General features: G+C 51.3%; 52 protein-coding genes, 1 other RNA gene and 2 pseudogenes (1 of these 55 running past the window's edge). 23 read left to right on the forward strand and 32 right to left on the reverse strand.

The window, feature by feature from the left end; all coding sequences use genetic code 11:
* Positions 1-1,028, forward strand: a 1,028-nt coding sequence (sucB, locus tag HMPREF2804_RS11350; protein ID WP_246824224.1) for a 2-oxoglutarate dehydrogenase, E2 component, dihydrolipoamide succinyltransferase, incomplete at its 5' end; no start/stop codon positions are given.
* Positions 1,029-1,174: 146 nt separating this feature from the next.
* Positions 1,175-1,522 carry a hypothetical protein gene (locus tag HMPREF2804_RS08410; RefSeq protein WP_048753784.1) on the forward strand — a complete coding sequence of 116 codons (348 nt, stop codon included), beginning with the start codon at positions 1,175-1,177 and terminating at the stop codon, positions 1,520-1,522.
* Positions 1,523-1,666: 144 nt separating this feature from the next.
* Here HMPREF2804_RS08410 and HMPREF2804_RS08415 read toward each other — a convergent pair whose 3' ends face one another.
* Entirely contained in the window at positions 1,667-2,746 is a 1,080-nt protein-coding gene (locus tag HMPREF2804_RS08415) for a hypothetical protein (protein ID WP_239661915.1), read from the reverse strand.
* Positions 2,747-3,309: 563 nt separating this feature from the next.
* Here HMPREF2804_RS08415 and lipB point away from each other — a divergent pair.
* The 3 genes and pseudogenes from lipB to HMPREF2804_RS08430 form a co-directional block, all read left to right on the forward strand.
* Positions 3,310-4,017 (forward strand): annotated as a pseudogene (gene lipB / locus HMPREF2804_RS08420) (lipoyl(octanoyl) transferase LipB); the annotation flags it as partial.
* A gap of 208 nt (positions 4,018-4,225) precedes the next feature.
* Positions 4,226-5,233 (forward strand): lipoyl synthase, encoded by a 1,008-nt coding sequence (gene lipA / locus HMPREF2804_RS08425; RefSeq protein ID WP_070448557.1) that lies wholly within the window; start codon positions 4,226-4,228, stop codon positions 5,231-5,233.
* 256 nt (positions 5,234-5,489) lie between these two features.
* Positions 5,490-6,209, forward strand: a complete 720-nt coding sequence (locus HMPREF2804_RS08430; RefSeq protein ID WP_048753778.1) for a DUF4191 domain-containing protein — start codon at positions 5,490-5,492, stop codon at positions 6,207-6,209.
* A gap of 109 nt (positions 6,210-6,318) precedes the next feature.
* Here HMPREF2804_RS08430 and HMPREF2804_RS08435 read toward each other — a convergent pair whose 3' ends face one another.
* A complete protein-coding gene (locus HMPREF2804_RS08435) occupies positions 6,319-6,768 on the reverse strand; it encodes an RDD family protein (RefSeq protein ID WP_070448558.1) in 450 nt (149 codons plus the stop codon).
* Between the two features lie 190 nt (positions 6,769-6,958).
* On the opposite strand from HMPREF2804_RS08435, the gene glnA reads away from it, so the two are divergent.
* From glnA to HMPREF2804_RS08455, 4 genes are all read left to right on the forward strand, one after another.
* Positions 6,959-8,383, forward strand: a complete 1,425-nt coding sequence (gene glnA / locus HMPREF2804_RS08440) for a type I glutamate--ammonia ligase (protein WP_070448559.1) — start codon at positions 6,959-6,961, stop codon at positions 8,381-8,383.
* A gap of 613 nt (positions 8,384-8,996) precedes the next feature.
* Positions 8,997-9,512, forward strand: coding sequence for a nuclear transport factor 2 family protein (locus HMPREF2804_RS08445; RefSeq protein ID WP_048753772.1), 516 nt, complete (start codon positions 8,997-8,999; stop codon positions 9,510-9,512).
* A gap of 222 nt (positions 9,513-9,734) precedes the next feature.
* On the forward strand, positions 9,735-10,601 hold the full coding sequence (locus tag HMPREF2804_RS08450) for a GRP family sugar transporter (RefSeq protein WP_070448560.1): 867 nt from the start codon (positions 9,735-9,737) through the stop codon (positions 10,599-10,601).
* Between the two features lie 115 nt (positions 10,602-10,716).
* Entirely contained in the window at positions 10,717-11,199 is a 483-nt protein-coding gene (locus tag HMPREF2804_RS08455; protein ID WP_238382282.1) for a GNAT family N-acetyltransferase, read from the forward strand.
* Between the two features lie 130 nt (positions 11,200-11,329).
* On the opposite strand, the pseudogene HMPREF2804_RS08460 reads toward HMPREF2804_RS08455, so the two are convergent.
* Positions 11,330-11,711: pseudogene (locus HMPREF2804_RS08460) on the reverse strand (PH domain-containing protein).
* A 164-nt stretch (positions 11,712-11,875) separates the two neighbouring features.
* Here HMPREF2804_RS08460 and budA point away from each other — a divergent pair.
* Positions 11,876-12,625 carry an acetolactate decarboxylase gene (budA, locus tag HMPREF2804_RS08465; RefSeq protein WP_004004988.1) on the forward strand — a complete coding sequence of 250 codons (750 nt, stop codon included), beginning with the start codon at positions 11,876-11,878 and terminating at the stop codon, positions 12,623-12,625.
* A 228-nt stretch (positions 12,626-12,853) separates the two neighbouring features.
* On the opposite strand, the gene HMPREF2804_RS08470 is transcribed toward budA, so the two are convergent.
* Both HMPREF2804_RS08470 and HMPREF2804_RS08475 read right to left on the reverse strand, forming a co-directional pair.
* Positions 12,854-13,282, reverse strand: a complete 429-nt coding sequence (locus HMPREF2804_RS08470; protein WP_070448561.1) for an HIT family protein — start codon at positions 13,280-13,282, stop codon at positions 12,854-12,856.
* A 15-nt stretch (positions 13,283-13,297) separates the two neighbouring features.
* Complete coding sequence (locus HMPREF2804_RS08475; protein ID WP_070448562.1) at positions 13,298-13,957, reverse strand: MBL fold metallo-hydrolase; 660 nt, start codon at positions 13,955-13,957, stop codon at positions 13,298-13,300.
* A gap of 194 nt (positions 13,958-14,151) precedes the next feature.
* Here HMPREF2804_RS08475 and HMPREF2804_RS08480 point away from each other — a divergent pair, with 194 nt between their 5' ends.
* A complete protein-coding gene (locus HMPREF2804_RS08480; RefSeq protein WP_037231042.1) occupies positions 14,152-14,616 on the forward strand; it encodes a Fur family transcriptional regulator in 465 nt (154 codons plus the stop codon).
* A 118-nt stretch (positions 14,617-14,734) separates the two neighbouring features.
* Here the strand turns inward: HMPREF2804_RS08480 and HMPREF2804_RS08485 are convergent, their stop codons facing one another.
* The 5 genes from HMPREF2804_RS08485 to HMPREF2804_RS08505 form a co-directional block, all read right to left on the reverse strand.
* Complete coding sequence (locus HMPREF2804_RS08485; protein WP_070448563.1) at positions 14,735-15,685, reverse strand: metal ABC transporter permease; 951 nt, start codon at positions 15,683-15,685, stop codon at positions 14,735-14,737.
* The gene (locus HMPREF2804_RS08490) at positions 15,682-16,668 is read right to left on the reverse strand and encodes a metal ABC transporter ATP-binding protein (RefSeq protein ID WP_070448564.1); all 987 of its coding nucleotides are present in this window, start codon (positions 16,666-16,668) and stop codon (positions 15,682-15,684) included. Before HMPREF2804_RS08490 ends, HMPREF2804_RS08485 begins: the two co-directional genes overlap by 4 nt.
* Complete coding sequence (locus tag HMPREF2804_RS08495; protein ID WP_004004997.1) at positions 16,669-17,649, reverse strand: metal ABC transporter substrate-binding protein; 981 nt, start codon at positions 17,647-17,649, stop codon at positions 16,669-16,671. It abuts the gene before it with no gap.
* A 146-nt stretch (positions 17,650-17,795) separates the two neighbouring features.
* Positions 17,796-18,890 (reverse strand): hemolysin family protein, encoded by a 1,095-nt coding sequence (locus HMPREF2804_RS08500; RefSeq protein ID WP_070448565.1) that lies wholly within the window; start codon positions 18,888-18,890, stop codon positions 17,796-17,798.
* Complete coding sequence (locus tag HMPREF2804_RS08505; RefSeq protein ID WP_070448602.1) at positions 18,887-20,239, reverse strand: hemolysin family protein; 1,353 nt, start codon at positions 20,237-20,239, stop codon at positions 18,887-18,889. The genes HMPREF2804_RS08500 and HMPREF2804_RS08505 overlap by 4 nt, the downstream gene beginning before the upstream one ends.
* 365 nt (positions 20,240-20,604) lie before the next feature.
* Here HMPREF2804_RS08505 and HMPREF2804_RS08510 point away from each other — a divergent pair, with 365 nt between their 5' ends.
* From HMPREF2804_RS08510 to HMPREF2804_RS08540, 8 genes are all read left to right on the forward strand, one after another.
* Positions 20,605-24,435 (forward strand): multifunctional oxoglutarate decarboxylase/oxoglutarate dehydrogenase thiamine pyrophosphate-binding subunit/dihydrolipoyllysine-residue succinyltransferase subunit, encoded by a 3,831-nt coding sequence (locus HMPREF2804_RS08510; RefSeq protein WP_070448566.1) that lies wholly within the window; start codon positions 20,605-20,607, stop codon positions 24,433-24,435.
* Between the two features lie 239 nt (positions 24,436-24,674).
* The gene (locus HMPREF2804_RS08515) at positions 24,675-25,271 is read left to right on the forward strand and encodes a GDSL-type esterase/lipase family protein (RefSeq protein WP_013397390.1); all 597 of its coding nucleotides are present in this window, start codon (positions 24,675-24,677) and stop codon (positions 25,269-25,271) included.
* Between the two features lie 149 nt (positions 25,272-25,420).
* Positions 25,421-25,543, forward strand: a complete 123-nt coding sequence (locus HMPREF2804_RS11410; protein ID WP_256387486.1) for a 50S ribosomal protein bL37 — start codon at positions 25,421-25,423, stop codon at positions 25,541-25,543.
* Between the two features lie 200 nt (positions 25,544-25,743).
* A complete protein-coding gene (locus tag HMPREF2804_RS08520) occupies positions 25,744-26,385 on the forward strand; it encodes a sigma-70 family RNA polymerase sigma factor (protein ID WP_004005002.1) in 642 nt (213 codons plus the stop codon).
* A gap of 36 nt (positions 26,386-26,421) precedes the next feature.
* Entirely contained in the window at positions 26,422-26,712 is a 291-nt protein-coding gene (rsrA, locus tag HMPREF2804_RS08525; RefSeq protein WP_004005003.1) for a mycothiol system anti-sigma-R factor, read from the forward strand.
* A gap of 279 nt (positions 26,713-26,991) precedes the next feature.
* Positions 26,992-28,410, forward strand: a complete 1,419-nt coding sequence (aroA, locus tag HMPREF2804_RS08530) for a 3-phosphoshikimate 1-carboxyvinyltransferase (protein WP_083297312.1) — start codon at positions 26,992-26,994, stop codon at positions 28,408-28,410.
* Complete coding sequence (gene rsgA, locus HMPREF2804_RS08535; RefSeq protein ID WP_070448567.1) at positions 28,389-29,531, forward strand: ribosome small subunit-dependent GTPase A; 1,143 nt, start codon at positions 28,389-28,391, stop codon at positions 29,529-29,531. Before aroA ends, rsgA begins: the two co-directional genes overlap by 22 nt.
* Positions 29,532-29,599: 68 nt before the next feature.
* Positions 29,600-30,412 carry an inositol monophosphatase family protein gene (locus HMPREF2804_RS08540; RefSeq protein WP_070448568.1) on the forward strand — a complete coding sequence of 271 codons (813 nt, stop codon included), beginning with the start codon at positions 29,600-29,602 and terminating at the stop codon, positions 30,410-30,412.
* A 136-nt stretch (positions 30,413-30,548) separates the two neighbouring features.
* Here the strand turns inward: HMPREF2804_RS08540 and HMPREF2804_RS08545 are convergent, their stop codons facing one another.
* The 17 genes from HMPREF2804_RS08545 to glf all read right to left on the reverse strand — a co-directional run bounded on the left by HMPREF2804_RS08545 (position 30,549) and on the right by glf (position 45,724).
* The gene (locus tag HMPREF2804_RS08545) at positions 30,549-31,208 is read right to left on the reverse strand and encodes a hypothetical protein (protein ID WP_246822555.1); all 660 of its coding nucleotides are present in this window, start codon (positions 31,206-31,208) and stop codon (positions 30,549-30,551) included.
* A gap of 211 nt (positions 31,209-31,419) precedes the next feature.
* Positions 31,420-31,793, reverse strand: a transfer-messenger RNA (tmRNA) gene (gene ssrA, locus HMPREF2804_RS08550).
* A gap of 242 nt (positions 31,794-32,035) precedes the next feature.
* Positions 32,036-33,271 (reverse strand): DUF4190 domain-containing protein, encoded by a 1,236-nt coding sequence (locus HMPREF2804_RS08555; RefSeq protein WP_048753745.1) that lies wholly within the window; start codon positions 33,269-33,271, stop codon positions 32,036-32,038.
* Between the two features lie 229 nt (positions 33,272-33,500).
* Positions 33,501-33,977, reverse strand: coding sequence for a DUF4190 domain-containing protein (locus tag HMPREF2804_RS08560; protein WP_048753743.1), 477 nt, complete (start codon positions 33,975-33,977; stop codon positions 33,501-33,503).
* Between the two features lie 208 nt (positions 33,978-34,185).
* Positions 34,186-34,680: an SsrA-binding protein SmpB gene (gene smpB / locus HMPREF2804_RS08565; protein WP_013397398.1), complete on the reverse strand. Its 495-nt coding sequence runs from the start codon at positions 34,678-34,680 to the stop codon at positions 34,186-34,188.
* A gap of 14 nt (positions 34,681-34,694) precedes the next feature.
* Entirely contained in the window at positions 34,695-35,822 is a 1,128-nt protein-coding gene (gene prfB / locus HMPREF2804_RS08570; protein WP_048753742.1) for a peptide chain release factor 2, read from the reverse strand.
* 68 nt (positions 35,823-35,890) lie between these two features.
* The gene (locus tag HMPREF2804_RS08575; protein ID WP_070448569.1) at positions 35,891-36,361 is read right to left on the reverse strand and encodes a pilus assembly protein TadG-related protein; all 471 of its coding nucleotides are present in this window, start codon (positions 36,359-36,361) and stop codon (positions 35,891-35,893) included.
* Positions 36,362-36,371: 10 nt separating this feature from the next.
* Entirely contained in the window at positions 36,372-36,734 is a 363-nt protein-coding gene (locus HMPREF2804_RS08580) for a pilus assembly protein TadE (protein WP_239653060.1), read from the reverse strand.
* A gap of 133 nt (positions 36,735-36,867) precedes the next feature.
* Entirely contained in the window at positions 36,868-37,278 is a 411-nt protein-coding gene (locus tag HMPREF2804_RS08585; protein WP_083297313.1) for a TadE family protein, read from the reverse strand.
* 4 nt (positions 37,279-37,282) lie between these two features.
* Positions 37,283-37,483 carry a hypothetical protein gene (locus HMPREF2804_RS08590; protein ID WP_239661921.1) on the reverse strand — a complete coding sequence of 67 codons (201 nt, stop codon included), beginning with the start codon at positions 37,481-37,483 and terminating at the stop codon, positions 37,283-37,285.
* A gap of 80 nt (positions 37,484-37,563) precedes the next feature.
* A complete protein-coding gene (locus tag HMPREF2804_RS08595; RefSeq protein ID WP_070448572.1) occupies positions 37,564-38,496 on the reverse strand; it encodes a type II secretion system F family protein in 933 nt (310 codons plus the stop codon).
* On the reverse strand, positions 38,493-39,347 hold the full coding sequence (locus HMPREF2804_RS08600; RefSeq protein ID WP_048753735.1) for a type II secretion system F family protein: 855 nt from the start codon (positions 39,345-39,347) through the stop codon (positions 38,493-38,495). Before HMPREF2804_RS08600 ends, HMPREF2804_RS08595 begins: the two co-directional genes overlap by 4 nt.
* The gene (locus tag HMPREF2804_RS08605) at positions 39,347-40,609 is read right to left on the reverse strand and encodes a TadA family conjugal transfer-associated ATPase (protein WP_048753734.1); all 1,263 of its coding nucleotides are present in this window, start codon (positions 40,607-40,609) and stop codon (positions 39,347-39,349) included. Before HMPREF2804_RS08605 ends, HMPREF2804_RS08600 begins: the two co-directional genes overlap by 1 nt.
* 267 nt (positions 40,610-40,876) lie before the next feature.
* On the reverse strand, positions 40,877-41,644 hold the full coding sequence (locus HMPREF2804_RS08610; RefSeq protein WP_004005021.1) for an ABC transporter ATP-binding protein: 768 nt from the start codon (positions 41,642-41,644) through the stop codon (positions 40,877-40,879).
* Between the two features lie 5 nt (positions 41,645-41,649).
* Positions 41,650-42,528, reverse strand: coding sequence for an ABC transporter permease (locus HMPREF2804_RS08615; protein WP_004005022.1), 879 nt, complete (start codon positions 42,526-42,528; stop codon positions 41,650-41,652).
* The gene (locus HMPREF2804_RS08620; RefSeq protein ID WP_070448573.1) at positions 42,525-44,534 is read right to left on the reverse strand and encodes a glycosyltransferase; all 2,010 of its coding nucleotides are present in this window, start codon (positions 44,532-44,534) and stop codon (positions 42,525-42,527) included. The genes HMPREF2804_RS08615 and HMPREF2804_RS08620 overlap by 4 nt, the downstream gene beginning before the upstream one ends.
* A gap of 2 nt (positions 44,535-44,536) precedes the next feature.
* Complete coding sequence (gene glf / locus HMPREF2804_RS08625) at positions 44,537-45,724, reverse strand: UDP-galactopyranose mutase (protein ID WP_004005025.1); 1,188 nt, start codon at positions 45,722-45,724, stop codon at positions 44,537-44,539.
* Positions 45,725-46,822: 1,098 nt separating this feature from the next.
* Between glf and HMPREF2804_RS08630 the strand changes: the two genes are divergently transcribed.
* Positions 46,823-50,512, forward strand: coding sequence for an FtsK/SpoIIIE domain-containing protein (locus HMPREF2804_RS08630; RefSeq protein WP_070448574.1), 3,690 nt, complete (start codon positions 46,823-46,825; stop codon positions 50,510-50,512).
* A 2-nt stretch (positions 50,513-50,514) separates the two neighbouring features.
* Here HMPREF2804_RS08630 and HMPREF2804_RS08635 read toward each other — a convergent pair whose 3' ends face one another.
* On the reverse strand, positions 50,515-50,991 hold the full coding sequence (locus tag HMPREF2804_RS08635) for a hypothetical protein (RefSeq protein ID WP_048753728.1): 477 nt from the start codon (positions 50,989-50,991) through the stop codon (positions 50,515-50,517).
* Between the two features lie 411 nt (positions 50,992-51,402).
* On the opposite strand from HMPREF2804_RS08635, the gene HMPREF2804_RS08640 reads away from it, so the two are divergent.
* Positions 51,403-51,651, forward strand: coding sequence for a WhiB family transcriptional regulator (locus HMPREF2804_RS08640; protein WP_048753727.1), 249 nt, complete (start codon positions 51,403-51,405; stop codon positions 51,649-51,651).
* Between the two features lie 105 nt (positions 51,652-51,756).
* On the opposite strand, the gene HMPREF2804_RS08645 is transcribed toward HMPREF2804_RS08640, so the two are convergent.
* The 3 genes from HMPREF2804_RS08645 to HMPREF2804_RS08655 form a co-directional block, all read right to left on the reverse strand.
* Complete coding sequence (locus HMPREF2804_RS08645) at positions 51,757-53,322, reverse strand: sensor histidine kinase (RefSeq protein ID WP_048755176.1); 1,566 nt, start codon at positions 53,320-53,322, stop codon at positions 51,757-51,759.
* Between the two features lie 152 nt (positions 53,323-53,474).
* The gene (locus tag HMPREF2804_RS08650; RefSeq protein ID WP_239664786.1) at positions 53,475-55,025 is read right to left on the reverse strand and encodes a CpaE/TadZ family protein; all 1,551 of its coding nucleotides are present in this window, start codon (positions 55,023-55,025) and stop codon (positions 53,475-53,477) included.
* Positions 55,026-55,706 carry an SAF domain-containing protein gene (locus tag HMPREF2804_RS08655; RefSeq protein ID WP_065425179.1) on the reverse strand — a complete coding sequence of 227 codons (681 nt, stop codon included), beginning with the start codon at positions 55,704-55,706 and terminating at the stop codon, positions 55,026-55,028. It abuts the gene before it with no gap.
* 366 nt (positions 55,707-56,072) lie between these two features.
* Between HMPREF2804_RS08655 and HMPREF2804_RS08660 the strand changes: the two genes are divergently transcribed.
* Positions 56,073-56,303: a helix-turn-helix domain-containing protein gene (locus HMPREF2804_RS08660; protein ID WP_004005036.1), complete on the forward strand. Its 231-nt coding sequence runs from the start codon at positions 56,073-56,075 to the stop codon at positions 56,301-56,303.
* Here HMPREF2804_RS08660 and HMPREF2804_RS08665 read toward each other — a convergent pair.
* A complete protein-coding gene (locus HMPREF2804_RS08665; protein WP_246824226.1) occupies positions 56,300-56,869 on the reverse strand; it encodes a hypothetical protein in 570 nt (189 codons plus the stop codon). The genes HMPREF2804_RS08660 and HMPREF2804_RS08665 overlap by 4 nt on opposite strands.
* Positions 56,870-57,065: 196 nt before the next feature.
* On the opposite strand from HMPREF2804_RS08665, the gene HMPREF2804_RS08670 reads away from it, so the two are divergent.
* Positions 57,066-57,671, forward strand: partial view of a LysM peptidoglycan-binding domain-containing protein gene (locus HMPREF2804_RS08670; RefSeq protein WP_070448577.1) — the 5' portion only. Its footprint extends 429 nt past the window's final position; 606 of the gene's 1,035 nt are visible here — the first part of the coding sequence; the start codon lies at positions 57,066-57,068; its stop codon lies beyond the right edge, outside the window.

The following is a 57,671-nucleotide window of genomic DNA, read 5'->3' on the forward strand; positions in this document are numbered from 1 at the left end:
CTGAGGCTCCCGCAGCTCCCGCTCCGGTTGCTGCTGCTCCGGCTGCACCTGCAGCTCCTGCCGCTCCCGCTGCTCCTGCCGCTCCGGCAGCTGCTGAGGGCGAAGCATACGTGACCCCGCTGGTCCGTAAGCTCGCTAAGGACAACGGCATCGACCTGTCCACCGTCAAGGGCACCGGTGTTGGTGGCCGCATCCGCAAGCAGGATGTTCAGGCTGCTATCGCTGCTAAGGGTTCCGCTGCTCCCGCCGCTGCTGCTCCGGCTGCTGGTTCCGCAAAGGCACCGCACACCTTCGAGGTTTCCCCCAAGCGTGGCACCGTCGAGAAGACCGCACGTATCCGCCAGGTTATTGCAAAGCGCATGCGTGAGTCCCTGGACATCTCCACCCAGCTAACCCAGGTCACCGAGGTTGACGTGACCCGCATCGTTCAGCTGCGTGCAAAGGCTAAGGACGGCTTCGCTGCTCGTGAGGGCGCTAAGCTGACCTTCCTGCCCTTCTTCGTCCAGGCAACCGCTGAGGCTCTGCAGCAGCACCCCGCTCTGAACGCTTCCATGACCGAGGACTACAAGCAGATCACTTACCACGGCTCCGAGAACATCGCTATTGCTGTGGACACCCCCAAGGGTCTGCTGGTTCCCGTCATCAAGAACGCTTCTGACCTGGGCATTGCTGGCCTGGCAAAGGCTATTGGCGACCTGGGTGGCCGCGCACGTACCGGCGACATCTCCCCCGAGGAGCTGTCGGGTTCGACCTTCACCATCACCAACATTGGTTCCTTCGGTGCACTGTTCGACACCCCGATCATCAACCAGCCGAACGTTGCAATCCTCGGTACCGGTTCCATCGTGAAGCGCCCCATGGTTGTTAAGGATGTTGACGGTAACGACGTTATCGCTATCCGCTCCATGTGCTACCTGTCCCTCACCTACGATCACCGCGTGGTCGATGGTGCGGATGCAGGTCGCTTCCTGTACACCCTCAAGACTCGCCTGGAAGAGGCAAACTTTGAGGCTGAGCTCGGTCTCTAAAGGGGTCCTGGCATGATGTAGCATCGTGTTTCAAGGGGTGTGTTGGCATATAAGCCAACGCACCCCTTTTTTATTTTTTATTCTTCGTCGTTATGCCGAGTTTGTTAAAGTAGACATTATAGTGACAGAGTGTCAGAATATTAGCTATGTTTCTTCTCAACAACGTTCTTGTGTTTTTGCACATCATAGGTGCCGCGATTATTATTGGGCTCTGGATTGCTCATTTTCGCACACCTAAAGTTCTGCCCGGGCAGTTTCACGCATCGCTTCTGATGCTCGTAACGGGCTTACTCCTGGTAGGAATTGCTGAGGTTACCGGCAGTCCTAACCACATTAAGATTGCGGTCAAAATTCTTATTGCATTGAGCATTGCTGCTGCCGCATTCATCGGTCAACGCAAGTACAAGGCGGGAGAACCGATTTCAACAGGATTAGCGCATGCAGTGGGCGGTCTTGCCGTCATTAATGTTGCCGTTGCCACCATCTGGCACTAAACAGCTCTTCACTTCGGCACAATGCTCTTGCCCATGTTCCCGGTAGTTTTTATAGACCTACCGGGGATATGTTTTTAAGAGCTGCACGCTTGAACTCGCAGCTGCCTCATCTATATGCAGCTCTCCCCTGGTGGTTATTTTTATTCACGGCTCATGGACGACCGTAGGCTGCGCATCGGGCTCATTGGGTGTTTCATCCGTGACTGGTGTTGCCGTGACAATACGCCATACCCCTTCGTCGCAATGCAGCTCAAAGATAACTGTCTGCACCGGCACACCGTCCACAAGGTGAACACCGGATTCTTTCTGCTCCGCATCCGTTGGGGCGTATCCGGGCGACTCTACTTCTGCGGTTATTCCTAAAGAGTCAGAGTCTCTGTGCAGAATACGGGTCAATGAGCGCAGTTTCAGCGTCGCCGCCCCCTGGGCGCTCAACGACTGATTGCGCTTCTCTATAACCTGAGTGAGAATAGCCTGCTCATCCTGCGGAGTACTCACAACGGTAGACTGAGTAGTGTGAGACTCATGATGATGCATAGCTTCCGGAACCCAGATTGCCCCGGCTATTGCTCCAGCTCCTAAGATTATGAGACTCCCAACCCCCAGAATCATAAGTTTGCGGGTCGTAAAATTACGAACCTTTGAACGCCCACGGCTATGCCCAACTTTGAAAGTACTCTTCCCTATAAGTTTTTGAGCGTTCTGATGTCTAACCTTGGGCAGGGTCTTAGCGCTTTTAACGGTATTCGGTTCTCGCGAAGCAACAGGGAGTTTAGACCGTACTGACTCAGGCGCGCTGGTATAAGCGTTGAGAGGCTGCGTTTGGAATGCGCTGAATGCGTCAAGAACCTCCTGTACAGTGGCCTTAGGATCATCAAGCAGACGCTCAAGCTCGGTTCCCAATGTCTGCGGCACATCGGCAAGGAGCGGCAGCGGAATGCGTTGATGAGTCTGCCGAGGCGACTCTCCGGTGAGCGCATACCACAGAAGAGCCACAAAATCATGAACTCCGACATGTTCATGTTCATCCGGCTGGCGTTTACTCGCTTTGACAGAACTGGGCAGACAAAGAAACTCGGGGAGTCCAGCAACGGTTACCATCACGTGCTGAGGCTCTAGATGCTCAGGATAGATATGCGCCGCGTGTAAGCTCTTGAGACCCCATCCTATGTGGTGTGCCAAGGTCGCAACCTCGGCGAGCGGTAAAGTTCCACGTGCCTGCACGAGAGATTCGAGTGATCCTGCCTCAACCGGTTCGTACCAATAATAAGTTCCTGTCTCTGTGCCAGACGACTGCCTTTCGTCCCGCGTTACGGCTAGTACAGTGGCAACACCGGGTAAGGGTGGTAAACCGCAAAGTGTTTTGATCTGTTGCGACGGTATTTGCTGAGAATCATGACTTATCGCAAGGGTGTAAAGCCCCGGGGCTAATTGTTTGGGAAGAATACGATTCTTAACCAATGAATCTCTATTTGCATGTATCTTAACTGTCCAAATACTCAGGTTTGGTTCTTCGTGAAGATTTTCAAGGTATGTGATGCTATCGGTGTTCATACTCTAGATGTACCGGATTTTAGAAAAGCACCGTGAAAGTTATCCACAGGAACAAGGTTTTTAGCGATTTTCATGCTGTATAACGCGTTTCTGCTCGCCTTCTGCCTTGTTTATGACGTCATAATCTGTCACACAAAGTACGAGTTGTTTTCCTAGAGCGATGCTGCGTCCCAGAGCACGTGTAATCAGGAAGCCCTAATTTTTATCGTGGTCGTTCCGGTACTAAAGTAGAAGCTATGTCCGTAATACTTGAACGTGTGGGGTTTGCCCCTGACTATGTGAATTATGTTGAGAGCCTTGATATGCAATCTCGCCTTCATGCAGAGGTAGCGGCACGCGCTCGGCAAAACACTATTCTTCTGCTCGAACATGAGCCCGTGATTACGGCTGGCAAGCGCACTGAAGATCATGAGTACCCCACAGACCGTTCAACTCCAGTCGTGAAAATTGACCGCGGCGGAAAACTTACGTGGCATGGTCCCGGCCAACTGACCGGGTATCCCATTCTGAAACTTCCTGAACCTCTTGACGTGGTAGCGTATGTGCGCCTCCTAGAAGAAATTATTATGAATGTGCTCGCTCAGCTTGGCATCAAAGGCGAACGAGTGGAAGGGCGCAGTGGCGTATGGATTCTGGGCGATGGTATTACACCGGATAAGAAAATCGCCGCTATTGGGATTCGCGTTTCAAAGCAAACCACAATGCACGGGTTCGCCATTAACTGCTGCAATGAGACCGCGCCGTTCATGCAGTTCATTCCCTGCGGTATTACGGATGCTGGTGTCACAACAATCTCAGAGCAGCTCGGTCGTACAGTAACCCCGGCAGATATTCTAGGGCCCCTTGAGCGTGAGCTCATCAAATATCAGGATCGTTTGGCGATGCCTTTTGAACCCTTTGTTCCGCAGGAGCACAAGGTGGCACACGAGACGGCTGCGTAGCCACAAGGCTCAAGTATTTCACCTTGTCAGTGCCGCTTATCGATATTCGGCGGGTAATCCGAATAGAGATTTGTGTGCGTAAACAAGACTTAAAGACAAATAAACCATAATCCACGCCACAGTGTTTTTCGCCTGCACGATGCGGGCGTAAAATAGGTTTCAGCCCGTTTTAAACCGAGGGCGCATCCAGTTAGAAGGAGCAACACACATGAGCATTAAGCTTGAAGGCCGCAAGCTGCTGCGCGTCGAGGCTCGCAATGCTGAGGTTCCCATCGAGAAGAAGCCTCACTGGATTAAGACCAAAGCCGTTGTGGGGCCTGAATACAATGAAATGAAGGAACTGGCCCGGGGCCAGGGGCTTCATACAGTGTGTGAGGAAGCTGGCTGTCCTAATATCTACGAGTGTTGGGAAGACCGCGAGGCAACCTACCTTATTGGCGGTTCCGAATGCACTCGCCGCTGCGATTTCTGCAATATTGCGACTGGTAAACCTGCTGCAGTTGATTACGCTGAGCCCTTCAAAGTCGCTAAAAATGTTAAGGTTATGGGTTTGCGTTATGCCACGGTGACCGGTGTGGCACGTGACGATCTTGAAGACGGCGGTGCCTGGCTCTACGCAGAGACTACACGTCAGATTCACAAGATGTGCCCCAATACCGGTGTTGAGATGCTGATCCCTGATTTCAAGGGTAAGCCAGAGCATGTGCAGAAAGTCATTGATGCACGTCCAGAGGTTTTTGCGCACAACTTAGAGACTGTGCCGCGTATCTTTAAGCAGATCCGCCCGGCATTCCGTTATGAGCGATCACTCGATGTGATCACCCAGGGTAAAGAGGCTGGCATGGTCACGAAGTCCAACCTGATTCTGGGTATGGGTGAAACTAACGATGAGATTTACGAGGCGCTCTGCGATCTGTACGACGCCGGATGCGATATTATCACCCTGACTCAGTATCTGCGCCCCGGTCCCCTTTTCCATCCCATTGAGCGTTGGGTGAAGCCCGCCGAATTCCTGGAGTTCTCAGCTATGGCAGAATCCATCGGTTTTGCTGGCGTTATGGCTGGTCCGATGGTTCGGTCCTCATATCGTGCCGGTCGTCTGTGGGCACGCGCGATGAAGAAGAACGGCTATGAGATTCCAGAAAACCTTGCGCATATCGAAGATGGCGGTGCGGCTTTGCAAGAGGCTTCTTCCCTCGTCGCAGCGGGTTTCTAGAATAGTAGAATAGTTCAGTCCGCAAAGACATAGATTTAGAAAATTCCCCGGTTCGTCCTCTCCTGAGGGTTACGAATCGGGGAACTTTGTTTACCCCAACGAGGGTCAAACTTTAGACACATTTGCCGGGTTTGGCTGTTAGGTGAGTTTTTCCTTAGAAGTAATGCACGGGCATCCAGGTCAAGAACAATCTAAGATAGAATAAATACTGCAGTCTTATACTGCATTTTCCTACCCGTTGTCCAGAGGAAGCACCGTGGCAGAAAAGCGCGAAGAGAAGAAAAAGCAGAAGAAAGATAAATCTCCGGGTACGTTTGCCCAGATGAAGCAGGTCTACCAGATGACCAAAAAATCTGACCCGAATATCGGGTGGATTCTGCTTCTTGCAGTGGTCGTTACCCTACTTGTTTTCGTCCTGATCGGCGCGTTACTCAACAACATCATCACTTTTATTATTCTTGGTCTTGCGGTTGGCGTTCTTGCCGCCATGATTATTCTGGGTCGTCGCGCACAAAAAGCAGCGTTCACACAGATCGAAGGACAACCCGGGCGTGCGGGTGCCGCCATGAACTCTGTGCGCCGCGGCTGGATTGTGGAAGAGCAGCCTGTAGCTGCGAACCGCAATCAGGATCTTGTTTTTCGTGGTCTTGGTAAGCCAGGGATTGTGCTGGTAACCGAGGGGCCTTCATCTCGTGTGCAGAACCTTGTGAAAAATGAGAAGAAACATCTTAACCGCGTAGTTCCCGGCGTTCCCGTACACGTGATTGAGACCGGTCACGACGAAAATCAGGTTGAGTTAAAAGATGTCGTCAAGACTATGAACAAGCTGCCTAAAGCCCTGACTCAGCAAGAAGTTCAGGGAGTTTCTAATCGTCTTAGTACCCTCAACCATGTGCGTAACCCCATGAACAGCATTCCAAAGGGTATAGACCCGAACCGTGTGCGCCCCGATCGTCGCGCAATGCGTGGGCGTTAGAAACGGTACATCCTATGGTTGAGCCCCGATATCATGGTGAGGTCGGGGCTCAGCTTTTCTGTCTAATACCCGGAAAACAATATAAGCTCTCCGGCAATACAGTTCGCATCTAGCGGATGCGCACAAGTATAGTTCCTGCCGCGCGATCGTGAAGACCGCGTGAATTCGCATCCAAAATTACGGTGGGCAACACCAGCATGGTCAGCACAGCTCGGATAAGGGCTCGCTTCCAACCAGCGGGCCTGCCATCTAGAGTTTGCACTTGGACTCCAACCAGAAAATGCCCCAGAGTGTGCCCCATAAATCCCACGAGTACGATCAGGTACAGCAGAAAAATTCCTAGTGTCGTTAGACCATGTATTTGTACATTTTGGCCTCCGACTAGCAGAAACGCAAGACCCAAGCATAGATACCAATCTATGATGAAACCTAGGAGGCGACGCATCGGACGGGCTATAGCGCCAGGTCCTGTCTCTGGTCGCCCCATGATCTCTCCGGGGTATTTTTGGTCGCTGGGCGCGCCATTGAGCCACGACCCAAGATCGTCACGTTCAATCATGGTTTCTATTATCCTGTATCTTTTTCCTAAACGTACGCCACCCTACCACATCTGCAACTTTGTAACACTACCGAAACATAATAGACACGACAGAGCAAAAAATACCCCCTATGCTAGATAGTGGTGCACAACTCATAAACTGGGCGCCACACCAGACACCAAGGACAAAACACCACGAGGAGCAGTCCGTATGTTTACCAGTCCCCAAGAAGTTCTCGATTTTATTAAGAGCGACGAAATTGTCTTCGTCGACATTCGATTCACCGATATGCCCGGGGTGCAGCAGCACTTCAACCTTCCGGCAAAGGCGATCGACGAGGATTTCTTCGTCAACGGTCAGCTTTTTGATGGCTCGTCTATTCGTGGTTTCCAGGGCATTGCCGAGTCTGATATGCAGCTTATTCCCGATGTTAAGTCGGCGTATATTGATCCTTTCCGTCTTGAAAAAACCCTTGTTATTATCTGCTCTATTGTGAATCCCCGCACTGGTGAGCCTTACCATCGTGACCCTCGCGGCGTAGCCGAACGCGCCGAAGCGTACTTGCAGTCCACAGGTGTTGCCGATACCGCGTTCTTTGCTTCTGAAGCCGAGTTTTTCGTCTTTGAGGATGTCCGTTACCAGGTAGAGCCCAATTCTGTGTTCTATAAAATCGATTCCGATGAAGCATATTGGAACACCGGCCGCAAGGAAGAAGGCGGCAATCTTGGTAATAAGACCCCTATCAAGGGCGGTTATTTCCCGGTCTCCCCTGTCGATAAGCAAGCCGATCTGCGTGATGCTATGTGCGTAGCGATGGATCAGGTTGGGCTCGAAGTTGAGCGCAGCCATCACGAGGTCGGTTCCCCTGGACAGGCAGAGATCAACTACAAGTTCTCCACCCTCACCAATGCCGCCGACGACCTGCTGAAGTTTAAGTACGTTATCAAGAACACCGCCGATGAGTGGGGCAAGTCTGTGACTTTCATGCCGAAACCTGTCTTCGGCGATAACGGTTCGGGGATGCATTGCCACCAGTCACTGTGGTTAGACGGCGAGCCACTCTTTTACGATGAACGCGGATACGCAAACCTCTCCGATATCGCTCGCTGGTACATCGGCGGTCTGATTGAGCATTCCTCCGCTGTGTTGGCGTTTACCAACCCGACCGTTAACTCTTACAAGCGCCTTGTGCCTGGCTACGAGGCCCCCGTGAATATGGTGTACTCGCAGGGTAACCGCTCTGCCGGTATTCGCATTCCGATTACTGGCGCCAACCCGAAAGCTAAGCGCCTGGAGTTCCGTGCCCCTGACCCCTCATGTAACCCCTATTTCGCGTTCTCGGCTCAGCTTATGGCCGGTTTGGATGGTATTCGCAACCGTATTGAGCCGCCCGCACCGATCGATAAGGACCTGTACGAGCTGCCCGTCGAAGAGGCCAAGGATATCAAGAAGGCTCCCGCTAACCTTGAGGAGGCGCTGGCCGCGCTTGAGGCAGACCACGACTTCCTGCTCGAAGGCGGCGTATTCACCGAGGATCTTATTCAGGCGTGGATCGATTACAAGCGCACCAATGAGCTTGAACCGCTCTCATTGATTCCGCATCCACTGGAATACCAGCTGTACTACGGTGTCTAACCGTTAGTTGCAGAAGTTAGAATGCTCCATGTTCTCATATAATGAGGGTATGGAGCATTCTCGTTAATATCTTTGTCATAGAAGCTAGGTCTGTATCTCTGACCCTAAGATATAAATAGAGCAAAAGAGCTCTCTTTTTTCTAGCGTAACGGAACCTAATGTCCGATATATGTGCATATCAAAAACTCATAATGACAGGTCCTGAGAGTTTAAGAATATGACCTCTGACAAGCACATTTATTAGCTTTATAATAATTTTTAGATATTATTATAATTTTTATCTGCCTTTGCTTCATCATAGATTATGCTCATGGCGAGCATACACATACTAACCTTTCCAGAATTTGTATATTCCGGTTGTGCTTTCATATTGACAATACACTGCGGCATTGCCTAGCATAGTAGCCTTCCTTAACTAGTAAACACTGAGAAGATAGACCTATTCGCAAATTTCCCCGCTCAGAAAGAACAGCTCCACAAGGTACTTGATTCCCTCAGTGGCCATAATGTGGAATACTTACAAATCTGGAATTAAGGCTTAACCTTCACGTATGATGAAGCCGCAAGTAAGTTCTTAGGGGATTACTGCCTCCACGTTCTAAAGGAGTTTGACGTGTCGCATGTACTATCACGCCGTACTGTATGTCTATCAGCTGGTCTTACAGCAGTTGCAACTTTCGTAGGTTGCGCTTCCAGCTCGCTGTCGTCCGATGAAGCACTATATAAGAATGACCAGCTATTACCCTCTGCACCAGGCGAGCCCTATACAGGTTCCGATGAGCAGCCTATTCGCACACAAGAGCGTATGTTTATGGCGATGATGGATGCTGACGCCGAGTCTCTCCGTTCCACTCTCACTGAGGATGCTACACTCACCCACATCACAGGCCAGATCCAGACTCGCGATGAGTGGGTACAGTCGGTTGCCGACAAAACTATGTCCTACAGCAATATTGAGGTAGTATCTGCTCACGTGGAACGAAGTGACAATGGAGCTCAGCTCGTAGCACGCACGCGCACGACCGCAAATATTAATGGGAGCGATGGAACCTGGAATCTCCAACTTGTATCGCAGATACACCCCGATGGTACGCACTTTACGAAGACTGTCGCCTCCCTATGGTCATGAAACTCAACCGAACTATTCTAAAGATGCCCTCATACAAGGGGGCATCTTCTGTTTTAAGATCTCAAACAGGATGTCTACCTGCCTGACTCGAATTTTATAAAAACAAGATAAGCTGAAGTGAACTTACAGCGTTATAGACGTTTCTAAAATGATAATGTACTATTCTTTCCGCAGAACAGCTGTATATTCTGTGTTCTCATAATGCCTAAGGAAATAATTTCCATGAATATACTTATCGGTCTTATCCCCGCGCTATTCTGGGGCATTCTGCCGCTGTGCGTATCTAAAATCGGTGGTAAACCGACTCAGCAAATTATGGGTACCACGATGGGCGTGCTCCTCGTGGGTATTGCCACTTCCCTGCTTTTCTTCCCGATTCGCCTTGACGCTTGGGCATTTTTTCTGTGCTTCCTCTCAGGGGCAAGCTGGGCGTTCGGGCAGATGAACCAATATCGCGCATTTACCCAGATCGGTGTTTCTCAAACCATGCCTTTATCGACTGGTATGCAGCTGGTAGGTACTTCGCTGATGGGCGTGGTGGCGTTCGGTGACTGGGGTACCGTTCAGGCTAAGATTATCGGTGCAGTGGCTCTGATGCTCATTATCATCGGTATTTGGATGACCACGAAGCAAGAGAATCCTGACCCACAGTCTGGCGGGAATATGCGGGCCGGTATTATCACACTCTTAATTTCTACCATCGGATATGTTGGATATTCATTCTTTCCCAACTATGTGAGTGTAGACGGGTGGTATAAATTCCTGCCCCAATCAGTGGGTATGGTGGTAGCAGCTATCACGATGTCTATGCTGACCCGTGACGGTACCCGCCCTTGGGATAAGAAGTCTTTACAGAACATTATCTGTGGCGTGATTTTCTCGGGTGCTGCGTTAGCCTACCTAGTGTCTATTGAGCCGCATCGCAACGGTGTTGCCAGCGGGTTTACAATCTCACAGATGAACGTTATTATCTCCACTCTGGGCAGTATCTTGCTACTGGGCGAGAAGAAAACGAGGCTGGAGCTGCTGTATGTGTTAGGAGGACTCGCCCTCGTAGTTATTGGCGGCGTTCTTATTGGTACGCTTTAGCTGTACACGCCGCACATTTTCACCGTATATTCTCTAGATTTCGTGTGATTCGCACACATCACGTTAGAATAATGAGAACTGTCTTTTCACCGATATGACCAACGCAGGAGAGCCCGTGTCCAAATTCATCGCCAAGCATTTTGACGAGCTGACCGCTCACGAGTTGCAGCAGATTCATATTATTCGTTCACTGGTGTTCACAGTGGGTCAGCAATCAACTGATCAGGAGCCTGATGACGCTGATTTCGAATGCATCCATATGGTGAATGAGGACGATTCGGGAAAAGTGCTCGCGTATCTGCGTCTATTCGATCTTGAGAAGGTTCAGGATGCACGCCACCGCTACATTCCGGGCGCATGGACATTCGGTCGTGTGGCAGTTCACCCAGATGCACGCGGTACCGGCCTGGGACGCAAGCTTTTACACGCAGCCTTGGAATGGATCCGGAATAACACGGACGCAAAAGAAATCGTGATCGCCGCTCAAGCATATCTGAAAGATACCTACTACAGTCCTGAGGGGTTTGTTGAGCGCGGTGAGCACTACATGGAGTCTGGAATCGAGCATGTCGAGATGGTGCTCGATCTACAGCGCTAACCCCCTTACCTGCATAATTCTTACTATGAGGCTGCAGGGTTTAAGGTTCGTGGTGCCCCTTTATCAAGAAGCCGGGATTGAGCATCTCGACATGGTACTAGAGATCGAGCGGTAGGCTCCATCAAGCTTTCTACTGCGTCCCTAGAACGCACGCACCGATAAGCCGATCAAGTTTACGAATATCGGTGCCTCGCCCAACTTTAATCTTGATGTGGCCTGCTCGGGTCCACAATTCAAGTTCAGCATTGGTGTCAAATAAACCCCGAGCGTTCTCGGATGACCACATGTTAATAGAGCTATGGGGGCAGAGAATACATTTCTACTTTCTTCCCCGATAACCCCTGAGAGTCACGCACGATTAAACGCTTCGTCGTAAAAATTGCTGCGTCTCGAAAAGTCTTATACTCAATAATTGGTTCTTCCCCTGGCACCATCAGGTCAAGAGCATCTTGCGGAATGGAGCACTCGCCTATGAAAGTCCAAGCAGCAATAGAGTGTAATGATGATTCCAAAATATCTCCTATGACATGAGTAAGTTTATCAGTACCATACCGTAGCGTTCTCGCCGGAGTTCAATCTATGTCGTGAGCATCCAGAAGCAAGCGTAGAATATGGAAGAGAAGGACGCGCCTGTTGGCTTTTGATAGCGCGCACGGACAGGAAAGAAGGCAAAACGATGGCATATCAGCCGACTCAGCTCAATGGAGAAACCGTATTCCGCAACGAGGTCTTCCAGACAGGTCTTATGTCGCAGCTACTCGACGGCGTGTACGATGGCGAAATGACAATTGGTGAACTATTGAGCCACGGTAACTTTGGGGTAGGAACTTTTAACGGCCTTGATGGGGAGATGGTGGTGCTCGACGGCGATTGTTACCAGGTGCGCCATGACGGCTCGGTTTCTATCCCCCAGCTTACTGATCGAACCCCATATGCAGTGGTCACAAACTTCGTACCCATGATCCGTCGTGAGCTTCCGCAAAACATGCTGCGCACCTCCACCTCACAGGTTCTCGATAATTTTACGGTGTCAAAGAACTACATGTACGCTATCAAGATTTATGGCGAGTTTGAGTGGGTTCGTACTCGTACCGTAGTCAAGCAGGAAAAGCCCTACCCGAAAATGGTGGATGCAACCGAGAATGAGGATATCGTTCAGTTCGATAATCTGACGGGCACGATTGTGGGTTTCCGTACCCCCATCTATGAGCAGGGCATTTCCGTTCCGGGGTGCCACGCCCACTTTATTGACGATGACCGTACTCATGGCGGACATGTAGTCGATTTCAAATTAAAGTCAGCAAACGTAGAAATCTGCCCCGGTACCGGTTTACAGCTGCATCTGCCGCTGACCCCCGAGTTCTCTTCCGCCAACCTCTCCCCCGAAGATTTGGCAGATCAGATCTCAAAGGCGGAAAAACACTAAACCTACCTACGGCGAGGGCGAGCCCCCGAATACTTTTCTTGCGAGTATGCGGAGGCTTTTGCCTGCTTCACAGCAGAAACAGAGCAAGCGCTGCACCGTTTCAAAGCGTACCGCTGAGGGGCAAGCTGTACATCATGCTCACCACAGACATGAAAAAGTGCCTTTATCTGAATAAAGGCACTTTTTCATGTCTGTGGTGAAACGGAATATTAAGAGGATCAGGCTCTCCTAAGCCTCCGGCACAAATTCACCGTGTCCGAGGTCGCGCAGGGCGGTACGCACCGCCTCCGCGTCAGCATCCAGTTCCTCGGCAGTCACGTTAGCGAGCGCATTCGCCGGGTCATATTCCGCCATACTATCCGCTGGGAACAGATGAATATGCGTGTGTGGCACATCGAACCCGGCAATCATAAGCGCCACCCGGTCTTTATCGAAAGCTCGATCTAGAGCGCCGGAAATCTTATGCGCTACTGCGAAAAGATGTGCTGCAAGCGCCATCGGAAGCTCGGGCCAACGGTCAATCTCTTCACGCGGAACCACAAGCAGATGCCCGTGCGATGCCGGCTGAATATCCATAAACGCCACGCATTTCTCATCCTTCCAGACAAAACGGCCCGGAATCTCGCCGTCAATAATCTTGGTAAAAATACTGCTCACTCTATCCTCCAAAATCTAGAGCTTGACCGTGTCACCGGGGTTTAGATGCGAATATTCGGTACCGTACTTGTTGCTAAAGGTAGTAATCAAACCCTCGATAATTCCCGTACCATTCTCATTAATCATGCCATTGTGAATGGGGTACGCATGCCGTGCTCCCACCGCGATCACAAAATCGATAACTTCTTGAACCTTGCTCCAGGGCGCGTGTACCGGCACCAACACATGAGGAGCTTTCACACCATGTGGCACCACGAGGGAATCACCGGGGTGGTACACAACACCGTTAATGAGGTATCCAATATTGGCGATCGTAGGGATCAAAGGGTGAATCAGCGCGTGCTGACCGCCAAAGGTCTGTACATCAAAACCGGGCACCGAAAATTCGCTATCTGCCGATACAACAGTGACGTGGGCGTTTGGCGCGGTATCAAGAATTTTCTCTGCGACAGCTCGCGGCGCCCAAATACGTAACTGTGGCTTTTCGGCGATCAAAGGCAGCACACGATCGGCATCAAAATGATCGGGGTGCTCGTGTGTGATCAAGAGGTAGTCCGCGCCATCAAGCAGCTGAGCATGTTCGCCCTCAGGCGCGAAATTTCCGGGGTCAAACACTAGTACATGACCGTCGTGCTCTATCCGCACACTTGAATGGGTATATTTTGTCAGTTCCATGGTTCCAGTCTACTCGCCAGATTCGAGCCTGCTCTAGTGCTGTACCATAGCTAACTACAGGGTAATCTAGAATTTTCACCACGTGAGAGAATTAATAACTCGCACTTGATATGCAAAATTTTAGTGTAGAGTCATTAGAAAAGGCTCACAAACCCGCATACTACTTGGGTGTGCCCCACCCGGAAGGTTATGTTTTGGATACTCATATTCCCGTCCGCAAGATCGTGAAACAGGCAGAGGCGCGCAACACCAAGCAGCGCCGCATTATCAAGGCCACGATGGCCGAACTGGGCGATTTTATTTCGGCGCAGGATTTGCACCTCACCCTAGCTAACCGTAAAGAGCAGGTGTCTTTGGCGACGACCTACCGTGTGCTCCAGTCTCTCGCTAATTCGGGAGAACTGGATGTCGTGAAGGGTGTCGAAGGCGAGTCGCTTTACCGTCATTGTCAGGGCGATACACACCATCATCATCTTCTGTGCCGCCGTTGCGGTAAGGCCGTGGAGCTTGAGGCACCCGCTATTGAGGATTGGGCCCTTGATATGGGGAAAAAATACGGGTTCTCGGAATTGGAGCATGTAGTTGAAGTTACCGGCTACTGCCCTGAATGCACTCTGGAACTCCGTGATGAAGAAAATCGGTTGACGGGGCGCCAGTAAATAAGACCTGAATCCTGGTTCATCCCGCAGAGTATGCGCTACTCTTAAAGTCTGTTGCCCACAACTCTTGGTTGAGTTGTGGGCAACAGACTTTAAGATTCTCTAGAAAGAGCCGCTACTAGACGCTCGCAGGGTGATGATGTGCATCCCCTTGTGTCTGACGGGCGATGCGACCTGATGCACTGTGCCGCCTCCTAATTCCGCCAATAATGCGGCAGATAATATAAATTACGAAGGAGACACTGGTGACATAAGGGCTAATCGGTAGCGAACCGGCAAGCGCAAGCAAAATACCGCCCACAATAGCTAGTTCCGCAAAAATCACCGAGAGAATAAGCGCTTTAAGCGGGGATGCAGTCACCTGAAGCGCCGCGGCAGACGGAGTAATCAAGAGGGCCAGCACCAACAGGGAGCCAACGACCTGAACCGAAAGCGCTACAGCGATACCCAGAACCACCATAAAGACCAGGGATAGGGTACGCATAGGAACGCCCTTTGCTTGCGCCACTTCGGGATCGAGTGAAGCGAAGCTCAGTGGCCGCCAGATCAGAGTCAGGATTGCGATAATTACGATGGCTCCAGCGATCATGGCGTTCAGCTGATCGCCGTCAACCGAAACAATCTGACCGGTTAAAAGCGAGAATTTATTGGCGCTCCTGCCCTGGTAGAGCGAGAGAAAGAGAATGCCTAAACCCAAGCCAAAGGGCATGAGGGCACCAATGACCGAGTTTGATTCGCTTTTCTTCACGCCCATCATGCCGATCAGCAAGGCGGAGATAATGGACCCTATCATTGACCCGGTAATGACATCGTACCCCAGCAGAAGTGCCAGCGCGGCACCTGCAAACGACATTTCAGATACACCGTGCACGGCGAAGGCATGATCGCGCATCATAACAAACATGCCGACGAAACCGCCGATAATACCGAGGACTGCACCCGCAAGAATAGAGTTCTGCAACAGCTGAACTAGTTCGCTGTATCGGTCGAAAACGAAAATCCGCGAGAGTAAATCGTTCTGTTGTTGGCTTGCCGCAAGCACCGGAGAGATTACTGTGGAAAGAATCATTGGGGTGTTCCTCCGCCCTTGTGCTCGGCGTGATATTTCGTAGTATTAGAAGAATCTTCTAAGGCACCCGCCGCGCTCGCGGTTTTGACCGGTTTGCCCGAGGATGCATCATGATCCCTCTCGACTGCAATTTCTCGAAGGTCCTGATGCGCACCATGAAGGTTCTGCTCCCCACCTACCACATGGCAATGGTCGCTGGCATGGGTCTCCCCTACCACAACGTAGCGCCCGTTGGATTTCAGCACGTTGATGGGGGTTCCATAAAGATCGCTCAGGGTTTCGCTGTTCATGACCTCGGGTACAGTTCCTACGGTAAATCGCCCGTTGGCGAGATATAAGACGCGATCAACATGCTCAATGATGGGGTTAATCTCGTGAGTTACGAAGATAACAGAGCCACCCTGATCGCGGTTAAACCGATGAATCAGATCAGCAACCGCGTATTGATGGTTCAGGTCGAGAGAGAGAAGAGCTTCATCAGCAAGCAGCATTTGGGGGTTATTCGCGAGAGCTTGGGCTATGCGCAGTCGCTGCTGTTCGCCCCCTGAAAGCAAACCAACCGGAACATTGGCGTATTCTAAAGCGCCGACGGCCTCTAAGAGTTCATTGACTTTTGCACGATACTTTCTGCCGCCCAACCGGACTCCCCAGCGGTGCCCGTCGATGCCCAACCCAACGAGGTCGCGGGCACGCATCGGGGTTGATGGGTCGATTGCTTTTTGCTGGGGAATGTAGCCTACGCCGGGGTTTCCGGCGCGAGCTGGTTTACTCAAAACAGAGATTGTGCCGGTATTCATCACGGTGAGTCCGAGGGCTACTTTGAGGAATGTAGATTTTCCGGAACCGTTCGGCCCAAGGACCGCGAAATATTCTCCTTGAGCAATGGACAGGTTGAGGTCATTCCAAAGGTTACGGGTTCCAAAAGCGAGGCTACCCCCGCGTATTTCTATCGCGGGGGTGCCTAATGGTGTCGTATTTTTCACTTAGGAAAGTGCCTTTTCGAGATTTGAAACGTTAGTCTTCATCCACGACAGGTAATCGGTATTTTCGGGGAGAGTTTCGGTAAAGGAAACATGGGCAACCCCCGCGTCTTTAGCCGTTTGAAGCACTTCCTTGGTCTGTGAAGTTTCGGTTTGCTCGTTGTATGCCACAAGGGAAACCTGCTTCTCAGTCACCAAATCTTGGGTTTCCTTAAGCACAAGTGCCGGAACGTCTTTCTCAGCTTCGATAGATTCCGCAAATTCCTCAGGGGTTGCGTTCTCGGCTCCCGTGGAGGCGATCAGGTAATCGGGCACGGGCTCAGTTGAAATGTATTTCTTGCCTTTACCGTTGATCTTCTTTGCAGAGGAGTCCAGAGAATCAAGTTCTGTACCGAGTTTCTTAGCATTTTCGCGGTAAGAGTCTGCATGTGCGGAATCCAGCTGTGCCAAGTCTTCTGCTACTTCGGTGGCAACTTTCTTCATGGTGTCGAAGTCGTACCAAAGGTGCTCGTTAAACTCGTGGGCGTGTTTATGTTCTTCACCGTCTTCATGATCATGATGACCGTCCTTGTGGTCTTCGGCGAGATGATCATATTCGCTGTCAGTTAGTTTCCCACTCAGCTTGACGGCATTGACAACCTTCTGTGAGCTATTGTCTTTACCTGCCATATCTTCAAGGAACTGGTCGTAGCCGCCTCCATTGACGACAACAAGACCTGCGTCCTTCGTTTTAACACGGTCTGCTGCGGTTGCTTCATAGGAGTGAGGGTCAGTGCTAGTTGACGCAATAATAGGGGTAACGTCTACGTTGTCCCCTCCCACCTGCTTGACAATATCGGCATAAACGTCAGTGGTTGCAACAACTTTTACTTTCCCGCCGTCGTTGCCTGATGACCCGTTGGAACCCGAGTTAGCGGTTGAGCAGCCACTCACCATGAGAGATACTCCAGCCAATACCGTTATGGTGCTCATGAGTTTTTTCATGTTATTTCCTCTTTCGACTGCGGCGCGAATATTTTCCGAGCGAGTTTTACCAGGCTACGCAAGGTGAAAACGATTTTCAATTACGACGCGCCGGGTTTGCTGATGCATTACCACTAAAACACGCCATATACCGTATAAACAACTCTTTATTGTTCATCTTGGCTTATCCCTTCAGAGTGCGATGTGCCGGCTTTACGCCGCTTCGAGTCTTGTGTCGTATCACGAATTTCGCCCACAAGTTCTTCGATCACATCTTCCATAAAGACCACACCTAATAATGTGCCCGAAGTGTCTACGACCTGCGCCAGATGCGAGCGATTCTGCTGCATGGTAGCGAGCGCATCGTCAATTTCGGTCGTCGGTGTTAGAACGGTCAAAGACCGCAGTTTATACCAGGGAAAGGGCTGGTCTGTGCGTTCAGGGGCTACGTCTAGGGCATCCTTGAGGTGCAGGTACCCCATATAGATTCCGGCTTCATCGTGGACGGGAAAACGAGAATATCCGGTGCGTGCTACGGCGTGTTCTACCTCTGCCGGAGTACATCCAAAGGGCAGTGTATGCACGTTGTCCCGACTTACCATAATCTCAGAAACATGCTTCCCGCTAAATTCGAGAGCGCCGCCGATAACGCCAGCGTCATCCTCGACTGTGCCTTCTGCCGTGGATTGGGCAACGATAGACTGCAGCTCGCCTAGGGTAAAGGTAGAAGCTACCTCGTCTTTAATATCCACCCGCATCCAGCGTAAAAGCATGTTTGACATACCGTTAAGAAACGCCACGATGGGAGCAAAAACATGCGAAACCTGTACCAACGTAGGAACAATCCACAGGGCAATACCGCGGGCTGCTAGAGTAACCGCAGCATTTTTCGGCACCATTTCACCAAAAATAACGTGCAGATACGTCACCACGATAAGGGTAACGACGAAGGCAAGAATATCGACCGTGGTGTGCGGAAGACCAAGTAACTCTAAAGGTGACCCCAGCAGATGGTGCAGAGCAGGTTCGGAAACGTTCAGAATCAGCAGAGAACAAATCGTAATACCCAACTGGCAGGTAGCCAACATCAGAGAGACGCGTTCCAGTGCATAGAGCACCACTTTTGCGCGTTTATTTCCCCCATCCGCCAGGGGCTCTATTTGGGCTCGGCGGGTAGACATGATGGCAAATTCACCTGCGACAAAAAATGCATTGCCGATAAGCAAAATAACGAGGAGTGCTATAGCTATCCAGTCATTCATGAGCGCACCTGCCGATTCTGCAAAACCGCTGGCTGCGATACGAGTCCTTCCCCGATGCTGTCGGGAATAAAGCGGATGCGGTCTACCCGGCGTCCTTCAATATAGTCTACGCGCAGAATACCGCCAGGGATCGGTACCTGGTCACCCTGTTCAGGTATGCGCCCCAGCTGCTCCATCATAAAACCGCCCACGGTTTCGTAGGAAGGATGCTCGGCGATGACACCGGGAATAAATTCGTTAACCTCATTCGGGCGACGCAAGCCTGAGAACACCCAGTCGCCGTTACCAAAACGTAGAGGCCGTTCCGTTCGCCCTTGATCGTGCTCATCGGATACCTCACCCACAATTTCTTCAACAAGGTCTTCAAGAGTCACAATTCCCGATGTTCCGCCGTATTCGTCGAGAACGACGGCAAGTTGTAATGCTCCTTCACGCAGCTGAGTAAGAAGCGCATCCACGTGCAGCGTTTCAGGAACCTGCAGCACGTCATCAGCCAATGCACCGGCTTCCAGGGTTTCACGCACATCGGTTGGAACCCCGACAGCTTTCTTCACATGGATAACGCCCACAATATTGTCATGATCTCCACGATAGAGAGGAAAACGCGAATGCCCGGTCGCACGGGCCTGCTCTATAACCTCTGTTACGGGCGCCGTATCTTCGAGCATCGTAACCCACCCTCGCGGAGTCATCACCTCGGAAGCGGTAAGTTCAGCAAAACTAAGCGTGCGATCCACAAATCGAGCCGTATCTGAATCCAAGGTTCCCTGCTCCGCAGAGCGACGCACCATTGCCGAAAGCTCTTCGGGACTGCGGGCAGCAGAAAGTTCCTCCTGAGCCTCCATGCCGAAGAGACGAAGAATTCTATTGGCAGACCCGTTCATCACGACGACCACAGGTTTCATGATGCGCGTAAATATAAGCTGCGCAGGCGCGACTTGCCGCGCCACCCGGTAGGGTTCAGCGATCGCAAGGCCTTTAGGCACCAGTTCACCGAGGAGCATCGATAGCAGGGTGGCAATTCCCATAGCAAGCACAAGGGTCAGGGTGGAAGTTACAGCCCTAGGAAGACCCCACGAAGAGATAAATCCAGCGGTTAACGCATTAATGGAAGCGTCGAGTGTGTACCCCGTGAGCAGAGTCGTGATCGTAATGCCAATTTGGCAACTTGAAAGCTGTGTTGAGAGAGTACGTAAGCATTGAAGAACGGCGTTAGCGCGAGTATCACCTTTTTCCCGTTCTTGATACACGGTCGCGGTCTCAAGCGCCACAAGTGAGAATTCGACAGCTACGAAGAAACCGGTTCCTAGAATGAGTGCGATGCCGAGAGCAAGAAGTATAAAGTTCATGCGTTCACCGCGCACCCAACATCATCAGGACGACGAGCGTCATAAAAGTGTAATATTCGACAGTCTGTATTGGGGTAACTGAAGGGGTCATCCATAGCCCATATTCTAGCGAATGTTTAAGGCAATTTTGCAGTGGTCGCTACGCTTTCCTTTAGATATCAATGTAAAACAGAGATGCATAAGCTCCCATGAGCACAATATCTCGCAGAACTTACCCACCCTCAAGGCATGTTTTGCCTTCCTACAAGCGTGTTCCCGTGAAGAACAACTCACCGTATCCGCCGGGTTCAGCTGGAAAGTTCGGGTGAGTTCTCACTAAACTAGGTTATAGAGTATTTGGTGCGCTGCAGCTCTTGCAGTCCGCAATGTGTGCGAGACTTGAAGAGGCACACACAAAGCCAACTTATACTCAGCGTGATGATTCGCCCCTCGAAGATGCGGGTCGTCTGTGCCGGATTTCTCCGGACGCGACGGATAAATTCACAGTCAAGGAAGAGGCGTTTACAGTGCCAAATCTGCCAGATCACCTGGTACCTGAGGAATTTGCCGGTAACGAATGGTTCGTCGAAGAACAATATGAACGTTATCAGCAAGACAAAAATCTCGTGGATCCTTCGTGGTGGCCCATTTTTCAGTCCATTGATAAGGCCCTTCAAGGAACTCCGACGGCCTCCGCCCCGGTAACAGCTACCCAAAAAGCCGAGGCGATACCTTCTGCTCCAGCCGCTGCAGCATCTATTACTACCCCGGCACCTCAGCCTGCCGCACCAACAAAGTCGGCAGCATCACCCGCTCCTAAAACCTCATCAAAGGCAGAAAACGTGGAACCTGTAGAAGATAAAATTGTGCCCTTACGCGGACCGGCTAAAGCTGTTGCCGCCAACATGGAAGACTCGCTCACTGTTCCAACCGCTACGACGGTGCGCGCGGTACCAGCTAAACTGCTGATTGAAAACCGTTCTGCCATCAACGCTTATTTGGCTCGAACCCGCGGCGGCAAGATTTCTTTCACGCACATCATTGGGTACGCCGTTATTCGTGCGCTCGCTGCCATGCCTTCAATGAACGTCACCTACGGTCATGATGAAAAAGGCAAACCGATTGCTATTCACAATGCGAACGTGAACTTCGGTCTGGCTATCGATCTGCCCCGCCCTGATGGCTCCCGCAACCTCGTGGTTCCGAATATCAAGGGTGCACAGACCTTGAGCTTCTTGGAGTTCTGGCAGGCCTACGACGATATCGTCAAACGTGGTCGTGCAGGTCAGCTTGGGCTGGAAGATTTCCAGGGAACTACGGTTACTCTCACGAACCCTGGCGGTATCGGTACCGTACACTCTGTTCCTCGTCTTTCGAAAGGGCAGGCCGCAATTATCGGTGTGGGTGCTCTTGAATACCCTGCTGAGTTCCGCGGCGTGGCGGAGACGATGGCAGCCCAGCACGCTATTTCCAAGATTATTACCCTTACGAGCACCTATGACCACCGCGTTATTCAAGGTGCTGGTTCCGGCGAATTCCTTAAGATAGTAGAGAGCTACCTCTTAGGCGCCGAAGGATTCTATGACGAAATCTTCCAGGCTATTCAAATTCCCTTCGAACCTGTTCGATGGAGCCAGGATAATCAGGTTAATCCTGATACTGAGGTTTCTAAGGTCGCCCGCATTCAACAGCTTATCCACGCGTACCGCGTGCACGGTCACCTTATCGCCCGCACCAACCCAGTGGGCTACCAGCTACATTCAAACCCCGATTTGAACGTAGAAAGCTACGGTCTGACTCTGTGGGATCTGGATCGAGTATGGCCTACGGGAGGGTTTGGCGACAAAGAACAGCTTCCTTTGCGTACTATTCTGGCGCGTCTACGTGAGGCATATGCGGGTACTCTCGCGGTCGAGTACATGTACATGGAAGACCGTAAAGCCCGTGAATGGTTCCAAGAGAAGCTGGAGCATGGCTACAGCAAGCCTAGCCGCGAACGTCTGATGCATGTTCTGGAGAAGCTTGTTGAGGCCGAGGCCTTTGAGACCTTCCTGCAGACCAAATACCTGGGTCAGAAGCGTTTCTCACTCGAAGGCGGAGAGTCGCTCATCCCCCTGCTGGATGCGATCATCAACAAAGCGGCAGATAATAATATGCACGGGGTCGCCATCGGTATGGCGCATCGTGGCCGCCTCAATGTTCTGACCAACATCGCAGGTAAGTCTTACGCCCAGATTTTCCGTGAGTTCAGCGGTACTGCGGCACCATATGAAGGTGGTTCTGGCGATGTGAAATACCACCTTGGCACCGAGGGCACGTTCACCTCTACCTCAGGCAAGCAAACTCAGGTGTATTTGGCTGCTAATCCTTCACATTTGGAGGCTGTTAACACCGTTCTGGAAGGCATCGTGCGCGCCAAGCAGGATGTTCTTAACGACCAGGGTATCGAAGGTCATCCCATTCTGCCCATCTTGATTCATGGTGACGCCGCGTTTGCCGCACAGGGTATCGTCATGGAAACCTTGCAGATGGCTAATCTGCGTGGCTACACTACCGGCGGTACCGTACACATCGTGGTGAATAACCAGATCGGCTTCACAACATCTCCGAAGGATGGCCGTACCGCCACCAACGCAACCGATATTGCTCGGATGACCAAGGCGCCTGTCTTCCACGTAAACGCCGATGACCCCGAGGCTGTAGTTCGGGCAGGTCGTCTCGCATTCGAGTACCGCGAGCGCTTCGGCCGCGATGCCGTAATTGATTTACTCTGCTACCGTCGCCGTGGCCACAACGAGGCTGATGACCCGTCGATGACTCAGCCGAAGATGTACCAGGTGATCGATAATATGCCTTCGACCCGCACCAAGTATGCAGAGGCTCTGGTGGGTCGCGGCGATATCACCCAGGAAGAAGCGGATGAGGCATTGAGTGCATACCACTCGAAGCTGGATGCGATCTTCAGTGAGACCCAAGCGGCCGTACCCGCTCCCGAGACCCCCAATGTTGCTGGGCTTGAGCTGCCTGCTTCTCAGCAGAGCACCGAAATTGTTCATGGCGGTAACACCGCGATCTCTCGCGATACCTTCGAGCACATCGCAAAAGCATTCGGTGAAGTTCCCGAGGGTTTCACGGTTCACAAGAAGCTCAAGAAACTGTGTGAACAGCGTGTTGAGATGGGCACAAACGGCAAGGTCAATTGGGGCATGGGCGAGCTTCTGGCCTTTGGTTCTCTGCTCATGGAAGGCACCGATGTGCGTATGAGCGGCCAAGACGTTCAACGCGGTACCTTCGTGCAGCGTCACGCGGTGCTGCATGATCATCTCACCGATGACGAATGGTCACCGCTGCAGCATCTCTCGGATCATCAGGGCAAGCTACGTATCTACAATTCACTCCTGTCTGAGTACGGTGTCATAGGCTTCGAGTATGGATACTCGGTTGAACGTCCCGATTCGATGGTGGTGTGGGAGGCCCAGTTCGGTGACTTTGCTAACGGTGCCCAGACGATTATCGACGAGTTCGTGTCATCGTCTGAACAGAAGTGGGGTCAGCGTTCTTCGCTGGTTCTTCTGCTCCCCCACGGTTATGAGGGGCAGGGCCCGGACCACTCATCAGCACGTATAGAGCGGTACCTGCAGTTGTGCGCTGAAAACAATATGACGGTTGCTGTGCCTTCTACCCCGGCATCGTATTTCCACCTGTTGCGTCGTCACGCACAGCACCGCCCGTATAAGCCGCTTGTGGTTATTAGCCCTAAACAGCTCTTGCGTTTGAAGGCTGCCTCATCCTCAATTGAGGACTTCACGGAGGGGTCGTTCCAGCCCGTTATTGGCGATCGTTCCGGTGTTACTCCGGCTCAAGTTGAGCGTGTAGTCTTTGTCTCTGGTCGTCTCTACTACGATCTTGAGGCTGAGCGTGCAAAGCGCGGTGATACGAAAACCGCTATCGTCTCCGTTGAGCAGCTTTACCCCCTGCCCGAGGCAGAGATCAAGGCGCAGCTGGATTTGTACTCGAACGCCACCGATATTGTATGGGCACAGGATGAGCCCGCTAACCAGGGTCAGTGGCCGTTTATGGCTTTGAACCTGCTGCCACTTATTGACTACCGGATGCGTTTGGTTTCCCGCCCTGCGTCGGCATCTCCCGCAGCAGGTACGGGTAAACGCCATGCCGCTGAAGCTGAGGCACTGATGAAGCAGGTCTTCGAAGGCTAAATCCTTTGTGGGGTAAAGCCCCATCACAACCGTAGCTTCACAGCGAGTTTTATAACTCGTGCGATTGTGGAAGACTGTAGTGATGGGGCTTTTCCTATGCCTCAAGTGGATTTTTCATCACGATTGGATCAAAAATTTTCGAGGAGTTCGAAAACATAACTCGAACACCTTATGCTTAAACAAAAGGACAGAGCGTTTACGTACTGCAGACGCAAGATATCAACGGAAGAAAGAACCCCGTGGAGCAACGCAATATTCGACTTGTAGCGGTTGGAGACGACCTGCTCGCCGGTGTTGGTGACCCCCGCACCCTAGGTTGGTTTGGTCGCGTGATGGCACGTACCCCGCAAACTAGTGCATCCATTTCAGCCTATAATCTCGCCGCCCCGAATGAAGGAAGCGAGCAGCTGAGCACTCGATGGTTTGATGAGGCACGCCGCAGGTTCCTTCCCGGTGCCGATAATCGTTTGGTTATAGCTCCCTCAACTTTTGACATTGATTTGGGACTCACTAGTGCACGTTCACGCTTGAATCTTGCCAATATGGTAGACATGGCGTCTCAGAACAGCATCCGTGTACTTGTGGTGGGTCCTCCCCCGACTCTCGACCCGGAGCGTAACCGTCGCATCGCTGATCTTTCGGCGGCTTATGCAGATGTAGTAACCCGCCGTAATCACGTGTATGTCGATACGTTCAACCCTCTTTTGCACCACGAACAATGGCGCAATGATCTGGCCGCTAATGATGGGCGTCCGGGGCAGTCTGGATACGGTCTCATGGCGTGGCTTGTGCTCCACCGCGGTTGGTACAGCTGGCTTAACCTTCCCGAGCAGTAAGATCTTACGCAGACAGAGTATCTAGATCTCCATATTTTTCGCATCAGCCTGTTGGTAAGATGCATTCAAGCCGTTTCTATGAAAAAATAGACGGCGTTGCCCTATGCGTTTAAGCCTGTGCTAAGACTCGGGGCGGTTAGTATAGAGCCTTGCTGGCTTTCTTTGAGCAGAGGTTCACAATTCTGAAGGAGGCTCCTATGAGCAAGCGCGGTCGTAAGCGCAAGGACCGTCGTAAAGGCGGCGCAAACCACGGTAAGCGCCCCAACGCATAAGGTATCTTGCTATACGTAAGCCCCGGTGGTCTTTCACCGGGGTTTTGCTTTATCGAATTATCTGGCCTTTCAGCTAATAATCGTGCTGCGGATACTGGGAATAATTCATTCGAGCGAGCCGTTACATTCCCCGAAGCCTCACACGAAGGTATGCTGTACACAGACCCCCGAAAGTCATTACGCGACAGAAAAGAGCACCTATGAGCGAGTCCAACGCCGCAGAAGCGACGGCGACTCTCACACCTCGTGAATTACGTGAGCGCTTCACTGCAGATGCCATGCAATACGTCGATCAGCTTTATGCCGCTGCCTTACGCATGAGCAGGAATTCGGCAGACGCCGAAGACCTCGTTCAAGAGACGTATACGAAGGCCTTTGCCTCTTTTCACCAGTACAGGCAAGGTACCAATCTCAAGGCGTGGCTGTACCGTATTCTGACCAATACGTACATTAATCTGTACCGTAAACGCCAGCGAGAGCCACAGCAGGCACATACGGAATCCGTCGAAGACTGGCAGTTAGCCCAAGCGGGCGCTCATGATGCTTCAGGGCTACGCTCAGCCGAGATGGAGGCTCTGGATGCGCTCCCGGACACCGAAGTACGGCAGGCTCTCGCCTCACTCACCGAAGACTTCCGCATGGTGGTGTACTACTCCGACGTCGAGGGGTTCTCATATAAAGAGATCGCCGAGATTATGGATATTCCATTAGGAACGGTCATGTCGCGGCTGCACCGCGGACGCCGCATTCTGCGCGAAAAATTACTGGATTATGCTCGCGAAAATGGTTTACGCCCTTCGACTATCGCAAAGGTCGAAGCAAAAGCGGCGAAGAAGAAATAGGCTCAGTTTTATAAACTCGGAAGAAAGGAGTCTGCTATGGAAGAGCAAACACCCGAGAATAGCACGGCACTTACCGAAGATTGTGGCGGCAACCCCTGTTCCACAACACTCAAAAACCTTTATGAATATCTTGATGGCGCTCTCACCGCTGAGGAAATACAAGAAATTCAGAGGCACCTTGATGCTTGCTCGCATTGCACCGAAGCGAAGGATCTTGAGGTCCTTTTGCGTGCGAAGATCAAATCTTCGTGTGACGAGCAGGCGCCTGAATCCCTCAAAGCCAGGCTTTTGGAACATATTGATGAATTTTGTTCGGCGAGTGCCTAAGCCTTCACCGCCTTTGGTCTAAGTTCGCGGCATACTACGGCGAGGAGAAAACTCGACTACCGGGTTTCTCCTCGCTATTCTTCTATAAACCCGCATAATATTGTGTGTTCACCGCGAAAAATGATACACCGTTTTACCTGGATTCTCACCCGTTTGGGGTACCCACCCGGTAGAATGGTTGAAGTGTATGGGCGCGAAGAAGAGCGTCCTCAGGTACAGAGAACCGGCGAGTTCCAGCGCAAACACCAGACAGATTATGGGAGGCAGAGAGTTATACCGATGAGCGAATTGAGTACGGCGCAAAATACCATGGCACATGCATGGGAAGCCCCCACGTACCGGGGTGCGCCTGGGATGAGCGCACGGATGCGTATCCCCGGTTCCAAATCGCTCACCAACCGTTACCTGCTCCTCGCGGCTCTTGCTGATTCCCCTTCACGGTTGCGTGCTCCCCTACACTCGCGAGACTCAGCCCTCATGATTTCCGCTTTAGAGGCACTCGGAGCCCAGTTCGAGCGTATCGAGACAGGTTCGGAGTTTGGTCCTGATCTTCTCATAACCCCTCTAGACCGTGCTCCGTCTCCCTCGACAGCAAAGATTGATTGCGGGCTTGCGGGAACGGTCATGCGTTTCGTACCGGCTCTTGCTGCTTTGCTTCCGGGTGAGTACAACTTTGACGGTGATCCACACGCCCGCAAACGGCCGATGGCGGCGCTCTGCAATGGTCTGCGTCAGCTGGGGGTGCGTATTGAACGATCGGGCGATGATTCCGTAGATACCTTGCCTTTCACTCTGCATTCCCCCGGACTTGCGGCCGCATCCGGTACTCCCGCAGAAATCTTTATTGATGCTTCGGCTTCCTCGCAATTTGTATCTGCTCTACTCTTGATTGCGCCTAGGCTTCCTCAGGGGTTAACGATTCGTCACCGGGGAAACGCCGTGCCTTCGATACCTCATATTGAGATGACCCTGCAGACCCTCCGTGACTTGGGGGTACGCGCCGAAGCCGTTGCTGATGAATACGCCTGGCGTGTATTCCCAGACACTATTTCCGGGTTTGATGTCACGGTTGAACCGGATCTTTCTAACGCTGGTCCTTTCCTTGCAGCTGCGATGGTAACGGGCAACTCAGTGACTATTCCCGATTGGCCCGCTCCTACAGCAGACGGTTCCCCCGGAACAACGCAGGGAGGTGATGAGTGGCGTACCATTCTGCCCCGTTTAGGCGGTGCCGTTGAATTCTCTAATGGTTCGCTCACAGTCACCGGGCCCGAAGATATAACCCGGCTTTCCGGGGTCGAGTTTAACCTACAGACTGCAGGCGAACTCGCGCCTACAGTTGCCGCTCTCGTTGTGCTTCTTGACTCCCCAAGCACTCTCACTGGCATTGGGCACCTGCGTGGGCATGAGACTGACCGCCTCGCGGCTCTCGTCACTGAGATTAACCGTTTGGGCGGGCTTGCCGAAGAAACAGCCGACGGTATTCGCGTTCTTCGCCCCGTTCGACGTCTGCCTCAAGACTCTCCTGTGACGGTACAGACCTATGAAGACCATCGAGTAGCAACGTTCGCGGCGGTTATTGGACTTCACGAACCCGGAGTGCGCATCGAAAACGTTCAGACAACCGCAAAAACACTCCCACAATTCACAGCGCTTTGGCAAAAAATGCTTTCGCAATGGAAAGGAGCGCGCTCGTGAATCCATCCCGAAACCGGTCTTTCGACGAGTGGGATGAATCCGACGTTCGAGTTCGCCCCAATAAAAAGGGTTCTCGACCCCGCACTAAGGAACGCCCCCGGTACAAGCACGCTATACGCGGTCGCGTCGTCACCGTCGATCGTGGTCGGTGGTCAGTAGTTGTCGATGAAGGCACCCCACAGGAGCGGACTCTTATCGCGGCACGGGCACGCGAATTGCGCCGTACCCCCATTGTCACTGGAGACTTTGTGGATGTAGTCGGAGATATATCCGGCGCAAAAGACACCCTAGCGCGCATCGTTCGTTTGGGAGAGCGTTCTTCGGTACTGCGCCGCAGCGCCGATGACACAGATACAACCGAACGTGTGGTGGTGGCCAATGCGAACCAGCTGGTCATTGTGGTTGCTGCTGCGAATCCCCAGCCGCGCACAGGTTTTATAGATCGAGCCGTCGTCGCTGCATATGATGCCGGGATAGAGTCTATTTTGTGCATTACAAAAACCGATGTTTCTCACCCGCAGCAACTACTCGATTATTACAGTGCCTCCGGGCTAAAAATTGTACTCTCGGGGTCAGCTGACGGTCGAGCCCCCAGTGAGTCTGGGGCCGAGGGTCTTCTGCATGCCCCCGTTCATAAGCTTCTCGAAGAGCTTGTGGGTAAGGTATCTGTGCTTCTCGGGCATTCGGGGGTAGGTAAATCTACTTTGGTGAATGCACTCACTGGTGCGGACCGTGCGACTGGGCACGTTAACGCCGTTACGGGGCGGGGTCGTCATACATCTTCGTCAGCTCTCGCCTTACAGCCCGTATCCACGCCTGAGCTTCATGTACCACCCGGAACCTGGATTATCGATACTCCGGGTATACGTTCTTTTGGACTGGCTCATGTTCCGCCGGAGCAGATTGTACAAGCATTCCCCGATCTGGCTCCTGGCGAGCAGGACTGCCCTAAGGGCTGTCATCATGCGGCTCAGGCGGTAGATTGCGGTATAAATACTTACGTGCAGGCGGGTAAAGCGGGGGCCAGTGGCGCGGCGCGTTTGGATTCGCTGCGAAAACTTTTGCAGGTTGTTCCTGATGAAGAAGCTGATTCCGATAAAGAGCTTGGGGCACTCGTGTAATCGCTCGTATCCTGTACATAAGTTCCTAAGACCACACACGGTAACATTTGACGACTGATGAGAGATTCATGAACTTTACGACGTCATACACTGATGATTTGAGGCTGGCGCATATCCTGGCGGATAACGTGGATCGCGTCAGCATGTCCCGGTTTAAAGATCGGTCTTTTACCGTGGAACACAAAAGCGACGGCACTCCAGTGACCGAGGTGGATCGTGAGGTCGAGGAACTTCTGCGTGCACAGCTCTCGCGGGTACGCACACGCGACGGTATTATCGGTGAAGAGCTAGGCTCAACAGGTACGGCTGCCAGGCAGTGGGTTATCGATCCTATTGATGGTACGCAGAATTTTGTGCGTGGTGTTCCGGTGTGGGCCACACTCATCGCTCTCCTCGATCAGGGTAAACCGGTTATGGGTCTTATATCTGCCCCGGCGTTACAGCGACGGTGGTGGGCTGCACAGGGTACAGGTGCATACGCTGGTAAATCGCTAACTCAGGCTACACGACTTCAGGTTTCGAGTGTCCCCACGCTCTCTGGAGCCTCGCTCTCCTATGCCGAGTTCAAAGGATGGGAGGGGCTGGGGTTCGAGCAGAGTTTTCTCTCACTAGTCCATGCGGTTAACCGTTCCCGTGCCTATGGTGATTTCTGGTCATATTGTCTGGTGGCCGAAGGGGCTGTTGATATTGCTTGTGAAGCTCAAGTTGCGCTCCACGATATTGCCGCGCTAGTTCCGCTTGTGCATGAAGCAGGCGGGACCTTCACAACAGCAGCTGGTGACGATGCAGTAGCTACAGCGCAGGCAGAAGGTACCGCCAGTACTTTGGCTACTAATGGGACCTTGCATCGTTCTGTGATAAGCCAGCTTACGCCCGAGTAACCATTCGGACCCTGTGGTAAGGGACGGCGAAGCCCCGGCGGGCCACCAGATTTATGTGTGATAATCCCATCGGGGCTTTTATACAGGCTTTGGCTTTGGTGCACGGGTAAATATGCACGTGTTGGCAGGCTAATTTCTAGGAAATCGCAAGAAGGTAGAGGAAGAAGTTTCCAACTATTCCTAAAGCTCCTAAGGCTCCCATGACGATGCCAAGGGAGGCAAAGGCGCGCATCCTGCCCGTCATGGGGGTAATACGTCCTTTGTTCACAGTAAAGGAAAAAATCCCCAGCCATATTGATATAACTATAGGTACCAACGCTAGAAGCATGGTATTTGAGATTGTCGTAAATTCATAGGCACCATAGCCCATAGAGTCGTAGTCGTCGTGGAGTATGGCGATCCCCAGTACCTGAAAGCCACTAAATCCGGTAAGTATGAGTCCACAAAGCGAAGCAGCAAAAGAACCTATCGAGTAGAAATATCCAGGTCCGCGAATTTCGCCGGTAGGTTCCCCGTAAGGTCGCCTGTCCTCGGGTGGAACCTCATATTGGCGAGGAACCCTACGGTAGCCAAAGTCGTAGGCGGCAGCCACGTTTCCAACTGGGGGTACGGCTTGCTGAGCCTGAGGATGAGACGCTCCATCCGTTGCTGAAGCATAAGCTGCCAATGGCGCGTCTGAAGCTGCAGAATTCTGCATATCGTGACCCTCCTGTAGCGTTGGAGGTTCGGCTTGAGGATACGATGCCTGAGGTGTGTTTGAATCTGGCATAGGATCCTGTCGCGGGTTTTCTGTCATCTTTTTCTCCATACGCGCTGAGTCTTCTTTCTTGATATTACGTTATTCCGGGCTGAAAATCATGCTCTTGCGGCTTTAGCCGTTGTATACTTCCCATATTTTGTTCGGCGCGAAAAAGGTCAAATATAACTGAGCCGCCCACCAGCGATTCTGCTTGTGGGCGGCTCAGTTATCAGGTTTGGGTTTTAGTTCCCTGCCCCTTTAAGGGCTTTTGTGGAGATGCGGGGAATCGAACCCCGGTCCGATGTGGCTTCAACAGGGCTTCTCCGTGCGCAGTTTGTGAAAGCGCTATTTCTCGGCTCCGATGTTTGCACAAACACTTACATCGACAAACCTATTCGTAATAAAAGTCCCACCAGCCCCTACGACGAGGGCTAACAGCAGTGGCCTTTTAAGTCGATGCCGGGTTCTGAGCCAAAGGCATGCTCAGACCGACAGACTGCAACTCGCGCTTAGGCAGCGAGTGCGAAGTCAGTGCGCTTAGATTTTGCACTTATTTTTTTGCAGAGGGCGTTAACGAGATAACCCTGCGTCCTCGGCACGCTTCACCCATCTCAACCCACATCGTCGAAACCGATCATCCCCCTATACTTTTATCAAAAAGCACCATCTACAAACGTTCTCTGCATTGCCCTGAATGCACACAGTACCGCTCGCAATGGTAACGGTTAACTATATCAGAGGGTCTGTCTCTACACAACCACCAGGTTCTTTTACTACCAACACACCAGCATTATTTTACTTATGCACAAGGGCACAAGGGGGCGGAACACATCCGTAACGAGATGCTCCGCCCCCTTCATTCAGCGAAAAACCGCTACCTGCCGCTACTGAGCAGGAACAGTCATACGGCTATCGGGGTTATCCCCCACCTGGCAGACCTTGTTGCCGTTACCATCCGGAGTACCGACCTTCTGGCATTCCTGAAGAGTCTGCTGCCCCAGCACAAAAAGGATAGTCGCGATAATAGCTACGATGACACTCACGCCACCGGTAATAATACCGGCGATGGACATTCCCTTACCCTTGCCCAGCTGACGTGACTGGCGAAGCCCCAGAGCGCCCAAAACAATAGCGCCAATACCGAGCAGACCTCCGACGATGAACCATCCGCTCACAATGGCAAGCACACCAAGTACCAAGGAAATAATTGCCATAACCGGAGCGGCCTGCGAGGGACCGCCTGCGTTCTGAGCATTTGCGTCAAACTGAGAAGAACCGTAGGCGGGCTGCCCATACTGCCCCTGCTGGTTCTGGGCACCATAATAGTTTTGATTCTGACTTGTGTATCCCGAATTTACAGCTTGGTTCTGGTATCCGCTCGTCTGCGAGTAAGAATTCTGTTGGCCGTAGCCCTGCTGAGCATTTTGCTGTGCAGGTTGGGAACCAGAAGTTCCGTAGGGGGCCTGCTGCTGTGGCTGAGCGTAGGAAGAATTTCCGTTATAAACAGATGATCCGCTCTGCTGCGTCTGAGCAGAACTCTGACCGTAGCTGTTCTGCTGTGGAGATCCCTGTTGCTGGGCGTTCTGGTATCCCGCAGAATTTTGGTAATTCTGTGCCGAATTACTATTCTGCTGGCCAGAGTTCCCCTGCTGAGAGTAATTCCGTGATTCCTGGGTCGGCTGATATTGGTTGTAACCTTGTGCCGAATTATAACTCTGCTGTGAGGCGTAGCCCTGTCCTGAAGCATTCTGCCCAGTCTGCGAAGAATGCTGGGGTGCAGAATGCTGTTGCTGCCCCGAAACCATGTTCGAGGAGCTAGAGTACTGCGTGTTATAGGAGGGCTGCCCCGCTGATGGAGTAGGCTGCTGATTTTGTGCCTGGCCACCGTAGAAAAGATGCTGATTGCCCGAGCCCTGTTGCGGCTGCTGAGGGTACTGCTGCTGGTATGAGTTCTGAGCACCATTGCCCTGATAGTTCCCCTGCTGGGAACTATTATTCTGGGGAGCCTGCCCCTGATATTGCTGTTGCGCTTGTGAATCCTGATTTTGAGAATTCTGATCTTGACCAGGCTGTTGCGACTGCCCTTGCGGCTTGTTCTGACCGTAAAGGTTTTCTGACATGCTTTGCTATCCTTTGTCTTCGGTGAGGCCGTCGGTTATCCCGGCGTTATTGCTGAGTACCAACTTTCATTATACGAACTTTTATATCGAAAACCATTGGTTACAACACCCTAAACTTCATAAAAATTAGGATGCTCTATCTCACCTATTCCACTATCCTTGAAACACAAACGTGTGGGGTGGGTAGCTCAAAAAGCTACCCACCCCACACGACGAACAATATACTTGGCTACCGAACAGAAGTAGTCCCATCGGTACGGACAGTCATCTGCTGTCCATTAATTGAGCAGGTGACAGAGCCGTCACTATTCTGTACACCAGTATTCTTGCAGTCCTGAACCATCATCAAGGTGATAATGACAAAGATAAGAACCACGGCTGATAATATAAAGCCGATAGCACTAGTAACAACACCACCGATAGCCATACCCTTACCACCGCCGGTACCTTTGCTGACCTTACGGAGCGCAATAATGCCAAGGATCAGACCTACAAGGGCAACAACGATAGTGACGAAGCTTAAAGGGATAGCCCCAACTATACTCACAATACCCAACACCAGCGAGGCAATCGCCAAGCCAGCAGGGAGCTTCGTCGGAACGTAACCGGAGTAAGTATTTCCTGCAGGCGCAACGGGTGGCGCAGCAGGAACAAATTTCGGTTGCTCGGGCTGTCCTTCAGAGCGACCGGGTGTATTCTCAGACATAAAACTCCTCCATATTTCTGTCTGTTGTGTTGTCGCATACTTACACGTCCCATCGAGTAAATACGCGTTTATGTCTTGTTAGTAAGTATATCCTACATATGCATTAATGGTGCAGATTTCTAGCTAAAACAGCTAAGTCTTGATGTCCCCTAATGGCAGTGTTTCAGAGGCATCAACCAGTAACGCCCAACTCATCTAGCCTAGATAACTATCCCAAGTTGCGGTACCGCATAGCACGTGCCGCCTCCAAATTATCCTGCCTCTCACGCAGCGCCTGACGCTTATCGTACTCACGTTTACCTGTTGCCAAGGCAATCTCAACCTTCACACGCCCACCGCTAAAATATAGCTTGAGGGGCACCACTGTATACCCGGTTTCTTTAAGTTTCTGCTCTAACCGGTTAATCTCTGAACGATGCAGTAACAGCTTACGGCTGCGGCGTGCCGAATGATTCGTCCACGTACCATAGCCATACTCAGCAATATGAATACCTTCCAGCCAGAGTTCGTGATCCTTCACATGGCAGAACCCGTCAGTGATAGAGGCTCCCCCGTCGCGCAGAGATTTCACCTCTGTTCCTAAAAGAACCATGCCCGCTTCATAGGTGTCGACAATATTGTAGTTATGTCGTGCTTTCTTATTCTGCGCGATAATCGAGTTATTCGGGTCCGTTTTAGAGCCTTTTTTCTTTTTCTGAGCCATGATATTCCTTATGTTTAGCCTTCGTTAACACGGCGACCGGAGGCTCGCCAACGAATGCCCTCTTCAATAAATCTGTTGAGTCCCCCATCAAGCACGCTTGATGTGTTGCCTTCCTCATATCCGGTACGCAGATCCTTCACCATCTGGTACGGATGGAGCACGTAGGATCGCATTTGATCGCCCCAGCTTGCTTTAATATCACCCGCCAGCTCTTTCTTTTTGGCGTCCTCCTGCTCTTGACGAAGCATAAGTAAACGCGATTGCAGCACGCGCAGAGCCGCAGCCCGGTTTTGAATCTGCGATTTTTCATTCTGCATTGACACGACAATACCCGTCGGAATATGCGTCATACGCACCGCTGAGTCCGTTGTATTGACGGATTGACCACCCGGCCCAGAGGAGCGAAATACATCAACCTTAATCTCAGACTCGGGGATCTCAAGCGCATCGGTCTGCTCGATCAGAGGAATAACTTCAACCGCAGCAAATGAGGTTTGCCTGCGCCCTTGATTATCAAATGGAGAGATACGTACTAGCCGATGGGTGCCCGCTTCAACAGAAAGGCGGCCAAAAGCGTAGGGCGTGTTGACCTCAAAAGTTACGGATTTCAGCCCTGCTTCTTCAGCATACGAGGTGTCCAGCACCTTCGTCGGATAGCCATTCTTTTCAGCCCACCGCAAGTACATGCGCAAAAGCATCTCTGCAAAATCTGCCGCATCCACACCACCCGCGCCTGAACGAATCGTTACAACAGCCTCACGCTGATCATACTCACCAGAGAGCAACACCAATACTTCAAGTTCATCCAGCTTCTTCCTCAGCTCTTTACACTCGGCTTCAGCCTCCGCCAATAGGTCCTCTTCGGATGATTCATCTTCGGTCTGTGCCAGCTCGACCATGACCTCAACATCATCAATACGAGACGCTAAGTTCGTTAGACGATTCAGTTCAGCTTGCTTATGGGAAAGCGCGCTTGTTACCCGTTGAGCGTGCTCAGGATCATCCCAAAGCTCAGGTGCTGAAGCTTGCTGAGACAGGTCTTCAAGAGCGCACTTGATACCCTCAAGGTCACTCACCGCAACAATTGAGGCGTATATGGAACGCAGATCCTTAATCTCAGCCGAAAAGTCGAAAGATGCCATAGCATTTAAGACTAGCGTGAATCAGGCGGAAAGTCCCGCCGAATTACCTTACAACGCTACAGGCGCATTTACTTTTCGTCCTTCTGTTTCTGGTGGATGCGGGCGCGAGCCTGAGCCTTCACCTCAAAACCATCAGGAACCACAGCCGAAACGATCGGAGGATGAATCCTAGCACGTAACGTGACATGAACAGTACGGTCATCGCTAATCTGCACCGAGTCTACTTGCAAGTTCACGAATTCGTGAGAAGCTCCACTCTCCTCCAGATATTTAGCAGCAAGCTGCCTAGCTCGAGCGTTGTCTGCAGAGTTATCGGAATATTCCGAGAATCCATGCTCTATAGTTCGTGCAATGGAAATGGCTTGCGCATCCGCAAGGTCTTCGAGTCTGTGGGTTTGTACGTGAGCACCCGTGACCGCTAAAGTCACTGATGCTATCAACAGTACCAGAGCGCACATACCAACGATGAGTGGACTAATGCTCCCCTCATCGTTATCACCGTCACGGCTCTGAACGGCATGAATATACGAAACTACCATCTAATTTTCCTTACGGAGTTTCCCGGAAAGCGGATGAAGTAGCAGAGCCTATCTCAGCCTGTCCCCAAGTCACTGATTGTGAGGATACCGGGATAACGCTTGCGCCGAGCCCCTGCGGAATTAGGGGAAGGTGTGCATTTACCTGAACCTGGACTCTAATACTCTCCCGCGCGCTACACGACCCTGAACAGCTCAAAGATACCGAGATATCAGATTCTGCAATCCCAAAATCGCGTGCCACAAGCGCACTCAAACGTTGAGCCTGTTCCTGCGACATTGAAGTCTCAGGCGGCAGCTCCTGAATATATTGAGCTATCTGCGCGCTTGCGGCGTGCGCCCCCAAGATCGAAGCCTGCACTGAAAAAATCGTCAAGACCCCATACATGATAGGGAGCAGCAACGTAACACCGAGCCCGAGAAATTCAACAATTGCACTCCCGCGCTCATGTTCATGATCGGTATTCTCTGAATCCTCTGTACGAGCCCGCAAACGCAGTGCCAAATTTCTAAGACTGAATATACGCAGCATGACCACTCACCGAAATAGAACCTGGGAACCCCCACGGTCCCAGTACGGGCAAAGGAGCGGTAATGTGAACCTCAAGAATACGAATTCCAGACGGATCAACATACACCGACGTATGAACATCTTGCGCATAACTCTCAGGCAAGTTCCCCCGAATAATCTGCTCTGCTCGTTCCCGACCTTCCTCAGGGGTGCGATCATACAGCGTGCCGTAGCGAGCGCCCGCGCTTGCCGCATCCAATAGAATATTGCGCATGTAAAACGCATAGGAAACCTGCAAAATTGCGACGGTCAGCAGTACTAAGAGAGCAGAAACCATCACGAACTCGGTACTGGCATCCCCTCGTTCTGATGGCGGTGCTGCAAGCTCTTGTTCTTGATGTCGGCTCATACGACTAGGGACGAATAAGCGCGATAGCATCGTTAAACATCTTGATCAAAGCTGGTTGGGCAATAGCTAAAATCGCGGCGACCAAGATGGCGCTCATCATGGTAATCATGACCCATCCGGGTACATCTCCGCGTTCTGGGTCGTCTTGCAAGCCTCTATAAGAGGTAAGCAGGAAAGCAATACCGGGAACAGACAGAAACAACATACGAAGTCGAGTAAACATAGTATTTTCCTTATGTGATTGGACTGTTATGGAACCCACCTTAACGGCGAGGTTATGATGTGCTAAAACGCAAGTTTCATCAGTGAAAGACCGGGGAAAATCGCAAAGACTACGGTCAAAGGCAGAATTAAAAATACGACAGGCGCCAACATGGCGATCTCCTTTTTCCCGGCTACTTCGAGAAGCTCGCGTTTCGCGTTGTCGCGCACATCTTGGGCCTGTGCCCGTAGAACATCTGCCAAAGGAGTACCGCGTTCAATAGCTACGGCTACACCATCGACAAATCGGCTAAGGGCTGGAATTTGTGTACTCTGTGCAAATTCGTTGAGTGCCGCCAGTAGGCTGGATCCGGCTCGCGTTTGCGCAAGAATATCGTTAAATTCTCGGGCCAATTCCCCGCGGGAAGTACGGCAAATGCGCTCCAGGGAAGCAAGAGCAGATTCACCCGCAGCCACCGAAAGCGCCATCATCTCTGCAAGCGCGGGAAACTCCGCAATGAGCTGTTTCTCACGACGTACAATAATCTGGCCCAGCCACCAGTCTCGCGCCAGAAAACCGGTAACACCACCCAGGATAATGAGCATCAGACCGCTCCAGAGTGACAATTGGTTTTCCAACAGCCCAATAACGCTCAATACTCCTAAAAGGGCCACCGAACTAACCGCCCAGAGGATTTGTTCGGCACGAAAAGCACTTACAGTCTGATCAATTCCCGCGCGGCGCAAGCGAGCAGCAAGGGCTTCGTCCCTAGACTCTGTAGAACGTACCCGCCCTAGGAACGACTGCATCATAGGTTCCAGGAACGAATAAAGGGCATCTAAAACGCTAGTTCCTGAGGCCTGATTCTCACGGTGCAGGGATTCGCGTATCGAAACGGAGCGCATCTGCGGCGCAATACGTTCTCCAAAGTTCGGCCCACGTCTCTTACGCAATGAAGATGCTATGAGCATTACACCAAACGCGAAGAAAAGCCCGAAGATAATAGCAAAGTTCATGCAAAAACCCTCCTTTCTTGAGGTAGCGCCCCGATACGGAGCATGATGCGGTACGCGATTACCGACAGTCCAGCACCCGCGAACATAAGAACGAAACCGGCAAAAGAGTTATAAATATTTCGAACCGCAGGCTGTGTGGCCATCAGCATCAGTACTACCCATGGAGCAACACAGGCCAACCGGGCGGCGTTGACAGTCCAAGATTGGCGTGCTTGAAGTTCTGCTCGGGTACGCGCATTTTCTCGTAAGAAATTACTCAATGTGCCCAGTAGTCGTCCCAAGTCACTGCCGCCGACTTCACGTGCTATTTTGAGTGCTTCAACGATATTATCGGCGACTGGATCAGCAACATATTCCTTAAGCCGATTCAAGGAAGCTACAAAGTCACCGGTTGCACGATAATCCGATCCAAAACGTGCAAAAGCCTCTCGAAGTTCATAAGGTCCGCGGTATGAAAGCTGGATAAGAGCCTCTGGCAGTGAAAGCCCAGCACGAATAGCCGATCGTAAGTGATCAACGGCATCCGGCCAGAGCTGCCAGAGCTTACCCTCACGTACTTTCGCACGGTGATTTACGACCACGCGAGGCATGATGAAACCACCTCCCATCCCTAGGAAGGCGAAACTCCACAGCCCGGTCAGAGCGAAAAGAAGCACTCCTGCTAAAACCCCACTGAGGATACTCACTCCGGTAAAAGCCGAGGGAGTAATAGTGTGCATCCCAGCTTTACGAAGAGTTACCGCTATCTTCGGTTCCCGTCCAGTCTTGACGGCTCCTTGCGGCATGCTCCAGCATGACCACCATACGAGGAAAACCCCGATCCCCATTGCTAAGCCATAGATAACACCCATTAGCGTCCCACCTTTGCTGCTGCTAATACTTGATCGGGCCGGTGTCCGGCGCGAACCCATTTTTCGGGTGTTGGGATTTCTAAGGCTACGCACACCATTTCACCTTGTTGACGGGTAAAAAGCGGTGACATCTCAATGACGCCGTCTTCTACACGACCGCCCAGCATATAGATCTCTTCTACCTGACGATGCCCGTGGGCGTCGCGGCCACAATGAATTACGAGGTCGAAACAGCTCGCTACGGTGGGCACCACGAAGGCGGATGAGATGTTGTCTCCTGCCAGCAACGGAAGAGTACAAATTTTAGTGACTGCATCCCGTGCAGAATTCGCGTGAATAGTACACATACCCGGTAAACCCGCGTTAAGAGCGATGAGCATATCGAGGGATTCCGCTTCGCGGACCTCGCCAATGAGTAGTCGATCCGGTCTCATACGCAGAGCCTCTTTGACGAGGCGGCGAAGAGCTATTGCGCCTTTACCCTCTAGATTAGGCTGTCTGCATTGCATTCCCACGACATCACGCAGAGGAATAGAAAGCTCAAAGATTTCTTCACAGGTCACCACCCGTTCACGCGGCGGTATAGATGCTGCCAAACAATTTAGCATTGTGGTTTTACCCGCTTGAGTAGCCCCGGACACTAAAATATTGACTCCGCTTTCGACAGCAGCGTGTAAAAACGATGCGGCTCCCGCGCTCAGGGAACCAAGCTTTACGAGGTCGGGAAGACGTTTGGCGCGCACCACAAATTTACGAATGTTGAGGGAGGTGTGGGCTCTCGTAATATCGGGAATCACGGCGTGCAGACGAGATCCATCCGGTAACGAAGCATCGACGAAGGGAGATGATAAATCGACACGTCGTCCCGAAGGCTTAAGCATACGTTCCAAGAGCTGTTGAATAGCCTCATCGCTAAGGTGCAGCCCTGTCAGTTCACTCTCGCCAGCACGAGCCACAAAGATTTCATCGGGTGAATTGATCCAGATTTCTTCGACCTCTTCATCATCAAGATAAGGCTGAAGCGGGCCATATCCGCAGAGATCGTTACGCAGTCGATGGATAATCTCTTCGACGTTCTCAAGAGGAGGAAGGGAAGCGCGTACCATCCGTCTTTCGTAGGCGGAAACAGTACTTCTAATGAGCCCTTCGACGGCATCCTGTGACGTGTAAGGGTCAAGGTCTCCGTCGCGAATCGCATCACGGATCTCGGCATCGAGCAGAGAATAATAATCTGGCACGACAGCAGATCTCGGGGTCTCCATTGATGTTCTCCCGGTGAAGTTTAGTGTGGTTGGTATTCTCAACGCTCTCTTAAATCAAAAATTTCGCGTTGATGTCACAATATATCCACTGGAAAACATTCACCAAAACTACATATATTTTATGCGTAATGTTCCTCGAATAATTTCTGACTCTCCTGCTAAGACTTATAGGGCTGTTAATTAATGTTTAGACGGGGTGAGGGGGAGAACAACCGTTACGGTTGTTCTCCCCCTCACCCCGTCTAAACATACTAGAAACCAGGTGTACTAGCCACGAATCATCTTGACCGCATCCTTGATGTCCCCGTCGAAACTTAAATTACCGTGGTCAAGTACTACACCGCGATCACATATCTGCGACACTAGGTCGAGGTCATGACTTACGACAACCAGAGTCTTGCCCGCTTGGATGAGCTCTTGAATCCTTGCAATACATTTCTTCTGGAAAGGTTCATCGCCAACCGCCAGAATCTCATCCACCAAGAAAATATCTGGGTTAGTATGCACAGCTACCGAAAACGCAAGACGCAGGTACATACCGGATGAATAAAACTTCACCTCGGTATCAATAAATTCCTCAATTTCAGAGAATGCCACAATATCGTCAAAGGCATCTTCAATCTCTTTTTTGGTCATACCCAGAATAGCGCCATTGAGGAATACATTATCGCGCCCCGTGAGGTCGGGATGAAAGCCTGCACCCACCTCAATAAGGCCCGCGATTTTACCGCGGTTGAGAACCTGCCCGCCTTCAGGCTGCATCACACCGGAAATCAGCTTCAAAAGGGTTGATTTACCGGAACCATTGAGCCCCAAAAGTGCCACACGTTCACCCTGTTTTACATTCAGAGTAATACCATTGAGAGCGTTAAACTTCTCAGACAGGTCACCTTTACGCCCCTTCATAAGCCATACAAAGGCTTCTTTCATAGAACGCGTATGACGCAGCACAAAGCTTTTAACGAGCTCATCGACTTGAATAACAACCGGAGCATTCGGATCAATCTCAGGCAGATCTATTTTCTCAATCTTCACAAGAATCAGAGCTCCTGAGCGAAGTTGCCCTCAAACTTACGGAAGAGCAAATCGCCGATTAGAACGGTCAGTAAGGAAATACCAATACCTACTGGGGTCCAGAAACTAAACAGATGCGGAACAATCTCAGCAAAATGTCCCGACTTTTCGAGGTCTGCCGTAGGGCGCCAAAAACCGTAGTGGAAAAGTTCAACCGCAACGGTCAGCGGGTTCAACATAAACACGTTGAAAACCCACGGATATAGAGTGTCACGTACCATGGTCCAGGAGTACAACACCGGAGAGAACCATGTTGCTACCATCAGAAGCATATCAACGATATTCTCGGAGTCGCGGAAGAACACGTTTGCTACACCAAAGATGAGTCCCAGGCCGTAGGACAGAAGCATCACGATAGCCATCCCGGCAAAAATCGCGGCAATATTGCGCAGCCCAGGCCGCCACCCCGCAAAGAAGCAAGCGATGAGCATCACCACGATTTGGGGTATGAAATGTACTACCGCCACCCACACAGTTGAAAGTGAGAAGAGCTCCCTCGGAAGATAAATCTTCCGAATCAGGGCACTGTTAACCACCATCGTGCGGGCACCGTTCCCGAATCCTTCTGAGAAGAAGTTAATCACGATCATGCCCGAAAACAGGTAGATCGCATAGTTGTGCATTCCTCGTTCCAAGCCTAAGAATAAGCCCATGGCAACATAGAACACGCCGAACTGGACGCCCGGCTTAATGTAAGACCACAGGATCCCTAGAACCGAGCCACGGTAGCGAACCTGGATTTCCTTATCAACCAGTAGCCTCAAAAGGTACCGATTACGAATGGCATCCAGGATTCCCCGCCCGCGGCCGGGGGCTTTCAAAGGTTCATCGTGCAAAGTGCTCATCGCTTAAGTTCAGACTCCGTATGCTTTGCAAAAGTTTCTGCCCATGCATCATAGGAAGCGACATCGGCTGCAGCATCTTGATACCGCTTGCGCAACTGCTCCCAATCTTTAATGATCTTCGCGTGCAATCTGGTAGCGTGAATCAGCTTTGACCGCAGCTGCTGGGGATCACGGCGATACCAGAACAATCCGGTTCCCTCCGCGTTCGTGGCCAGTGCTGAATCAAACTTAGACAGCGTCCACCAGTTAGTTTCTCCGTAGTTAAGTTGAATCTGCGGATGTTCTTTCGCTTCATCATCTACGGGTTTGAACAGCTGACGTGCAACCGTTCTTGCGGTCCACGGCACAAGTTTCTTATATCCCGGTGACTTGAAATTGCGGCGGCCGCGGAAAGGCGGCTTCTTCGATTTAACTGTGGGAAAGTCGTCCACATTCGGCTTCATCTGGGATTCCGGGTACTCCCCCGCCAACTGACGAATTACCGGTAAACGAGCCGAAAGCGACTCATGCAGGTGCTCCGGTCCGGCCAGCAAATCTTCCAGCGCCATGAGGCGGCCTGCTTGAGTGTAATACTGCATTGACAACGTGTGCTTGACGTCCAAGAACATGGAGTCAACCAGCACGCGGCCACCCTTATCGAAGGGAGAATGCAACAGCGCGGTAATTAGGCGGTTACGTTCATGATAGTAAGCCTGCCAGCCCACCGAGTCATCCTTATCGGTCCATGAAACGTGCCATACACCTGCTCCAGGGAAGGACACTGTAGGGATACCAGCAGCCTTCGCGCGCAAGCCATACTCAGCGTCATCCCATTTAAGGAAAAGCGGTAACGACAGGCCGATCTTGCGGATTACCGAAGTTGGGATAAGGCACATCCACCAACCGTTATAATCCACGTCCACACGACGATGCAGCCAGTGCGTGCTGCGCAGGTTGCTGCGGCCTAAGTCGTGACCCATCGCCATATCCTCGTGAGGCTTCGCGTAGAAGTTACGCCACGGATCAACGACTTCGCCGAATGCATGAAGTACCGAGCGATCGAACATATCGAACATGTGCGCACCCACGATTGTGGGGTCTTTGCAATAGTTCGCGAAAGTCACCATGCGCAAAACTGCTTCTGGCTCCACGATCACGTCGTCATCAAGCAGAAGCACATAATCGCTGCCGTTCTTGACTGCCTCGAACATACCGCGTGAGAAACCACCGGAACCGCCTAGATTCCCCTGGTTAATGATGCGGAACTTACCAGCAAGAGGCTTAACGACCTCCTCGAATTCTTCGTGATCCTGCACCTTCGAACTGCCCTGATCAACAATCAGGAACTCGTGGACAGCATCAAAAATTTCGGGGCTGTTGCCAAGCGTGCGAATATTGTCAATGCAATAGTCGACTTTGTTCATGGTTGTAATCTGAACCGTTGCTTGACCGGACTGAACGTCGGCACGGGGCTCAATATTACCTAGCCAATTAGCCTCAACCAGTTCAAGATCTTCAGTTCCAGAAAGATCAAACCAATACCAACCGCCATCGCCGAAAGGCGCTAGGGGCAGGGTAAAGATTGATGTTTCGTCCCCCGAAAGGAGCTTTGCATCCACACGCTGAATAACACCACGCCCGTTGGATTTGTATACGATCACCATGCCTTCGCCACGGGTTTGGACGCTCAGTACGACCTCTTTAAGATCGGTCCAACGGCGCCAATACGATGCTGGGAACGCATTGAAATAGGTGCCAAATGAGAGACTTTGCCCGGGATTAACGTTGATGGAGCGACGACCGATAAGGCCTTCAGCTGCGGTTCGGTTAGCAGCTATATTAGCGGCGCTTTGTTCCTGTACCTGCGCCGCCTCTGTAATACTCGTGGTAGCGTCACCATCAATACGGGTTGGCAGCTGAACGCCAGCGGCTACGCCAGCATCCACATACAGGGGTACCACGTCGGTTTCAACCGCGCTAGGGAAAATAACGCGCTGCAGGGTTTTCAGAGTTTGAGTTTCAGCCATAATTATGCGTCAACTCCACCAGATTCAATCTTGGCACCCTGTGCAAAATGCGGACGAATCTTGTTATCAAACATCGACAGCGCCGCGCCGATCGCCATATGCATATCGAGGTACTTGTAAGTACCCAGACGACCCCCAAAAAGAACGTTCTGCTCGCCCTTTGCCAGATCGCGGTACTTCAAAAGTTTTTCACGGTCTACAGAGGTATTTACCGGGTAATAAGGCTCATCGCCCTTATTTGCAAAGCGTGAGTATTCGCGCATAATAACGGTTGCATCCTTGGTGTAATCACGCTCGGGGTGGAAGTGACGGAACTCGTGAATACGGGTAAAAGGAACATCCGCATCAGGATAGTTCATCACGGAACAGCCCTGGAAATCTTCAATCGGCAGAACTTCTTCTTCCAGATCAATGGTGCGCCATGAGAGGTCGCCCTCTGCATAATCGAAGTAACGATCGACGGGACCGGTGTAAACCACAGGAATCTGCCCCAGAACCTTCTCACGAGAATACTCATGATCATCCGAGAAGAAGTCCGTATTCAGACGAACTTCAATATTCGGATGCGCCGCCATGCGTTCCAGCCACGCTGCATACCCGTCGACCGGTAGACCTTCATACTTATCGTTGAAGTAACGGTTGTCGTAGGTGTACCGCACAGGCAGACGCGAAATAATGGATGCAGGCAGTTCCTCCGGCGGGGTCTGCCATTGTTTGGCGGTGTAGTGTTTAATAAAGGCTTCGTACAGTGGGCGCCCAATGAGTGAAATACCTTTGTCGTTGAGGTTTTGCGGGTCGGTACCTGCCAGTTCGCCAGCTTGTTCTGCGATGAGCGCCTTTGCTTCCGCGGGAGAGTAAGCAGCGTTAAAGAACTGGTTAATGGTGCCCAGGTTGATAGGCATGGGGTACACAATACCATTGTGACGAGTGTATACACGGTGCACGTAATTGGTGAACCCAGTAAATCGGTTTACATATTCCCAGACACGCTCGTTGGAGGTATGGAAAAGGTGAGCACCATAGCGGTGCACCTCAATACCAGTCTGCTCTTCATTCTCGCTGTATGCATTACCGCCGATATGAGAACGACGATCCAGCAGAACGACCTTCAGGCCCAATTCGGTCGCTGCCTGTTCTGCAATGGTCAGACCGAAAAGGCCGGATCCGACAACCACGAGATCCGCAGTCATTATTTACTCCTGTATATCATGGGAACTCGCGTTATATCAGCGAATTCACCTGCCGTAGACGCCCTGTGCAAGGGAGCCAATTTTGTTGTGTTTACGGCATACGCTGCCACTGACACAACGATTTTAGTCATTATCTAAAGTTACCCGATAACACCGTCAGTTGCATATTTTCCCGGTACAGCAGACTGAGGTTTACCCTACAACGCACACGGTATAAGTGATAATTCCGAAATTCGAGTGTACCAATCCTATCGAAGAACCGGGCTGAGGTATACGGAGTGTCTCAACTTTTGGTTCAAACTGCACGTCTATGCAACCTCTCTCCGAGACAATCACGCGAGCCTGCACATCACGTAATATTTCCGGTTTTTCGCCGTTATTACCGGTAAATTTCCAAAATATCTGTGGATAACCTGCTCATCACATCTGAATCTCACACGTTATCCACAGAACCACGACAAAGCGGTTGAAAGCACATGGCATACCGACTGATATAGAAATATGAAACTTCGGCTTTTCCACACCCCTGATATCGCAGATGCAAGCGCCCAGGAGCGCTTGACTGATCACGATTTCTATCCAAGCCTCTTATCTCTTGAATGTTCCGAACAGACCTCGGGGGCACAGGTACAACACATAATTTCGCCCGCTAAAAATGCATATAGTGTCTTTTCTCCTAGCGGTGATTCCGCTCGTTTAGAAGATTGCGTGGCTGCAGCCGCACCTATGGTACATGGAGCCTGGCTCAAACCCGAGCAACCTTCCGTTGAGAGACCAGCATCAGTTAGTACTCTTTGCGTACTTCGGGGACCGGATGCGGGCCGCTCCTTCTCACTCCCTCGTGGGTTAACCGTTCTAGGTCGCTCCGAAGCGCGTAGCGGTATTTCATTCAATGATCCGTATATCAAGCCACGCCACGCCGAATTTGATGCTTCGGGTTCAGGGGTGACTCTCAGGATTCTAGAGCCAGAGGGGACTGCGCAAAGAACCGGCTCCCGTGCGCACCCAAAGCCTCAAATTCTACAGTGGAACAAACCTTTTATAGTAGGTACTTCACTGTGTGTCATCTGTCCTCCTGGAAAAGCCCCGGAGCTTCCCATGCCCTCACACGATTCTTCGCCTTTTACTCCGGTTATTGTTAATCCGCCCGCTCCCCGAAAACTGGGCATGATGCTGATGACTATCCTGTTACCGCTTGTGGCGGGCGTGGCCTTCGCCCTTTTTACAGGTATGTGGATTTTCTTGCTCATGTCTGTGGCTTCTTCACTTTTTATGCTGATGCATTTTTTCGGGGGCAGAGCGGAAAACCGCAGTGCCGCTGCGTTGGTGAAGAGCAGCGCAAAGCAAGAGTTAGAACGAGCACAGGCACTGCCGACAGCAGGAACACTGTTGCACGCAGCGGCCCCTGACGCTGCACGGTCACCTGCTGTAGTCCTAGGATACGGTCCTCGTCTCCCCTATATTTCGGGGCGAAACGTACGATTTGAGAAGATTTCTCCGCATCCACAGGCTCCACATTATATTCCGGTCCCAGTACCAGGCTTACCTCACGACGTATCGCTGCGTGCCGAACATCTTCATGCTTATTTAGTACAGCTTGTAGCCCATGCACGCGATACCATCACGGTCATAACCGATGCTGAGCATGCCGAAACACCGCTTTACGGTGCTTTACGTTCCTTAGGTGTCTGCCCCCGTGTGTTTCTTCACGAGGGTGCGTCTCAGGCTCACCATATTCTCGAAAAGATATGTGATGCTGCAGAACGCCCAGGAACAGCCTTATCGACTTCACAGGAGGCTGGAGACGACCGGCTTTTCATCATTTCTGCATCACTAGTGCGTTCCATACCGGCTGCGTTGATTAAACGAGCCGCGCAGGGAGCAAGGTTATGCATTGTTCACATGCCTGTCGCCCGTGGAACCGTTGATTCACCTCGCTCTGCTTCGGTATTCACCCATATACCCCACCTGCAGGTACATACCCACGGCGATTACCTAGAATCTGTGCAATATCTGCTTCGCGGCAGCATCACTGATGATACAGCCCACAAAATCACCGGTTCTTCTCAGCACGCAGGACTTATGCCTCACGAAGGGATCGTTCAGAACCACCCCTTAGACCTGCACGATATATGTGCTACAGCAGATGGACTCAGTACTGACACATACATTCGTACTTTGGGGGCTTTATCTGCGGTCCAGGCGTCATCTCCCGCAGGGTCAGGACACGGCACCGGTTCGGTTCATGCACGCACGCTTGCTTTCTCTGAGCTTACCCAGCAGTCTACGAATCTCCTCTACGAGCAGTGCCTTCAGCGGTGGGAACGCAACCGCTACGCAGAGGATATTCGTTGTTTCTTAGGGTCCACCACTGAAGGATTTTGCGATATTGGGTTCACAACACACGGCCCACATTGGCTTCTGGGAGGCACCACCGGCGCAGGAAAATCTCAACTCTTGCGTTCGCTCATCCTCAGTGCGGCTCTGCGATATTCCCCAGAACGGCTGGGGCTTATTCTGGTAGATTTCAAGGGTTCCGCCGGGCTTGGTCCTCTGGCTGAGCTTCCCCATACACTCAGTTTGCTGAGCGATTTCGATGTTGCCGCCGTTCGCCGCGCGCTTGAGTTTTTACGTGCCGATGTGAACCGACGTGAGCTTGATTTACGCAACTTAGGGGTAAATTCTTATCATGACTACCTGCGGTTGTGCGCTTCAACGGGCAAAACACCACAGTACCCGGAAGTTGTGATTGTGGTCGATGAGTTCCGTATGCTCGTTGAGTCTATGCCGGATGCTATGACCGAGCTAATGCGCATCGCTACTATTGGTCGTTCCTTAGGTATTCACCTGCTCTTGGCAACTCAACGACCTCAGGGAAGTATTTCACAGGATATTCGGGCCAATATTGCTACAAACATCTGTTTGCGTGTGGCATCTGCACAGGATTCATACAATCTCTTAGGGCATGAAAAGGCCGCGCATATTTCCGCGTCCTCTCCTGGGGCTGGATATGTCAGTCTTCCAGATGGTCGTATTCTAGCTTTCCGTGCCCCACTTGTGGACGCTCTTCCGCAGCAACATGCGGACTTCCAACAGATATATCGGTGGGAGACTCCGGGATGGGTTCCCCTAAACGAGATACCCTCCGTACAACAAGTTTCAACCGAAGGTGAGGATACGCTCCTAACCCGTGCCGTGCACAGTATTCGTGACTTATACCTGTCTTCGCACAAGAGCCCTGCGTTTGTTGACCAGTCCGAGCAGAATCCAAGCAGTGTTGCTTATGCCCGCGCACGGTATACTCCTATACCGCAAGCGTTACCGGAGAATTTTCCTCTAACCCGTACCCTTGATACCGGTCTTCATCAAATCCTCGGCTCAGACGGCGCACGTGGACACGGTTATCTTTTGGGCGCCATCGAAATCCCGCAGTACGGTAAGCGGCAGCCTATCCGGCTGATTTTGGAGGCACATCCAGGTGCCCTCGCCGTGCTAGGAACTGTTCCCGAACGCACCGCAATCATAAACGCGCTCATAGCCCAGGCTATTGCGCGGCAGAACCCTGTCTATGTTTTCACCTCAGATGCCGGGTATCATCGACGCCTGCACTCGTACGCAGATAGTCTTGCCGTACTCGTTGGCCCCCATGAGCCTCAGCATCTTCGATTCTGCCTCGAAAAAATACGTTCGAGTCATCATTCTGCAGAACAGAAGACTCAGCAGCCTCTGCTTATCTGCGACGGAGTTGACGGATGGCTTGAAATGCTCATGAGAGACCCCCAGACGGAATCATATCTCTACGATGTATTAGCTCAAAGCCACCGTGAGGGCTACCAGGTTGTTTTTACCTCGGCTCTTCCTCTACGAGGCAGGTTCAATTCGGTCGCGTATTCAACCATTCTCAGCCGCAGGTTTGTAGAATCGGATTTACTGCGTAAGTCTTCCAAGAGCTATCCGCTACCGAACGCCACACATTTTGCGGTCGAAGGCGGTTTCAATACCGCCCTTGTGGGCGACGTTCCTCTGGAAGCATCAACATTATGCCCCGTCGTGACCTCATGTGAAAATATCGTCGAGCTACAATCGGGTAACTCCGGTTTCTCATGCGATAAGTCGCTCTCGCTCCGTCAGTTTCCGCGGACTTTTCCCATGCCACAGCTAGAGACAATCGTCATGTGGCATAGGGGCTACAACGCCCAGGGAACACATATATTGTGTGGCTACTCCCGTACGGGCGATCCTAGTTTTCTTCAGGCCAAGGAAGGCGTTTTTATACCCGTTGTGGGTTCCCGTGCCTCAGGTAAAACGCATTTTCTTTCTGCGCTTCGAATGCTTAACCCGCATCTGGGAGCTCTCTACATCGATGGGAACACCCCACCCGACGCCCAGAAAATTCGCCAGATGTGCGAGTCGGTACAAGATCCCGAGAAAACTCTGATTCTCATTGATGATCTTGCCTATATACCGGCAGCCACTCAGCAGGTGCTTCTTGAGCTCGGACCGCGTTTCAGGGCTGTTTGGGTAGCATATACGCCATGGGCCCGGTGGCATTCATCCCCCATTTTGACGGCACTTTCTGGATGCTCGCGAGCGGTTCTTCTGGCTCCTGCCTCTATCTCTGATGGGGACATTTGTTCTTTGCATGAGATCCCACGCGATATGTATACCGAGGGGATGTTACCGGCTGGGCGCGGAGCACTTGTGGATGCGGGCCGTGTACAGGCTTTTCAGGTTCCCGATGAGGTATATCAGTCTGCACATAATGCCGTTCAGGCTTATCAAGAGTAAATTTATCGACCCGCATAACGGGATAATTCTCGTTCCTCTTCCTCAGTAACTTTGAGTGTATATTCTCGGGTTGCACGGGTGAAGAGGAGCGCGAATGCCGTTCCAGCTAAGAGAATTTCCACACAGTTAATCACTAAAAATGTTACGGCAGCAGCCTGTACTTCTGGGGTAAGACTAAAGTATATGGAGAGGTTAGAAGCACCTACAAAAGCAGCACACAGGCTGATGAGCATCACCCAGACACGAGCATGTCCCTGATAGAAACGAACAGCGCAGAACATGATGCCTACCCCCAAAGCAACTTGAATGAGACTGTTGACGATACGATCTGCGTTCCTCTCAGAGTCATTCATGATGAAAGGTGCGATAATTCCGCGGTACACAAGCACGATGGCAAAAAATCCTAATATACCGGAGGTTATTTTTACAGTAATCGGTACGGTGATGCGTGCTTTCATCGTGTTGGTGGTCTTCCCCATCGTACTCTCCTTGCGGTGGGCTCAGATGCGAGGCTTATAGGCTTTTAATTCTAACTGGCAGTCGTTAAGCACGCATGGTCTGACGTTTTATGTCGTGCATTCGTGAAATTTCGTGTAATTTGCTCTTCTTTCATAATTTTTGAACATAGTTATAGGAGTTTCTTAAGTATTGAAACTTAGATACAAGGAGACCCTAAGTGATGCAAACCTCCAAAATTTTAAGATTTTTTTCGGAAAACCCCTTGTCAGAGAGGAATATCCATGCGAAAGTTGATAAGTCAAATTTTTGCACCACTCATTGACGTAAAGATTTGCCTACACGCACACAGAACAAGTTAAGTTATCGCTTGTTGTCAGCTACCGTGCAGTAGCGAAGCACGAGCAAACCATAAGATAGAAGGAGGTCCAGCTGTGGATTGGCGTAGCCGTGCTGCTTGCTTGGATAAGGATCCAGAACTATTTTTCCCTGTTGGAAACACCGGGCCTGCTCTCTTGCAGATTGAAGAGGCAAAAGCTGTTTGCCGCTCGTGCGAGGTTATTGACGTATGCCTCAAATGGGCTATCGAAACCGGTCAAGATTCTGGCGTTTGGGGAGGGACCAGCGAGGATGAGCGTCGTGCGATGAAACGTCGCGCTGCTCGTGCCCGCCGTGCTTCCTAACTATAAGCGCGCATTCTCATAGTAGAAGCTCGGTGTCATTCCTACTTCCGGCAGGAGTGACACCGGGCTTCTGCTATTTTCTTCATACCAAAATGCGACGTCGTACTAACTCAAGACGGCATTGATAATAACGCGCGTGCCCGAAGGCTCATTCGCTTCCCAACGGATTGACCCGTTAAGCTCACTGGCAACTAGAGTGCGTACAATCTGCATTCCTAATCCTTCATGCTCCGCTGTAGGCCGGTATGCATCCGCACCAGATTCTTCGATGGGGTCATCCCCCATACCTCTGCCGTTATCCGTAATAATAACGGTCAGGGTATTATCCCCCTGCTCATTGATGTTTCGGCGCCCTTCAAGAGTCACACGCCCAGTTTCACCGTTCAGCCCATGCTCTACAGCATTTGCAACAACTTCGTTGATAACAAGGGCGAGCGGAGTGGCAAATTGACTGGGAAGTAGCCCAAAGTGCCCCAAGAGCTCTGTATCTACAGTCTGCCCGGGAGAAGCGAGCTCGGCAGCAATATGGAATTGCCGCTCGATAAGCTCGTCAAAATCTACACTCTGCGTTAACCCCTGTGACAGGGCTTCATGCACCGTTGCAATTGTAGCCACGCGTCGCATAGCTTGTTCCAGTCCCTGCTTCGCTTCAGGTGTTGTCATACGTCGCGATTGCAACCGTAAAAGCGCCGAAACCGTTTGAAGATTATTCTTGACACGATGGTGAATCTCTCGGATTGTTGCATCTTTTGTCATAAGCTCCAGCTCGCGGCGACGCAGTTCCGTGACATCACGGCACAAAATAAGTGCACCACGACGTTCCATCCGAAAAGTAGTGCTATGCACGAGCGGAATAGAACGCATCGTTACTCGGGTGCGGCCAATCGTAAGTTCAGTACGTATATCCGCACGGCCCGCTAAAACGAGCTGCAAAGTCTCATCAGCTTCCTCCCCAGAAGGAAGCATATCTCGGGTAACATCCGCCAGGTTGAGGTTCTCAAGATGGTCACCTAGCCCCAAGCGCGCATACATTGAGTTTGCATTGGGTGAGGCCAAAACAACTTGACCTTGTGGATTAATGACGATAATTCCATCAATGGCACGCGGATTACCACGAGTATTATTCTCCTGTGCCAGAGGATCAGGCCAAATACCAAGGTGAATCATCTCCAGCATATTCTCAGTAACCCAGTTATAGATTTCTTCAGCTTGAGACGATGCCCGCACTACAGTGGGAATCGTATGCATACTCAGAAGCGCAATAGTACGGCTATTACGCACTATCGGCACAAAGGTCACTTTCACTCCAGGGCGCATACTGGGCCCGGCTTCCATAACATGGTGAACAATCTTCTGGGTATGCCAAGATTTACGTGCTTCATCGCAGATATTATCGTCCATCGTGTGATCCACAATATCGTGATGAAACAGAGTGTGCACGTTAGACGGGCGTACATGCGCTATTGCTGAAAACCCGCTGGACGCCGACGGTCCAGAAACGCTATCCGGTCCGCTCCCATCAGCCACCACATAGTCAGTGGGGAACCATACAACAAGGTCGCTCTGAGCAATATCGGCAATAATCTGCCACTCCCCGATGATGAGGTGAATCCACTCGGTATCACCAGGGCCGAAACCACCAGGGTTGAGATTACTCTCTGTAAAAGACATTGGGCTCTCCCAAGAAGTTGAATACGTCTAACCTATTCTACGGTTCAACCATGTTTTCTGGATATATGACGTGGAGAGTTTATAGTTTTTACGCCGTATTCATGCGCTATAGACCCTATTGTTACTTTTCGGTTCGTATCCCGAGAAAAGGATCACCTCAGTTTCCTAAGACCCAACGATACGTATAGTTTACGAATCCCAACAACCAGCGGGCTTCTGGGGGCGTATTCCAGAAGAGTCTGCCCACGAAACCATGCCCGATCCACAGTTTTCCGGTCATACGGCAAAAACCCCGAAATAGGGCTTCGCGGTCCAAAACGTTGCCAGGTATTCGCCAGTTCTCGTTCCGCATCTCGTCCGGTTGCCTCAGCACGCACTTTGTTGAGCCAGATATGAACCTTGGCAGTATCACGAAGGGTGCAGGCGCCTTCACGCATCTGGTCGTACGCGCGGATCATTCGAGGAATACCGATAATATCGGCATTTCCCAATAAAACGATGTGATCCGCCATTTCAAGAGCCGTTATAGTAGCACCATTACGGCGAGGACCAGTCTGCGCAAAGCCTAGCTCGGCATCAGATTCAAGACATGCCGCTGTGTCAAGAATAATGACGTCGTAGCGATGCGCAAGCCACTTTAAACTATCGCAGAGTGCACGTGTCCGTAGCTCAGGCCAGCGGTCGGGGCGGGTGATACCGCTCAAAAAATCAAGATAATATTTGCCCACCCGCAGAGTACTAATTGCTTCATCGCTGATCTGGGTGTCAAGCTGCCCACGTTCGGCAAAATGACACAGCTGTGCGATACCAGAATAATCGTCTAAAAGACCCAGCAGAGGGCTTAAAGAAGGGTCATAAGTATCCGCATCGACTAAACATACACGCATTCCTTCTGCGGCAGCGCAGTTTGCCAGGTTGAGTGCTAAAGTGCTACGCCCCGGAGCTCCCCCTGTACCCCACACGGCAACAATAGTTCCTCGGTTTTCAGCTTCTACAGCATCTATGTGAGGCCCAGAAAACTGTGGATGATGTTGCCTAGACTGATCTCTAAAATCATTCAGCGTCAGCTGCTGCATATTTTCAAGGTGGACGGAGGCTTTGTAAGCTTCCTGAAGCTGCGGCATTTCAAGCTGAGCCTGCGGAAGACGAGGCAGAGAAAAATCTATACTGTTTTGCTCGGTCTGGTTCCTATCAGGATTTACCAGGGCATAGCCGTATCCAGAAGTATCGGGGTGCAGGTGTTCTCCTGACCCGTTGTAGAGATTCTGTGTATCATATCCGTAGTGTCCGGAATATCCTGAGTCGTACCCATACCCGTTCTCTGCTTTTTGAGGATTTATGCCGAGTTCCTGTTCAGGCTCAACAGATGCCTCATCAAGTAGTTTTTCCACGGCCGCTGGCAATTGATGCGGTTCCGTATCTGCTGCAAGAGGCACAACAAGATCCGGAAGCGGAATATCTTCAGGAACCAAAGCAATGAATTTTACATCTGCTTCGTCCAGTTCGTGCAGAATAGATACGGTAGCTTCCTGGGGCAGACCCACGCTGAGAATAGCACACGCTATTCCGGCGTGGGCATAGCCTAAAGCATCCGCAAAAGTATGGGCGCTTCGAGCAACGCTAACGCGCCCCCGTTGAGATTCGATAGCGCTCAGGATGGTACCGTCGTCTCCTAAAAGTACTAGAGGGATATTATGGACCACTTAGTTCCCCTCAGATTTATACTCAACAGGTACAAGGGTAATTTTTGCCTCTGATGACGTGGCATGCAGAATGTCCGGCAGCTTTTCGGATTCTATCCAAAGCTGTACATTGGCATGCCCGTTCGCGCCCAAAACCCCTTCATCAACCGCAATAGTTGATATTTCTGCATTTTGAACAAGAGGCTTTTGTTCGGATTCATTATCCTCGTTTTTTCCTTCACCCTCAGGCACTTTCTGCTTTTCCTTGCCGGAGGAGATGACCCAAATATCCACACGCTCGCCAGCTTTAAAAGTAGAAGCTATTCCACGATCAAGGGTTACCGTAACAAGCCGTCTGCGCTCCTGGATATTCTCGTGTGCAGATGCCGAGCTAATAAGCTCCCCCGCAGGAATTTGCCGCACAGCGATATACTTTCCTGATTCAAGTTGCTCACGTGAAAGATAGTGATCTTTACTATCACCCAAATTAACCTGTTTTTCAATCAACATATCTGGAGTGATCTTTTGCCCAATAGAAATATCATTCTTCGCAGTGTAATATGTATAAGTCTGATTATTAATTCTAATAATTCCAATAACTCCCGCTATTGAAATCAGAATTAATATAAGACCAACAATAAGCTTCGGGTCTTTAAAGCCCGGCTTATGCATACGCATACTACTTTCTTCAGGTTGATGCATATTCGTCCTGGAGATTTTATTATGCTTCACTGCATAGACCTTTCATTCGGAAGTATCGCTACCTTAGCGGTTTGTAGATGTTTTATGCGCCTTCATCAGGGAACAGGCGCCTAAATTATATAGCACCACACTGCACACCTTGAAAGCAATTATTACAACTTTGAGCGCAATATCGTCTCTTTGTGTACATAATATCTAAACTACAAACCTATGAATATGGGATGTGCAGCTAGATAATTTTTTCAGGCTTATGTGCATAAATAAGCTGGCATAAGCCTATTTAGTAGACTATACTGAAACTACACATTATCTGCTCCCCAAGAGCGCATAGGGACCCAAAGACTCTGTAGCGGAAGGATTTTTACCATGTCTGCACCACGTTTTTTGACACTCAGCGATGTCGCCGAGGAGTTGCAGGTGTCGTTAAGCCAGGTACGAGCACTCGTTCGTAGCGGCGAACTACCAGCAATTCAAATTGGCGGTCGTAACCAATGGCGTATTGAACGCACGCGCTTCGAAGAGTACATTAACGAACGCCACGAACAGACCCTAGAAGCCATTGCCTCCGGCAAAATGACGAAAATCAAAGCCAACTAATTGACCGTCACAATAGCGCATATACGGGATGTGGGGATTATCCTCACACCCTGTTCTTTATATGTCAGCGCATTAGAGTATGCAAAATAAGGTTCGCATGGAGATAACGCCATTTCGATAAAGTCTGCCCCAACTCGTGCGATAACACCTTCAAACATCGTGTTTACTGGCGAAGCACAAGATACCCGCGCTGGCTCTTGCGCCATCATCAAGGCATAGCAAGCATCAGACATGCTGAACCTATAGGCACGAGCCTGCACATCAATTTTGACCTCTGCCGCCTGATTCTCGCATTCCCACCACAGGATACTCGATTCTGGAATAAGGATATTCTCTCGTCCTGTGCTGAGCTGAATCCACCCCTGACCAATCGCTTCAAGATACCCTTCACGAACCATCCCATCCGTACCACAGACTTTTACCCTGCTCCCATGTTGAGCCGCGCATCGCTCACGCATGGTCACCGCCAGATACTCCATGCGGGCACGTCGTTGTGCCTGGTTCTCAAGAGTCCGAAACTGTTCCGCTTCAAACTGTATGTCTAAATCTCGGAATAATCGTTGCATTCTCATGCTATGAGCCTACTGTATTCTAAAGTCTTGAGGCATATTGCACCTCCACAAGCCCCAAAAAATCAGCATTTCTTCGAGAATTATTACTAAATGATTAAGATTCTTCCCTTCAGATTTACACCGACCTTGTAGGCGCGGTAAATATAACATATAAGAACATCAACGACTACCAATGCCAAGGGGGAATACGATGAAGTCACAAGCTCAGATGAGCATCCTCGATGGAGTGCTCAGCATCGGCATTCCCACGCTATCCGTTCTCTCAGGGGTCCTAGCGCATAGTGTTCGCGTTATATCTGAATCTTTGACCGGTTTGGAAAACGCTATGATGATGAGCGTTGAAGTCCTCTCTGCTGCCGTCATGCTCTGGTGGGCTCTTGGCGTTATCCTCGGTGTTGGATACCTTCTGAAAGTCAGAGCCGGTTCCATACGCCTGCACCACCGTGAGGATCGTGGAACTTTTCTGCTCCCCCGATATATACGCAACACTATTCTTACTCTAGGCGGTGCAGCATTAGGTCTTAGCGCGGCATTTGCACCTGCACAGGCCACAGATGCGCATCCGGATATCAGCAACCCTGCAATATCTGCGCCGTCTCAGCTTTCAGCTTCCCCTGCTGCCCTCCCGACTCCGTCTTCACCAGAAGCATTTGTAGAAAATTCTACGCCCAGCACGGCAGCGGATGCTTCACCGCGGGAGTCAGCTGCAGGAACCCCTCAAGGGGTATCGTCTCAGAACTCTCCATTCTACCAGGCTCCTGCCTCATCTCCGCAGGCTACCCATGCCTCCACCCCA

The organism is Rothia sp. HMSC065G12 (assembly GCF_001811455.1).
Classification (GTDB): Bacteria; Actinomycetota; Actinomycetes; order Actinomycetales; family Micrococcaceae; genus Rothia; species Rothia dentocariosa.

Bases quoted from the DNA above. Each gene is read 5' to 3' on its own strand.
- HMPREF2804_RS08620 (WP_070448573.1), bottom strand. From the start codon at position 44,534: ATGGCTGAAACTCAAACTCTGAAAACCCTGCAGCGCGTTATTTTCCCT.
- prfB (WP_048753742.1), bottom strand. From the start codon at position 35,822: ATGGCATCTTTCGACTTTTCGGCTGAGATTAAGGATCTGCGTTCCATA.
- HMPREF2804_RS08660 (WP_004005036.1), top strand. From the start codon at position 56,073: ATGTCTGCACCACGTTTTTTGACACTCAGCGATGTCGCCGAGGAGTTG.
- HMPREF2804_RS08495 (WP_004004997.1), bottom strand. From the start codon at position 17,649: ATGAAAAAACTCATGAGCACCATAACGGTATTGGCTGGAGTATCTCTC.
- HMPREF2804_RS08545 (WP_246822555.1), bottom strand. From the start codon at position 31,208: ATGACAGAAAACCCGCGACAGGATCCTATGCCAGATTCAAACACACCT.
- HMPREF2804_RS08510 (WP_070448566.1), top strand. From the start codon at position 20,605: ATGTGTGCGAGACTTGAAGAGGCACACACAAAGCCAACTTATACTCAG.
- HMPREF2804_RS08590 (WP_239661921.1), bottom strand. From the start codon at position 37,483: ATGTTGTTTCTGTCTGTTCCCGGTATTGCTTTCCTGCTTACCTCTTAT.
- HMPREF2804_RS08630 (WP_070448574.1), top strand. From the start codon at position 46,823: ATGCCCTCACACGATTCTTCGCCTTTTACTCCGGTTATTGTTAATCCG.
- HMPREF2804_RS08600 (WP_048753735.1), bottom strand. From the start codon at position 39,347: ATGGGTGTTATCTATGGCTTAGCAATGGGGATCGGGGTTTTCCTCGTA.
- aroA (WP_083297312.1), top strand. From the start codon at position 26,992: ATGAGCGAATTGAGTACGGCGCAAAATACCATGGCACATGCATGGGAA.
- HMPREF2804_RS08540 (WP_070448568.1), top strand. From the start codon at position 29,600: ATGAACTTTACGACGTCATACACTGATGATTTGAGGCTGGCGCATATC.
- HMPREF2804_RS08555 (WP_048753745.1), bottom strand. From the start codon at position 33,271: ATGTCAGAAAACCTTTACGGTCAGAACAAGCCGCAAGGGCAGTCGCAA.
- HMPREF2804_RS08505 (WP_070448602.1), bottom strand. From the start codon at position 20,239: ATGAACTTTATACTTCTTGCTCTCGGCATCGCACTCATTCTAGGAACC.
- lipA (WP_070448557.1), top strand. From the start codon at position 4,226: ATGAGCATTAAGCTTGAAGGCCGCAAGCTGCTGCGCGTCGAGGCTCGC.
- HMPREF2804_RS08605 (WP_048753734.1), bottom strand. From the start codon at position 40,609: ATGGAGACCCCGAGATCTGCTGTCGTGCCAGATTATTATTCTCTGCTC.
- HMPREF2804_RS08520 (WP_004005002.1), top strand. From the start codon at position 25,744: ATGAGCGAGTCCAACGCCGCAGAAGCGACGGCGACTCTCACACCTCGT.
- HMPREF2804_RS08475 (WP_070448562.1), bottom strand. From the start codon at position 13,957: ATGGAACTGACAAAATATACCCATTCAAGTGTGCGGATAGAGCACGAC.
- HMPREF2804_RS08560 (WP_048753743.1), bottom strand. From the start codon at position 33,977: ATGTCTGAGAATACACCCGGTCGCTCTGAAGGACAGCCCGAGCAACCG.
- HMPREF2804_RS08500 (WP_070448565.1), bottom strand. From the start codon at position 18,890: ATGAATGACTGGATAGCTATAGCACTCCTCGTTATTTTGCTTATCGGC.
- rsrA (WP_004005003.1), top strand. From the start codon at position 26,422: ATGGAAGAGCAAACACCCGAGAATAGCACGGCACTTACCGAAGATTGT.
- smpB (WP_013397398.1), bottom strand. From the start codon at position 34,680: ATGGCTCAGAAAAAGAAAAAAGGCTCTAAAACGGACCCGAATAACTCG.
- HMPREF2804_RS08435 (WP_070448558.1), bottom strand. From the start codon at position 6,768: ATGATTGAACGTGACGATCTTGGGTCGTGGCTCAATGGCGCGCCCAGC.
- HMPREF2804_RS08615 (WP_004005022.1), bottom strand. From the start codon at position 42,528: ATGAGCACTTTGCACGATGAACCTTTGAAAGCCCCCGGCCGCGGGCGG.
- glf (WP_004005025.1), bottom strand. From the start codon at position 45,724: ATGACTGCGGATCTCGTGGTTGTCGGATCCGGCCTTTTCGGTCTGACC.
- HMPREF2804_RS08410 (WP_048753784.1), top strand. From the start codon at position 1,175: ATGTTTCTTCTCAACAACGTTCTTGTGTTTTTGCACATCATAGGTGCC.
- HMPREF2804_RS08575 (WP_070448569.1), bottom strand. From the start codon at position 36,361: ATGGTAGTTTCGTATATTCATGCCGTTCAGAGCCGTGACGGTGATAAC.
- HMPREF2804_RS08595 (WP_070448572.1), bottom strand. From the start codon at position 38,496: ATGAACTTTGCTATTATCTTCGGGCTTTTCTTCGCGTTTGGTGTAATG.
- HMPREF2804_RS08450 (WP_070448560.1), top strand. From the start codon at position 9,735: ATGAATATACTTATCGGTCTTATCCCCGCGCTATTCTGGGGCATTCTG.
- HMPREF2804_RS08485 (WP_070448563.1), bottom strand. From the start codon at position 15,685: ATGATTCTTTCCACAGTAATCTCTCCGGTGCTTGCGGCAAGCCAACAA.
- budA (WP_004004988.1), top strand. From the start codon at position 11,876: ATGGCATATCAGCCGACTCAGCTCAATGGAGAAACCGTATTCCGCAAC.
- HMPREF2804_RS08645 (WP_048755176.1), bottom strand. From the start codon at position 53,322: ATGTCTTTTACAGAGAGTAATCTCAACCCTGGTGGTTTCGGCCCTGGT.
- HMPREF2804_RS08585 (WP_083297313.1), bottom strand. From the start codon at position 37,278: ATGAGCCGACATCAAGAACAAGAGCTTGCAGCACCGCCATCAGAACGA.
- rsgA (WP_070448567.1), top strand. From the start codon at position 28,389: ATGGAAAGGAGCGCGCTCGTGAATCCATCCCGAAACCGGTCTTTCGAC.
- glnA (WP_070448559.1), top strand. From the start codon at position 6,959: ATGTTTACCAGTCCCCAAGAAGTTCTCGATTTTATTAAGAGCGACGAA.
- HMPREF2804_RS08665 (WP_246824226.1), bottom strand. From the start codon at position 56,869: ATGCAACGATTATTCCGAGATTTAGACATACAGTTTGAAGCGGAACAG.
- HMPREF2804_RS08655 (WP_065425179.1), bottom strand. From the start codon at position 55,706: ATGCATCAACCTGAAGAAAGTAGTATGCGTATGCATAAGCCGGGCTTT.
- HMPREF2804_RS08635 (WP_048753728.1), bottom strand. From the start codon at position 50,991: ATGGGGAAGACCACCAACACGATGAAAGCACGCATCACCGTACCGATT.